This window comes from Staphylococcus pasteuri, from assembly GCF_030547725.1.
GTDB classification, from domain to species: domain Bacteria; phylum Bacillota; class Bacilli; order Staphylococcales; family Staphylococcaceae; genus Staphylococcus; species Staphylococcus pasteuri.
The window spans coordinates 230687-288357 of the sequence record NZ_JAUOQO010000003.1 but is presented as its reverse complement, the minus strand read 5'-3'; the positions used below and the strand labels follow the sequence as shown (position 1 = coordinate 288357).

General features: G+C 31.6%; 55 protein-coding genes, 1 other RNA gene and 1 riboswitch (2 of these 57 running past the window's edge). Of the genes, 7 read left to right on the top strand and 49 right to left on the bottom strand.

Annotated elements, in window-relative coordinates; genetic code table 11:
- From ebh (Q4528_RS05030) to Q4528_RS04990, 10 genes are all read right to left on the bottom strand, one after another.
- The coding region annotated (ebh, locus tag Q4528_RS05030) for a hyperosmolarity resistance protein Ebh (protein WP_439848925.1) crosses the window boundary (this coding region is incomplete at its 3' end): on the bottom strand, positions 1-215 show 215 of its 21647 nt. The annotated region extends 21432 nt beyond the left edge of the window.
- Positions 212-2887, bottom strand: a complete 2676-nt coding sequence (gene ebh, locus Q4528_RS17150) for a hyperosmolarity resistance protein Ebh (RefSeq protein ID WP_399589299.1) — start codon at positions 2885-2887, stop codon at positions 212-214. The genes ebh (Q4528_RS05030) and ebh (Q4528_RS17150), both read right to left, overlap by 4 nt.
- A 363-nt stretch (positions 2888-3250) precedes the next feature.
- Entirely contained in the window at positions 3251-4129 is an 879-nt protein-coding gene (locus Q4528_RS05025; protein ID WP_046466687.1) for a 5'-3' exonuclease, read from the bottom strand.
- A gap of 18 nt (positions 4130-4147) precedes the next feature.
- Positions 4148-7594 (bottom strand): dynamin family protein, encoded by a 3447-nt coding sequence (locus Q4528_RS05020; RefSeq protein ID WP_303520742.1) that lies wholly within the window; start codon positions 7592-7594, stop codon positions 4148-4150.
- A 193-nt stretch (positions 7595-7787) separates the two neighbouring features.
- On the bottom strand, positions 7788-8426 hold the full coding sequence (locus tag Q4528_RS05015) for an SDR family oxidoreductase (protein WP_017637987.1): 639 nt from the start codon (positions 8424-8426) through the stop codon (positions 7788-7790).
- 125 nt (positions 8427-8551) lie between these two features.
- Positions 8552-9688, bottom strand: coding sequence for a THUMP domain-containing class I SAM-dependent RNA methyltransferase (locus Q4528_RS05010; RefSeq protein WP_017637986.1), 1137 nt, complete (start codon positions 9686-9688; stop codon positions 8552-8554).
- Positions 9689-9874: 186 nt separating this feature from the next.
- Positions 9875-10255, bottom strand: an RNA gene (gene rnpB, locus Q4528_RS05005) — RNase P RNA component class B.
- A 127-nt stretch (positions 10256-10382) separates the two neighbouring features.
- The gene (gpsB, locus tag Q4528_RS05000) at positions 10383-10727 is read right to left on the bottom strand and encodes a cell division regulator GpsB (protein WP_017637985.1); all 345 of its coding nucleotides are present in this window, start codon (positions 10725-10727) and stop codon (positions 10383-10385) included.
- A 10-nt stretch (positions 10728-10737) separates the two neighbouring features.
- Positions 10738-11304, bottom strand: a complete 567-nt coding sequence (locus tag Q4528_RS04995; protein ID WP_017637984.1) for an SLOG family protein — start codon at positions 11302-11304, stop codon at positions 10738-10740.
- An 11-nt stretch (positions 11305-11315) separates the two neighbouring features.
- Positions 11316-11648, bottom strand: coding sequence for a DUF1798 family protein (locus Q4528_RS04990; protein ID WP_017637983.1), 333 nt, complete (start codon positions 11646-11648; stop codon positions 11316-11318).
- Positions 11649-11970: 322 nt separating this feature from the next.
- On the opposite strand from Q4528_RS04990, the gene recU reads away from it, so the two are divergent.
- Together recU and Q4528_RS04980 are read left to right on the top strand one after the other, a co-directional pair.
- Positions 11971-12597 carry a Holliday junction resolvase RecU gene (gene recU, locus Q4528_RS04985; protein ID WP_017637982.1) on the top strand — a complete coding sequence of 209 codons (627 nt, stop codon included), beginning with the start codon at positions 11971-11973 and terminating at the stop codon, positions 12595-12597.
- Positions 12594-14834 (top strand): transglycosylase domain-containing protein, encoded by a 2241-nt coding sequence (locus tag Q4528_RS04980; RefSeq protein ID WP_303520740.1) that lies wholly within the window; start codon positions 12594-12596, stop codon positions 14832-14834. Before recU ends, Q4528_RS04980 begins: the two co-directional genes overlap by 4 nt.
- Before the next feature lie 143 nt (positions 14835-14977).
- On the opposite strand, the gene Q4528_RS04975 is transcribed toward Q4528_RS04980, so the two are convergent.
- From Q4528_RS04975 to cmk, 25 genes are all read right to left on the bottom strand, one after another.
- Positions 14978-15307 (bottom strand): YpoC family protein, encoded by a 330-nt coding sequence (locus tag Q4528_RS04975; RefSeq protein ID WP_046466865.1) that lies wholly within the window; start codon positions 15305-15307, stop codon positions 14978-14980.
- Between the two features lie 5 nt (positions 15308-15312).
- Positions 15313-15972: an endonuclease III gene (nth, locus tag Q4528_RS04970; RefSeq protein ID WP_017637979.1), complete on the bottom strand. Its 660-nt coding sequence runs from the start codon at positions 15970-15972 to the stop codon at positions 15313-15315.
- Positions 15965-16648, bottom strand: a complete 684-nt coding sequence (locus tag Q4528_RS04965) for a DnaD domain-containing protein (RefSeq protein WP_017637978.1) — start codon at positions 16646-16648, stop codon at positions 15965-15967. The genes nth and Q4528_RS04965 overlap by 8 nt, the downstream gene beginning before the upstream one ends.
- 187 nt (positions 16649-16835) lie before the next feature.
- Positions 16836-18128, bottom strand: a complete 1293-nt coding sequence (asnS, locus tag Q4528_RS04960; RefSeq protein WP_046466693.1) for an asparagine--tRNA ligase — start codon at positions 18126-18128, stop codon at positions 16836-16838.
- Positions 18129-18238: 110 nt separating this feature from the next.
- Positions 18239-20935, bottom strand: a complete 2697-nt coding sequence (locus Q4528_RS04955) for an ATP-dependent DNA helicase DinG, 3'-5' exoribonuclease type (RefSeq protein ID WP_303520737.1) — start codon at positions 20933-20935, stop codon at positions 18239-18241.
- Between the two features lie 24 nt (positions 20936-20959).
- Positions 20960-21931, bottom strand: a complete 972-nt coding sequence (locus tag Q4528_RS04950) for a biotin--[acetyl-CoA-carboxylase] ligase (RefSeq protein ID WP_017637975.1) — start codon at positions 21929-21931, stop codon at positions 20960-20962.
- Complete coding sequence (locus Q4528_RS04945) at positions 21918-23120, bottom strand: CCA tRNA nucleotidyltransferase (RefSeq protein WP_017637974.1); 1203 nt, start codon at positions 23118-23120, stop codon at positions 21918-21920. Before Q4528_RS04945 ends, Q4528_RS04950 begins: the two co-directional genes overlap by 14 nt.
- The gene (gene bshA, locus Q4528_RS04940) at positions 23113-24252 is read right to left on the bottom strand and encodes an N-acetyl-alpha-D-glucosaminyl L-malate synthase BshA (RefSeq protein WP_046466695.1); all 1140 of its coding nucleotides are present in this window, start codon (positions 24250-24252) and stop codon (positions 23113-23115) included. The genes Q4528_RS04945 and bshA overlap by 8 nt, the downstream gene beginning before the upstream one ends.
- A 38-nt stretch (positions 24253-24290) precedes the next feature.
- Positions 24291-24608 (bottom strand): nucleotide pyrophosphohydrolase, encoded by a 318-nt coding sequence (locus Q4528_RS04935; RefSeq protein ID WP_017637972.1) that lies wholly within the window; start codon positions 24606-24608, stop codon positions 24291-24293.
- A 217-nt stretch (positions 24609-24825) separates the two neighbouring features.
- A complete protein-coding gene (locus Q4528_RS04930; protein WP_017637971.1) occupies positions 24826-25521 on the bottom strand; it encodes a zinc metallopeptidase in 696 nt (231 codons plus the stop codon).
- Positions 25522-25565: 44 nt separating this feature from the next.
- A complete protein-coding gene (locus Q4528_RS04925; protein ID WP_017637970.1) occupies positions 25566-26162 on the bottom strand; it encodes a DUF1405 domain-containing protein in 597 nt (198 codons plus the stop codon).
- On the bottom strand, positions 26152-26727 hold the full coding sequence (locus Q4528_RS04920; protein ID WP_072291813.1) for a YpiB family protein: 576 nt from the start codon (positions 26725-26727) through the stop codon (positions 26152-26154). The genes Q4528_RS04925 and Q4528_RS04920 overlap by 11 nt, the downstream gene beginning before the upstream one ends.
- Before the next feature lie 15 nt (positions 26728-26742).
- Positions 26743-27987, bottom strand: coding sequence for a tetratricopeptide repeat protein (locus Q4528_RS04915; RefSeq protein WP_029055332.1), 1245 nt, complete (start codon positions 27985-27987; stop codon positions 26743-26745).
- A gap of 2 nt (positions 27988-27989) precedes the next feature.
- Positions 27990-29291, bottom strand: coding sequence for a 3-phosphoshikimate 1-carboxyvinyltransferase (aroA, locus tag Q4528_RS04910; protein WP_303520731.1), 1302 nt, complete (start codon positions 29289-29291; stop codon positions 27990-27992).
- An 11-nt stretch (positions 29292-29302) separates the two neighbouring features.
- Positions 29303-30367 carry a 3-dehydroquinate synthase gene (gene aroB / locus Q4528_RS04905; RefSeq protein WP_046466698.1) on the bottom strand — a complete coding sequence of 355 codons (1065 nt, stop codon included), beginning with the start codon at positions 30365-30367 and terminating at the stop codon, positions 29303-29305.
- A 24-nt stretch (positions 30368-30391) separates the two neighbouring features.
- Positions 30392-31558 (bottom strand): chorismate synthase, encoded by a 1167-nt coding sequence (gene aroC / locus Q4528_RS04900; RefSeq protein ID WP_017637966.1) that lies wholly within the window; start codon positions 31556-31558, stop codon positions 30392-30394.
- Between the two features lie 421 nt (positions 31559-31979).
- Positions 31980-32429 (bottom strand): nucleoside-diphosphate kinase, encoded by a 450-nt coding sequence (ndk, locus tag Q4528_RS04895; RefSeq protein WP_017637965.1) that lies wholly within the window; start codon positions 32427-32429, stop codon positions 31980-31982.
- Positions 32430-32562: 133 nt separating this feature from the next.
- Positions 32563-33522 carry a polyprenyl synthetase family protein gene (locus Q4528_RS04890; RefSeq protein ID WP_037536644.1) on the bottom strand — a complete coding sequence of 320 codons (960 nt, stop codon included), beginning with the start codon at positions 33520-33522 and terminating at the stop codon, positions 32563-32565.
- 20 nt (positions 33523-33542) lie between these two features.
- Complete coding sequence (locus Q4528_RS04885; protein ID WP_046466699.1) at positions 33543-34250, bottom strand: demethylmenaquinone methyltransferase; 708 nt, start codon at positions 34248-34250, stop codon at positions 33543-33545.
- Between the two features lie 2 nt (positions 34251-34252).
- The gene (locus Q4528_RS04880; RefSeq protein ID WP_046466700.1) at positions 34253-34825 is read right to left on the bottom strand and encodes a heptaprenyl pyrophosphate synthase subunit A; all 573 of its coding nucleotides are present in this window, start codon (positions 34823-34825) and stop codon (positions 34253-34255) included.
- A gap of 253 nt (positions 34826-35078) precedes the next feature.
- On the bottom strand, positions 35079-35351 hold the full coding sequence (gene hbs / locus Q4528_RS04875) for a non-specific DNA-binding protein Hbs (RefSeq protein WP_001043863.1): 273 nt from the start codon (positions 35349-35351) through the stop codon (positions 35079-35081).
- A 171-nt stretch (positions 35352-35522) separates the two neighbouring features.
- The gene (locus tag Q4528_RS04870) at positions 35523-36521 is read right to left on the bottom strand and encodes an NAD(P)H-dependent glycerol-3-phosphate dehydrogenase (RefSeq protein WP_017637961.1); all 999 of its coding nucleotides are present in this window, start codon (positions 36519-36521) and stop codon (positions 35523-35525) included.
- Positions 36522-36540: 19 nt separating this feature from the next.
- Entirely contained in the window at positions 36541-37851 is a 1311-nt protein-coding gene (gene der / locus Q4528_RS04865; protein ID WP_029055325.1) for a ribosome biogenesis GTPase Der, read from the bottom strand.
- A 173-nt stretch (positions 37852-38024) separates the two neighbouring features.
- Complete coding sequence (rpsA, locus tag Q4528_RS04860) at positions 38025-39203, bottom strand: 30S ribosomal protein S1 (RefSeq protein ID WP_029055324.1); 1179 nt, start codon at positions 39201-39203, stop codon at positions 38025-38027.
- Positions 39204-39472: 269 nt separating this feature from the next.
- Positions 39473-40132 (bottom strand): (d)CMP kinase, encoded by a 660-nt coding sequence (cmk, locus tag Q4528_RS04855; protein WP_029055323.1) that lies wholly within the window; start codon positions 40130-40132, stop codon positions 39473-39475.
- 76 nt (positions 40133-40208) lie between these two features.
- Here cmk and Q4528_RS04850 point away from each other — a divergent pair, with 76 nt between their 5' ends.
- A complete protein-coding gene (locus Q4528_RS04850; RefSeq protein ID WP_046466702.1) occupies positions 40209-41183 on the top strand; it encodes an asparaginase in 975 nt (324 codons plus the stop codon).
- Between the two features lie 54 nt (positions 41184-41237).
- Here Q4528_RS04850 and ypdA read toward each other — a convergent pair whose 3' ends face one another.
- The 4 genes from ypdA to Q4528_RS04830 form a co-directional block, all read right to left on the bottom strand.
- The gene (gene ypdA / locus Q4528_RS04845) at positions 41238-42224 is read right to left on the bottom strand and encodes a bacillithiol disulfide reductase YpdA (protein WP_029055321.1); all 987 of its coding nucleotides are present in this window, start codon (positions 42222-42224) and stop codon (positions 41238-41240) included.
- Between the two features lie 194 nt (positions 42225-42418).
- Positions 42419-44164: an elastin-binding protein EbpS gene (gene ebpS, locus Q4528_RS04840; RefSeq protein WP_046466703.1), complete on the bottom strand. Its 1746-nt coding sequence runs from the start codon at positions 44162-44164 to the stop codon at positions 42419-42421.
- 153 nt (positions 44165-44317) lie between these two features.
- On the bottom strand, positions 44318-45697 hold the full coding sequence (locus Q4528_RS04835) for a RecQ family ATP-dependent DNA helicase (protein ID WP_046466704.1): 1380 nt from the start codon (positions 45695-45697) through the stop codon (positions 44318-44320).
- On the bottom strand, positions 45678-46646 hold the full coding sequence (locus Q4528_RS04830; protein WP_303520728.1) for a YpbB family protein: 969 nt from the start codon (positions 46644-46646) through the stop codon (positions 45678-45680). The genes Q4528_RS04835 and Q4528_RS04830 overlap by 20 nt, the downstream gene beginning before the upstream one ends.
- Positions 46647-46757: 111 nt before the next feature.
- Between Q4528_RS04830 and Q4528_RS04825 the strand changes: the two genes are divergently transcribed.
- A complete protein-coding gene (locus tag Q4528_RS04825) occupies positions 46758-47006 on the top strand; it encodes a ferredoxin (protein ID WP_017637952.1) in 249 nt (82 codons plus the stop codon).
- A gap of 224 nt (positions 47007-47230) precedes the next feature.
- On the opposite strand, the gene Q4528_RS04820 is transcribed toward Q4528_RS04825, so the two are convergent.
- From Q4528_RS04820 to Q4528_RS04795, 6 genes are all read right to left on the bottom strand, one after another.
- On the bottom strand, positions 47231-47779 hold the full coding sequence (locus tag Q4528_RS04820; protein ID WP_017637951.1) for an ECF transporter S component: 549 nt from the start codon (positions 47777-47779) through the stop codon (positions 47231-47233).
- Between the two features lie 61 nt (positions 47780-47840).
- Positions 47841-47990: riboswitch (FMN riboswitch) on the bottom strand.
- Positions 47991-48229: 239 nt separating this feature from the next.
- A complete protein-coding gene (locus tag Q4528_RS04815; protein ID WP_046466706.1) occupies positions 48230-49990 on the bottom strand; it encodes an ATP-binding protein in 1761 nt (586 codons plus the stop codon).
- On the bottom strand, positions 49974-50699 hold the full coding sequence (locus Q4528_RS04810) for a response regulator (protein ID WP_017637949.1): 726 nt from the start codon (positions 50697-50699) through the stop codon (positions 49974-49976). Before Q4528_RS04810 ends, Q4528_RS04815 begins: the two co-directional genes overlap by 17 nt.
- A gap of 124 nt (positions 50700-50823) precedes the next feature.
- A complete protein-coding gene (locus Q4528_RS04805; RefSeq protein WP_017637948.1) occupies positions 50824-51564 on the bottom strand; it encodes a pseudouridine synthase in 741 nt (246 codons plus the stop codon).
- The gene (gene scpB, locus Q4528_RS04800) at positions 51557-52099 is read right to left on the bottom strand and encodes an SMC-Scp complex subunit ScpB (RefSeq protein ID WP_070453817.1); all 543 of its coding nucleotides are present in this window, start codon (positions 52097-52099) and stop codon (positions 51557-51559) included. Before scpB ends, Q4528_RS04805 begins: the two co-directional genes overlap by 8 nt.
- Entirely contained in the window at positions 52092-52823 is a 732-nt protein-coding gene (locus Q4528_RS04795) for a segregation and condensation protein A (protein WP_017637946.1), read from the bottom strand. Before Q4528_RS04795 ends, scpB begins: the two co-directional genes overlap by 8 nt.
- A gap of 92 nt (positions 52824-52915) precedes the next feature.
- On the opposite strand from Q4528_RS04795, the gene Q4528_RS04790 reads away from it, so the two are divergent.
- A complete protein-coding gene (locus tag Q4528_RS04790; protein ID WP_046466708.1) occupies positions 52916-53452 on the top strand; it encodes a DUF309 domain-containing protein in 537 nt (178 codons plus the stop codon).
- A 47-nt stretch (positions 53453-53499) separates the two neighbouring features.
- On the opposite strand, the gene xerD is transcribed toward Q4528_RS04790, so the two are convergent.
- The 3 genes from xerD to Q4528_RS04775 all read right to left on the bottom strand — a co-directional run bounded on the left by xerD (position 53500) and on the right by Q4528_RS04775 (position 55630).
- Positions 53500-54387 (bottom strand): site-specific tyrosine recombinase XerD, encoded by an 888-nt coding sequence (gene xerD, locus Q4528_RS04785; protein ID WP_026083518.1) that lies wholly within the window; start codon positions 54385-54387, stop codon positions 53500-53502.
- 137 nt (positions 54388-54524) lie between these two features.
- Positions 54525-54983 (bottom strand): ferric iron uptake transcriptional regulator, encoded by a 459-nt coding sequence (fur, locus tag Q4528_RS04780; RefSeq protein ID WP_017637943.1) that lies wholly within the window; start codon positions 54981-54983, stop codon positions 54525-54527.
- 104 nt (positions 54984-55087) lie between these two features.
- Positions 55088-55630 (bottom strand): NUDIX domain-containing protein, encoded by a 543-nt coding sequence (locus Q4528_RS04775; protein ID WP_046466709.1) that lies wholly within the window; start codon positions 55628-55630, stop codon positions 55088-55090.
- 82 nt (positions 55631-55712) lie between these two features.
- Here Q4528_RS04775 and Q4528_RS04770 point away from each other — a divergent pair, with 82 nt between their 5' ends.
- On the top strand, positions 55713-56621 hold the full coding sequence (locus tag Q4528_RS04770; RefSeq protein WP_046466710.1) for an aldo/keto reductase: 909 nt from the start codon (positions 55713-55715) through the stop codon (positions 56619-56621).
- An 84-nt stretch (positions 56622-56705) separates the two neighbouring features.
- Here the strand turns inward: Q4528_RS04770 and Q4528_RS04765 are convergent, their stop codons facing one another.
- Positions 56706-57467, bottom strand: coding sequence for an SDR family NAD(P)-dependent oxidoreductase (locus tag Q4528_RS04765; RefSeq protein WP_046466711.1), 762 nt, complete (start codon positions 57465-57467; stop codon positions 56706-56708).
- A 105-nt stretch (positions 57468-57572) separates the two neighbouring features.
- Between Q4528_RS04765 and proC the strand changes: the two genes are divergently transcribed.
- Positions 57573-57671, top strand: partial view of a pyrroline-5-carboxylate reductase gene (gene proC / locus Q4528_RS04760; RefSeq protein ID WP_046466712.1) — the 5' end (the start) only. The gene runs 714 nt beyond the window's last position; 99 of the gene's 813 nt are visible here — the first part of the coding sequence; it begins with the start codon at positions 57573-57575; its stop codon lies off the right edge, out of view.

Here is a 57671-nt window from a genome sequence, read left to right as displayed (position 1 = left end):
GTTGTCCATCCGCTTGGCAGATTAGTAACATTTACATTTTTAATACCTGTTCCGTATCGCTCATCTGATACATTAACAGTGAAACTAACATTTTCACCTCTATAATATTTCTTTTCAATACCTACAGGGTCGCTGATAGTTGGTGGTGTATCATCAGGTAAAATTGGAACTACATTTCCCCAGTTAGATTGTACATTTTTGTTATAAAATACTATCGCTTTAATATTTCCCCCTGCAGGCGGTAAAGGGAATACAAATCCATTATTTTTTCAATAACAACTGTATGACTATCATATGTAGGTGTTTGTGTTCCAAGAGTTGCATAGCCTGTTGGTACTGATGCAGGATCATTAGTACCATTTTTACCTTTATCCTTTGAAGTTATTAAGTAGACTAAAGCTGTTGGGTCATTAGGCACATTATCTATAACTATTCTTGGCATTTCCCCACCTTTACCATGTAATTCTTCAGCGGTTGTTACTATATGCGGCGCAGGTGGTTTAACACGTATTTCAAATTGTTGTTCATTTTTTCCGAATCTGACTGTTGCAAAATAAATACCCGGATCTAGATGGCCTACTAATTCGATATTTTTTTCATAAGCAGTATTAACACGGTCTACAGAACTTTGGATTCTCAGGGATTTAGGTATACCGGTAATGGACCAATCAGAATCAGTAAATGGCGCATTACTCACTAAGTTAATTCTTAATGGTTGATTATAAATCGTTTTTCCACCAGAAGTAGACGTGCTATTTTGCATTTCTCCAGGATTTAAAGCAAAAACTGGATGACCAGCTGTTTGAGATATTGGTAATAATGCACGGTCTAAAATTTCATCGTTAGTGAAAAATAATATATTATAACGTAATTCTGGTAAGACAGTTAAATAAGCAGGAGTAAGAGTTTGTTCATTTTGATATCTGTCACGATAATTAAATCCAATCAATAACCGAATTGGCCTACCAGAATTTAATGATTCTCTTAATTTTTCATCAGTGAATAATTGACTTATTTCGTATTCATTCAAAGGTTGAGGTGTAAAATCACGTTTACCATTATAATTTAAATCCGGATTGAAAAATCCTAAAACATCATTAGTTGGCGATTTGATATAACTCAATGGATCACTAGCGTAATCTTGTGAAAAATTGTTACTTTCTAAAACTAATTTTGTTTTATAAGAGTTAGTTGCTGGATCGTAAATTTGTTTTTTATTACCTATACGATAACTACGGTTAACTATTTGGTTTGTGCTAGCCATTCTTTCAGTGAATAAATTTAAAGGCTCTACATAAAGTTGGCTATAGTTAGAATATTGATTATATTCATATGCACGTGCACCTGCAGCGTAGTATAACCTTTGACTAGTAGATCCAGTCGTTTTAAATGTAATAGTATAACTAGAGTCACCTTTACCTATAAATGCGTATATTCTACTTAAACCTGGAATTTCATTTTTGTTTTCACCATTTAATAGAGTTAATAACTCATACCCTTTAGATTTAGCTTCATCACTAGCACCTTGATCAGTAAAGTAGCCACTAGGACGTGCTAAGTCTTTAAAATTATAGATTTGAATATCAGACATTTCGTAGAATGTATGGCCATTTGGTGGTCCTTCATCAAAACCATAAGCTCTTTTTCTGTCAATTTGATCTCCATTACTCCAAAATTCAGGTAAAGGTTTATCTAAACCTGCACCTGCCCCAGTGCTACTAATTATATTATTGTGATCTCGATCGACAATACTAATTCTAGTCTCGCCTACTGGTGTTTGTCCTTCTGGTAGTCCAAACCAAAATACCATTTTGTCATGCTTTACATAAGCTCTGTTGAATTTTATTGTCCATTCATAGCCATCTTTCAATTGTTTAGCTGACATTAACGCATACTCTTTTGATTCAGCAGCATGTAAAATATTAAAGTGGTCTCTAGCTGGTACGTTAGGTGAGTCTCTATTTGATGCACTAACAAAGGTACCAACTGGGTATCCTGAACCGTCAATCTCACTACTTACATAGTATCCTGATAATGCATTTTGATAATCAGAACCTACTCTTGGCTCTACTGAACTAGTTTTTGGCTCTACAGAACGTTCTTCAATACGATGATTACGTCTTACTTGAGCTTGTCTTTTAGGTAGAGTTTTAATAGTTGCAACAGCTTGTTCTAATTCTTTATATGCTAATTGCAATGTTTTATTGTCTAATTCATCATTACTTCCTAATAATAAATTAATTTTATCGAATGCTGCTTTTACTTGATTGAAAGCCGTTTTATCAGCTTTCTCTCTATCAACAAAGCGATAATCATGGTAATTTGCATCAAAAAATGCTTGTAAAGCATTTTTATCAATTTGTGAATGTTGAGCATTGTCATTGTTTATATCAATTTGACGAGTGCTATCTTCAACATGTGCAGTTAATTTATTCTCAGCATGATTAAGTTGTTCATTTTGTAATGTGTTACCCTGCTCTAAATCAGATGAATTTGTAACTTCTTGATTCTTATTTACAGTATTTTCAGAATTTTGAATCGGTGCTTTAGAACTATTTTGTTCTGATTGATTAGATTTCTTTGAATTTGCTACTTTTGTAGACTCTTGACTTGAGTTATCGATAGAAGTTTCTACATTAGTATTTGCTTTATCGGTTGTCTGTGAAATTGTATTTGTTTCTTGTTTAGCTAAATCAGATGTGTTTGACTGTTGTCCATCTTGATGCTGATAAGTTTGATTTTTAGTTTGTTCCTTGGCGCTTGTTTCTTCAGCCTGTGCATTAGATGCGTTAAATCCTAAAAATACTAATGTTGCGATTACAGTTGAAAATGTACCAACTGTATATTTACGAATACTAAACTTCTGTAATTTCTCACGATCGTTCATTTTTATTGTTCACTCCTTGTCTTGATGTTGTTTCTCTGATGTGTTTGTTGTGAATGTATAATTGCCTGATAAAAATGTAATGTATTATGATAATAATTCTCACTAATTGGTAATGGATAATGAAAATTAAATCTATGTCTTACATTTTTTGAAATTAAAAGTCAGACTATAAAAATACATTACAGCATGTTGTTGAACAATTTAGTTATGCTCTAAATTATAATAGCACAAAATATAATTTATGTGTAATTAAAATTTTTACAAATTATAATTATAATTATTAAAATTGCGTTAAAAATACAAAAAAGCAATCGAATTCTATATAAACTATAAAGTCTATATGATGAATTCGATTGCTAAAATTTATAAATGACTTGAAATATATTTTCCTGAAACGTATAGTTCGTGTTCATTACAAATAGATAGAATATGATTTAATGTTGTGGCAAAAGCCATATCCATAAATAATTGTTCACTATCTAAAGGAACTTCTGTATGAATTTCAGCTAAACGTTTAGATAAATGTAATTCATTCATATTGTCATTAATTTTATTTCTTTGTCCGGGTGTTAAAGCGTCAATTTGATTGATGACTTCTTCTACACTGCCATATTGTTGAATTAATTTTATAGCCGTTTTCTCGCCTATCCCTTTTACTCCAGCATAACCATCTGCAGTATCACCCATAAACGCCTTAATATCAATTAATTGTTGAGGTTCTAATTGATATTCTTCATTGAATCGATTTAATGTGTAACGATTATAAATATTAAATCCTTTTTTAATTAGCCATACTTCCACATTTTCATTAATACATTGAAGTAAATCTCTGTCGCCAGTAATAATATAAACGTCATTATCTGTTGAATATGATTTTGCTAATGTTCCTATCACATCATCTGCTTCGTAATTAGTAACACCAATATTAACGAAGCCAAATTGTTCAGAGATTTCTTTTACATAATCAAATTGAGATATCAATTCCTCTGGAGGTGCTGATCGATTTTGTTTGTAACCATCAAACATATCATTTCTAAATGTTGATTGTCCCATATCCCAACAAACAGCCACGTGAGTTGGTTGAATTTCTTTGATAGCAGAGAAGATATGGCGAACGAATCCTTGAATGCCGTTAGTAGGCACGCCTTTTGAATTATACATGAATTGACTGTGTAGACTAGTTGCAAAAAAGTGTCTAAACAATAATGCCATGCCATCAACGAGTAAAACTTTGTTAGGCATTTTTGTAATCCTTCTTTCTTAATAAATGATTGCTTCTAATTGTTGGTGTTTATCTTTGAGTTGTGTAATTAATGATTCATCCAAGTTAAATGATAACAGTTCGTTAATCTGACTTTGAATGTTTTCTTCGATACTGTTAAATTGTTCTTCTGCTTCTGAAGACATTTGATCAACATATGATTCCAATTGCTGTCTTAACTGATTGAAATTTGATTGAAGCAATTCTAATGTACTTTGACAAATATATTCGTGAATTTCTTTCTGTGAATTTGGATTAAGGATTTTACGTTTTGTTAATTGTTTAGGTAATTCACTCATCATATCGTTAAGTTCAATATGAAGTAACGGTTTATTAATGACATCTGGTTGTAAATTGAAACGTGGATTAACTATGATATGCAATTGACTTAATTGTTGTAACACAGGTGCCACTTGTTCATCTAATTGTTGATTAAAGTATCTTTTAATTCTTTCAGTAATTAATGATTGTTCTAAGAACAGTCTTTGATGAATTTGATCTAAATAAATTTTAGTCGAATTTTTCTTTTCTTCATTAAAATCACTATTTTGAGTCATTTGACTGTTATATACAGATTTAATATCGTCCATTAATTGAAGTTTTAGTCGTGAATTTAAATGATAAACTTGTTCTTCAACTTCATTATTCGTATATTGTGATGTTGTATCTATTAGTTGATGACCAAGTCTTTGTTGGTCTTTATATGTTTCTAATTTTTGTTGACGCTTAGCAATATCATCTTTATTAGATTCAAATTCTTCTATCATTTCAACATATGACTTGTCGATTTGTTGTAGTTGATGAATCATTTGTTGTTCTAGAATTGTCTTAGATTCAATGTCGACAAAGTGTTGAATGCTTTCTTTCAATTGATTGATACCTTCATCGTTAGATTTTAATGCTTCTCGACTAGATACACCAAAAACGTCTGATTGTAACTGTACTTGATTAAGTGCATCAGCAACATAATCTTTAACAGCATCTAAATCTTGTTCACTCTCAGCTAAATCAACCGCGTTGATAATCATTTTGAAAGCTTGATTTTCGTTTAGCTGATTCATATCTTTCATATGTTCAATGAAGGCTTTGTCATTGTCAGTAAATGAATGATTGAAGTAACTAACATATAAAATTAAATCTGAAGAAGTAAGTATTTGTTCTGTTTCATTTGTATGTCGTTGGTTATTTGAATGTAAACCAAGTGAATCGACAATAATTTTTCCTTTAAGCCATTCAACAGGTACTTGTAAATGAACTGTTTTAACAAATGTTGCATATTCATCTTCTGCAGACCATTTTTTTACATCATCTTGTTCGATTTGATGTACTTCACCATCGTTTAACATATTGATATACATGTCATAATGCTTTTCTACAGCAGAAATAAACGCAAGTTGATTTTTTTCTAATTTTGATTTTAATTGCGTTATATCACTATTAATAAATTCATCAAGTGAATCGAATGACTGATTGAAGTATTCAAGCATTTGGTTAATTTCTTGAAGTAATTGCTTTGATGATTTTAAAGTAATACTGCTGTTTTCACCGTAAGTCAATTCGGTTGTCGCCGCTGTTGTTGGGTTTGGTGAACTTACTAAATATTGACCACCTAATAAGGCATTAATTAAGCTACTCTTTCCTGCGCTGAATGTACCAAATACGCCAATTTTTGTGATTTTTTGATCTAGACGAGTTAATGTTTGCTTTATGTCCATTTGAGTTCGCTCAAATAACGGTATATCTTCGATTACATTTAATGCCTTTTCAATATCAATTTGTGAACTTGAGACATCATCGCTTTCTGATTGAATTGAATCTCTATTTTGATGATGTGTTGTATCATTTTGTTGTTTAATCGTGAAGTTAGCTTCAGTACGTCCTGTTAATTTATCTAAAGAATCTTCTAAATGTATATAGTAATGTTGATAATTGCGTGTTGTTAGAGATTCTTTCAAATTATTTAATTTCATATATCGTTGATATTCTTCTGATGCTTCACTATCTTCAGTTTCTATTTCGTTAGCTTGAACATGTTGAATGGCCTTTTCAAATAATGGATTTGATTGGCGTTCAACAAATTGATTAATTGCTTTAACCACTTCATCAGAAAATGTTAATACATACGTATTACTTATAGTTGTTTGTGGTTGATATAAAGAAGAAACTAAATCGTTTGGTATATCATAAGACTGATTTAAAATATGTTCATTAATATTTTTCTGATTAATAAATCGTGTTAAAAATGACATATCTTCTCTCATAGGTTGGCGAATTTGGGTGTTTATCTTTTCTTGAAGCATATCAACTGCTTTGTTTAAACGTTCTGTTTGTGCTTCTTCCTTCTTCTTAGATTTATTGAAAAATCCACCTACTTTAAAATCTGTAGCCTTACTTTCTAAATAAGATCTTAATTGTTCTCGCATATCATGAGTCATAATATAAGCATTTTCCAAAATGTCTTTACGTTTTTGTTTGAGATAAGACTTTAATTTATCTTTATCATTTAACAATTGTGCTTCTTCTGATACAGATTGCGTTTGTTGGAAATTTAAATATGCTTGTTCAAATTCTTCTTCTTCAATATTTAAGTATTCTAAAATACTTTGCATTTCATTTTGGATATATGATAATTGTGCATCAGTAATAAATGATACTGTGCGTTCAATATAATCTTCCATTGATTCTCTATTTTCGTCTAAATATAAGAGATAATCAGATAATTGCTTGATTTGATTTTCAGGATGGTCAAATTTAGATACATAATAAATATGTTCTAATTTAATTTCCCATTCGTTAATTGATTTTTCAACTCTAGATTTAAACGTATCAAATGAAAGTTCGTCATCATTGTGTTTGTCTATTTGATTAATGATGAACACAACAGGAATACCTACTTCATTAATTCGTTTCATAAATTGAAAATTAAGCGCTGATTGAACATGATTATAATCAACAGTATAAAATAATACGTTACTCGTATACATAAATTGTTCAGTTGTAGTTTGGTGAGTGGCTACGTTAGAGTCAACGCCGGGTGTATCCTGAAATGTAAAGCCATTATCAAATTTATCAGACTTAAAGTTGATTTCTACAGACTCTAAGTCTATATTTTGGCGATTCATCTGTTTTACTTCGTCATAGGTTTTTAATTTTGTATATTGTTGATCCGGTAAATTGGCAATAATGTCTTCTGAATCAGAAACTGAGACGATTGCTGTATTACTTGTTGTTGGTACTGGAGAGCTAGGTAAAATATCTTGTTCTAATAACAAATTAATTAGTGTTGATTTACCTGCTGAAAAGTGACCAACAAATGAAGTAGTAAATTGATTTTTGTAAACCTTTTTAATAACTTGATTAATTGTGTTTAATAAAGCAGTGTTGTTTGATTTTTCGACTTCTTTTTTTAGTTTATATAATATGTCTAATTGTTCAGTGTGTGTCATACGTTTTAATCCCCTTTAGTTCTTTCGATAAAAAAAGAAGAGGTCAAGACAAAACGACTTAAAATCCAAAACGCAATTTTAATGTAAGATACTTTGTCATAACCTCTTTTGAGTAAGCCAATAATCATAGATTATGATATTACTTAAAATATTATCATATATATTACTCAAAACCTATGAATTTAGGGAAGGATTATTCGAACCAAGCTGGTTTGTCGCCTTCAGTGCCTGGCTTGAATACACCAATATTCTCTTTTGAATGTAAATCAGGGTGTTTTGCTATTTGTACTGCTAAGTTTGCGACACTTTTTCTAGATACTTCAGTTCCTTCGAATTGGCCATCTTTTGTAGTGATTTCATAAATGTTTTCATTTTTATCAGTTAACCAACCTGGTCTAATAATTGTATAATCTAAATCTGATTGTTCAATTGTATCTGCAGCTTGACGATATAAATTAAGTTTCTCGCCAAATTGTTGTTTGTTCCATTCATTAAATGGTTCAGGTAATTCATCATAGATTCCTGGGGCAGCAATTAAAATTAAACGTTTAATTCCTTTTGCATCCATGGCTTTTACAATCGTTTCAGCATGACGATTAAGTGAACCAGATGTTCCAGTGAATACGATATCGATATTATCTAATGCTTTCTCTAAATCGCTTTGATTTTTAGCGTCACCTTCAAATACAGTTACTCTGTTTGAACCATAATCTGGAATACGGTGTGCATTTCTTAAAAATAGATTTACATTAAAATTTGAGTTTTCTAAGAAAATTTTAGTTGCTTCAATGGCCACTCTACCATTTGCTCCAATAATTAAAACATTCTTCATATATATTACTCCTCTCATCTATTGATTATATTATTTATTAATTTCATCAGTAATTTAAATTTAAACACTCTCAAAACAACTTTACTATAGTTGCAATGAGAGTGCTAATGAACTGTTTGATTAATTTAATCTTTCGTTTGAGGTTTCTTACCCCAATATTGATAATAAGTACATTCAATATAACCGTTAAATAACTTACGACGTTTTGTTGCTTTTTTATTTACTAAAAACTCATATTCTTTATTACTTGTTAAGATATAAGTAGATAGATATGGGTGTTGTTTCATCAATGTACCCATATAACGATACATTTCTTCTACTTCTTCTCTATCGCCGATACGTTCACCATATGGTGGGTTACCAATTAAAGCGATAGGTTCTTCACTATCAATCGTTAATGTATTGACGTCTTTAACGTTGAATTGAATGATATCTGATAAGCCAACTTCTTCAGCGTTACGTTTAGCGATTTCAACCATTTCTGGATCAATATCAGAAGCGTAAACTTGAATCTCTCTATCGTAATCAGCTTGCTTATCAGCTTCATCTCGCATCTCATCATAAATATTTGGTGGCATGATATTCCATTCTTCAGATACAAAGTCTCTATTAAACCCAGGTGCAATGTTTTGTGCAATTAGACATGCTTCGATAGCAATAGTCCCTGAACCGCAGAACGGATCAATTAATGGTGTATCGCCAGTCCAATTGGCTAATTTAATTAAACTTGCAGCTAGCGTTTCTTTAATTGGCGCTTCACCTTGAGCTAAACGATAACCTCTTCTGTTTAATCCAGAGCCAGATGTATCAATTGTAAGTAATACATTATCTTTTAAAATAGAAACTTCTACTGGGTACTTAGCCCCTGTTTCATTTAACCAGCCTTTTTCATTATATGCATGTTTTAGACATTCAACGATGGCTTTTTTAGTGATAGCTTGGCAATCTGGCACACTATAAAGTGTTGATTTTACACTGCGTCCTTGCACTGGAAAACTCCCTTGTTGGTCAATAATTGTTTCCCATGGTAATGATTTAGTTTTTTCAAAAAGTTCATCAAATGTTGTGGCTTTAAATTGCCCCATAACGATTTTGACACGGTCTGCTGTACGTAACCATAAGTTACATTTAACAATAGCACTTTCGTCACCTTCAAAAAAGATACGACCGTTTTCTACTTGTGTTTCATAGCCTAATTCTTGTATTTCTTTAGCTACTACTGATTCCAATCCCATTGGACATACTGCTAATAATTGAAACATGCATTGTTCTCCTTTAGATTCATTTGATTTATGTTTATTTTAACAAAGATACTTTTAAAGTTTAATCATACATAGTCATTTATTTTTATAAAGTGAATTAAAATATTTTGGGTAAAATTGATTTAAGTAAATATATCATTAAAAAAAGCTCTCCGTTTGATGGGAGAGCTAAACTAGTTGTGATATTTCTGTAAGCCATGTTCTGTTCCATTGTACTCTAAACGTGCACTAGCCACACTGGTACGTTGGTGGTAACCATCTGTCTACCATAACATTTAAAATGTTAGTGTCTCGTTTATACGTTGAATTCCGCTAAACAAGTGCTCCTACCTAATTTGGATTGCTCACTCGAGGGGTTTACCGCGTTCCACCTTTTATATTTCTATAAAAGCTACGTCACTGTGGCACTTTCAAACTATTCTAACCCTATTCAAAGAACGTAGGTTATTTCGTTGCCGTCAAATTAATGCCTTGATTTATTGTTTCATCAAGCACGAACACTACAATCATCTCAGACTGTGTGAGCATGGACTTTCCTCTATATCACTATAGCGATTACCCAAAATATCACCTTTGAGAGTATAACATAAAAAAGGGTCTAGACAAAGCCTTTTAAAATTTAAGTCCCCATCTAAATGGAAACAAAGTGTCACGCTCACACTAATAGAAAGCTTTGTCTAAACCAATTCAAATATTATTTACCAAATACTGCTTTTTCTAAGTTAGAGATACGTTTTAAAATATCTACATTGTTTGATGATGCGTTGTTGTTAGAACCATTTGAAGAAAAGTTTTTATTCTCTTGTGGTCTAGTTGTCGCAACACGTAATCTTAATTCTTCAAGTTCTTTTTTTAATTTGTGGTTTTCTTCTGAAAGTTTTACAACTTCATTATTCATGTCTGCCATTTTTTGATAATCTGTAATGATATCATCTAAAAAAGCATCTACTTCTTCTCTTCTATAGCCACGAGCCATAGTTTTTTCAAAATCTTTCTCATAAATATCTTTTGCTGATAATTTTAATGAAACATCTGACATTTTTTCCACCTCATTCGAAACTTTGATCTTGAGACCACTGCAAGTCGTTGATGAAGTCAGTGAGTTCATCAAACGTCACAATATCACAAGTATAGTTTGTTTTTTCCATAAAATCAACTAACATAGATTTAAAAAATTTAGGACTTGCTTCTTGTTCTTCATCGTATATTAATAAAGTTTGATCAGTATGGTCTAGCATAAATTGGTCGGTTTGTTTAAATTGAAACGGTCCCTGATACTCAGAATGAAAAACACTTTCAGTAAAATCAGCGTTATTAATAATATTCATGTACTTAGCTTGATTTTGTTCATTCCATTTAGATGTATGTCCCTCGAAAGGCGTTATCACACCTAGTTTAAGTTCGGGGTATATTTCTTTTAATTCAATAACAACATCTGCAGTCCATAATTCAATGCCCATCTGACCTTGTATTAATACCCATTCCAAACCTTCATCTAATAACTGTTCAATTTTATGTTTAATAAATTGCTTTAGATAGTAAACTTCTGGAGCATCATCTTTAAATATATTTAATTCATAAGATTTATATCCAGTGATATAAACAGTTTTAACCATAATTTCCCTCTTTAAACATTATATTTTAAAATATTATTCAAATCATATTGTACAGCTTTAATTTTTTCTGTAAAAAGCTTTCGACTTGTTCGTTTAAAATGGCATTCTACGGAAAGTTCTTCAATATTTTTAAATAATAAATCAACTTTCTTCTTGTTCATATATGTAGTATTAACGAGTGATTGTTCATAGTTTCTCAGTTGATTGAGCTGTGTATCTATATTTCGAACATATGGTTCTACAACTTTATGAAAATCTTCGTCTTCCTCTTTTTCTCTAACTCGTTCATATTTTTGGCCCATATGATTGACTTCTAATATTAAATTTTTAATGATATCTAACATCTAGTAGCCTCCTACATTATTAATCTATCATATTGTTTATCCCCCGTCATACGTGACGTATTGTTTTTATAGTTATAAATTGCACGTTAAATAAAAAAACTACCTGTTTACTATGCTTTATATAAAAATAAACGTGTTAAATAAGCATACAAAGGAAATAAATGTGTCTATTTTTATTGTTTATTTAATGAAAGCACGTTAAAATAATGTTTGATGTATTTTAGGTTAGTGAAAAATGCATTAATTTTATAAAAGTTTGGTTAATTGTAAAATCTTGTGTATAATAATCGCAGTTTACTACCAGACTTGTGTGGTGAAATATATGAATTATCCTAATGGTCAACCATACAAAGAAAATAAGACTTTGGACGGACGCAAATCGTCATCATACTCAAGTAATATTGAATATGGTGGACGAGGTATGTCACTGGAAAAAGATATTGAGCATTCTAATGCTTACTATTTAAAAAGTGGCATCGCAGTCATTCACAAGAAACCTACTCCTGTACAGATAGTCAATGTTCACTATCCAAAACGGAGTAAAGCTGTGATAAATGAAGCTTATTTTCGTACGCCTTCAACAACAGATTATAATGGTGTCTATAATGGCTATTATATCGATTTTGAAGCAAAGGAAACGAAGAATAAAACTTCTTTCCCCTTGAATAATATCCATGATCATCAAGTTGATCATATGAAGAACACATACCAACAACGAGGTATTGTTTTTTTAATGATAAGATTTAAATCACTTGATGAAGTTTATCTATTACCCTATTCTAAATTTGAATTCTTTTGGGATAGATACAAAAAAGATATTAAAAAATCGATAACAGTTGAAGAAATACGAAAAAATGGTTACCATATTCCTTATCAGTATCAACCTAGATTGAATTACCTCAAAGCAGTTGATAAGTTGATATTAGATGAAAGTGAGGACCGCGTATGACGGAAAACAAAGGGTCTTCTCAGCCTAAAAATAAAGGCAATAATGGGAAGTCCGACGAAAAAAAGAATAGAAATGTGAAGAGAACGATTATTAAGATTATTGGCTTTATGTTTATTGCCTTTATTGTTCTATTGTTACTCGGTATCTTACTATTTGCATATTACGCATGGAAAGCACCTGCATTCACTGAATCTAAGTTAGAGGATCCTATCCCTGCTAAGATTTATGATAAAAACGGTGACTTAGTTAAGACGTTAGATTATGGTCAACGTCATGAACATGTGAATATCAAAGATGTACCACAAAGTATGAAAGATGCCGTCTTAGCTACAGAAGATAATCGCTTCTATGATCACGGTGCTTTGGACTATAAACGTCTATTCGGTGCAATAGGTAAAAACTTAACTGGTGGATTTGGGGCTCAAGGTGCTTCTACCTTAACTCAACAAGTTGTTAAAGATTCATTCTTATCACAACAAAAATCTATCGGTCGTAAAGCTCAAGAAGCTTACCTTTCATACCGATTAGAACAAGAGTACAGTAAAGATGAAATATTCCAAGTTTACTTGAATAAAATTTACTACTCTGATGGTGTAACTGGTGTTAAAGCTGCTGCTAAGTATTACTTTAATAAAGACCTTAAAGATTTAAACTTAGCTGAAGAAGCTTACCTAGCCGGCTTACCTCAAGTACCAAATAATTACAATATTTACGATCATCCTAAACAAGCTGAAGATCGTAAAGACACTGTATTATACTTAATGCATTATCATCATAGAATAAGCGATAAAGAATATGAGAAAGCTAAGAAAATCGATGTTAAAGCTAACTTAGTTCAAAGAAGTGATAAAGAACGTCAAAATACTACAGAAGATAAAAACCCAGAGTTAGCATCTTATGTGAACTTTGTTAAATCAGAATTAATGAATAACAAACACTTCAAGAAAGAAAACTTAGGTAACGTTCTTCAAAGTGGTATTAAGATCTATACAAATATGGATAAAGATGTTCAACAAACGCTTCAAGATAAGATTAACAATGGTAGCTTCTACAAAAACGATGACCAACAAGTTGGTGCTACTATCTTAGATAGTAAAACTGGTGGTTTAGTAGCCATTTCTGGTGGACGTAATTATAAAGACGTCGTTGACAGAAACCAAGCTACAGATCCACATCCTACTGGTTCATCATTAAAACCATTCTTAGCTTATGGTCCAGCTATTGAAAACATGAATTGGGCAACTAATCATGCTATTCAAGACGAATCTTCATATCAAGTAGACGGTTCAACATTCCGAAACTATGATACGAAGAGTCACGGAACTGTCTCTGCATATGATGCATTAAGACAAAGTTTCAACATCCCTGCCCTTAAAACTTGGCAACAAACTAAATCTAGCGCAGGTAACGATGCACCTAAGAAATTCGCATCTAAAGTTGGTTTAGATTACGATGGTAAAATTGGACCATCTGAAGTACTTGGTGGTTCTTCATCAGAATTCTCACCAACTCAATTAGCATCTGCATTTGCTTCATTAGCAAATGGTGGTACTTATAACAATGCTCATTCAATTCAAAAAGTTGTTACTCACGATGGTGACACTATTGAATATGATCATACTAGCCATAAAGCAATGAAAGATTCTACAGCCTATATGTTAGCTGAAATGCTTAAAGGTACATTTAAAGCCTATGGTTCAGCTTATGGTCACGGCGTATCTGGTGTTAATATGGGTGCTAAAACAGGTACTGGTACTTACGGTGCTGAAGTTTATAGTCAATATAACTTACCTGATAATGCAGCCAAAGATGTTTGGATCAACGGATTCTCACCTCAATACACTATGTCAGTGTGGATGGGCTTCAACAAAGTTAAAGAATACGGAACTAACTCTTTCGTAGGACATTCTGAACAAGAATATCCACAATATCTATTTGAAGAAGTCATGTCAGACATTTCTTCAAGAGATGGTAAAGACTTTAAAAAACCAAGCTCAGTTGAAGGTAGTGACCCTGATTCATTATCAGTAAAAGGACATTCAGATAACGATACTACTAATAGAAGCGTGCATGGTAGCAGTGGTGCTTCAACATCTTCATCTAGTAGCGGATCATCTTCAAGTGATTCAAGTAGCTCAAGTAGCTCAAATAGTTCAAATAGCAGTTCCCAACAAAGTGGAAATGCCCTAACTCGTCTATTTAGCTTTAACTCAATATTTAATAATAAAGCTTCATAATATAGACGAAACGCCCAAATCCTATTTAGGATTTGGGCGTTTTTTTGTTTTTATATAAATTAAAAAGCACCTACTAGCTATATTAGCCAGTAAATGCCATAATTCCATTATTAGTAAGAAATACTTAACAAATCACAATACATTTATTGGTTTCTTTTTTTACGAATTTGGTACGAAGCATTCATTTTTATTAATTCGGATTTTAATGTTTTCATTTGTCTATAACCCATAAAATGATATTTTCTTGCTAACATGTATTGATAGCGCTCACCAAAATTCATAGGAACAACTGGATAGTTATCCAGCTCATTTAGATTTAACTCGTTGATTTCATTAATTTGTTTAAAATAACTTATAATCATATCGAAATATGCATCTATAACTGGTTTTGCTTCTGCTGATTTTAATTGTTTTTGGCTTGCGAATTGATCGAGTTGTTGTTCTAATTCTTCAAAGTCTTGTTTAGTAATCAAATGTTTCACGCTTCTTTCAAACTTGCTTTGTATCTTTTCTGACCTTCTCTACAATCTTTGAACAATGGGCAAATATCACACTTTGGCTTACGAGCGAGACAATGATATCGACCAAAGAAAATAAGTTGATGATGGCTTTTATTCCAACGGTCTTTTGGTATGACAGAACAAAGTCTATCTTCAACTTGTCTTACATTATCTTTCCAACGATTAATACCTAAACGTTTAGAAACACGTTCTACATGTGTGTCTACAGCGAGTGAAGGTTCATTAAAAGCGACACTCATTACGACATTTGCAGTTTTACGTCCAACGCCAGCTAAACTTTCTAATTCTTGATGTGTTTGTGGAATCTTCCCATCAAATTGATCAAGTAAAGATTGGCAAAGTTTTTTGATATTTTTAGCTTTATTTCTATATAATCCAATGGAACGAATATCCTGTTGTAATTCTTCATCACTTACATTTAAATAATCTTCTGGTGTTTTATATTTGGCAAATAATGAACGAGTAACTTTATTAACTAATATATCGGTACATTGCGCAGATAAAAGTACTGCAATTGTTAATTCGAATGCATTATCATGTTTTAGTTCACATTCTGCATCTGGAAACATATCGGCAATTACATCAATCATTTCAAGTGCTTTTTTCTTACTAATCATCTGATTTCTCTCCATTTAACCAATCAAATTTTGGTACTTTCTTAACGGTGTGTTTCATTTTTGGTTTATTAAATTGCTTTCTAATTTCTTTAGAGTCGTCAATTGTTTTGACATTATTTTTCTTCCAATTTAACAATATTCTATCCATATATTTAAAACTTAATTTATTTTGACTATTTGCTTCATCAAGAGCAGCTTGAATAATTGAGATATCATGTTTATCAACATCAATCCATTGGTTCAACGTTTCAATTTCATAAGGTGACAATGGTCTAGCAAAAGTTTGTTCTATCATTTGGAATAATGTTTTAAACTTTTCTTTGTCACTTTGCTCATTGGTATCAATTGTTTGCTTTTTGAGCAATTGACTTAGTTTTTCATAAAAAGGATCTAAATTCATATATTCTGTAAAGCGACCTTCTTCATCTTTATTAACGTTTAATTCTAATAATTCTCGTTGAATTAAATTTTGAATGACTGCAGTAACTTCACGCGGTTGCATCGTAGATCCCTGTTGAAGTGATTCAATGGATGGTTGTTTATTTGATGTTTCTGATGCATAAATAAGTTTGATTAAAATGATTAAATCTTGTTCATCTATGCCTAGTTCACTGTAATGATCTAACAATTCACGACGTATCACAACAGGTCGTGTTTTTAATTGAAACTTGTCCATTGTAGTCCCTCCTATCATTAAAATTTAGACCTTCACTATAAACTGATTAAATAGAAGGATTTTTATGGAAGCCCTTAATAAAATGCAACGTTTTATTATAAGTTAGTATAAGATAAAAATGAACGCCCAGTCTATTTATACGACTGGACTACATGTAATTAATAACTTAAATTTAAATGAATAATGCTTATGGATATAAACGATTTAATAAACGTGGGAATGGTGCTGTTTCACGTACATGTTCTACGCCTGAAATCCAAGCAACCGTACGTTCTAAACCTAAACCGAATCCACTGTGAGGTACACTACCATAGCGACGTAAATCTAAGTAGTAGCTATAAGCTTCTGAATCTAATCCATGTTCATTAATACGTTGTTCAAGTAATTCTAAATCATTGATACGTTCTGATCCACCGATAATTTCACCATAACCTTCTGGAGCAATTAAATCAGCACATAATACAGTGTCTTCATTCTCAGGGTTAGGTTCCATATAGAATGGTTTAATTTTTGTAGGATAATTAGTGATAAATACTGGTAAATCGTAATGATTAGCGATAGCAGTTTCATGTGGTGCACCGAAATCTTCGCCCCATTCAATATCATCAAATCCTTCTTCTTTTAAGAATTTAACTGCATCGTCATAAGAAATTCTAGGGAATGGCGTAGCAACCTTTTCAAGTTTTGATGTGTCTCTATCTAATGTTTTTAATTCTAATTCACAGTTTTTAAGAACAGATTGTACAACGTGTGCAACAAATTGTTCTTGAACTTCTAAGCTTCTTGCATGTTCAGTAAATGCCATTTCTGCTTCAATCATCCAAAACTCAATTAAATGACGTCTTGTTTTTGATTTTTCTGCACGGAAAGTTGGTCCGAAAGAAAATACATATCCGTGAGCCATAGCTGCAGCTTCTAGGTATAGTTGTCCACTTTGTGATAAGAATGCATCTTCATCAAAATATTTAGTATGGAATAATTCACTTGTGCCTTCTGGAGCACTTGCAGTTAAAATTGGTGGATCAATTTTTGTGTAGCCATTATCATTAAAGAATTCATAAGTTGCTCTAATGATTTCGTTTCTAATTTGCATAACAGCATGTTGTTTCTTAGAACGTAACCATAAATGACGGTGATCCATAAGGAATTCAGTACCGTGACTTTTTGGTGTAATTGGATAATCATGAGCCTCATGGATAACCTCGATAGATTTAACTTGCATTTCGTAGCCTAAATCTGAGCGGTTATCTTCAGTGATTGTACCAGTTACATATAAAGAAGACTCTTGTGTAATTTCTTTAGATAAATTAAAAACATCTTCGTCTACTTCTGATTTCACTACTACACCTTGCATAAATCCAGTGCCATCACGTAATTGTAAGAACGCAATTTTACCACTAGAACGTTTGTTAGTTAACCAAGCGCCAATTGTCACTTCTTGGTTAAGATGTTGTTTTGCTTGTTTAATCGTTGTATTCATAACCAGTCTCCTATTATTTTATCTTTTTTCAATACTTATTTATTTTAACAAAATATATTACCAACTTCTACAAGTTGAATTAAAAGTATGTGTATCCTATCACACAACTTTTATTTATCCACTGATTTTTGGATTTGTGATAATAATTTACTAAATTGATTAATGTCACCTTTTTTCTGGCGGTAATGTTCTAATGTTTGTTCAAAGAAACTTTTGTAATTACTATTGATGAGACGATCATCGAATGACACAATTAATCCTTTATCATTTTCATGTCGTATTAAGCGTCCTAAACCTTGTCTGAAACGTGTCACAGCATCAGGTAATACATAATCTTTAAAAGTTGATGTAAATTCAGAATTCATTAACCAATATTTAGCATTGTTTTTATTCATAAACGGTAATTTCGCAATCATGACGCATTTAATACCATTAGCTTGAAAATCAAAACCTTCAAAGAATGTTGAAGTACCTAAAAGAATAGACTTATCAAAGTGGTTAAACTGTTGAACAATTTTATAATTTTGATTTTGTTGTTGTGTTAATATGACATAATCCTCAAATTCAGGCAGTTCATTAAGCATATCTTGAACCATATGCATCATTTTATAACTTGTAAAAAGGATTAAACATTTAGATTCTGTTGTCGTTGTATATTCAATAACATAATTAACAATTGATGCTACATAATCGTCGACATTCTTATAGTTGTATGGTGCGACATCCGACGGAATAAATACATTAGTGTTTTTAGTATTTTGTGATGCTGATGCCACTTCGTACGTATTAAATTTAACATCTTTGTTAAACCAATTTTTAAAGGAGTCAAACGACTGATTAAACGTTAATGTTCCTGAAATAAATGTTAAGGATTTGAATTTATCTAAGACTTGTTGTGTCAAAATATCTTTAACAGCATAATCTTTTACAAGTAAACGAATCGTTGATTTTTGGCTTAAATTTTTAATTGAAATAAAGCTTGTATGATTATCTTTCAAACTTTGTTCTGTTTGTCTAAAACGCTCTTTTAGGTATAATAATTGCTTTCTCATAGTCTTTATAGTTTTGTGACTCATGCCATTAAACACTTCTAATGTTTTGTTTAATTTGTGTATTAAACGATGTAAATCTTTGATAATCTGATCATTGTCAAATTCGTAAACATAATGATATTTGTGTATGTCATCGTCATATACGTCTGCGTTTTGTACAATATCGTAAATATTATTGAACAACTGTTCATTAAGTTCATGAATATCGTTAATATTTGATTTCAGACCAAACACATCTATTGGAGCTATATCTAATTTCTCTAAAATACGTTGTTGTTCTAAATGATCTATGGCTTTTAATAATTTTTCATTTTCATTTTTACCGATAAGCCCTAACTGATATTTAATATCTGCATAGTTTAATTCATTTGTAACTTGATTAAGTGCATAATCAGGTAAGCGATGTGCTTCATCAATAATACAATCGTCAAATAGCTGGTAAATTGAATTTTCAGCATCAGAATGAATTAAATGAGCGTGGTTCGTAACGCCAATTTGGATATTTTGAGCATTGCGTTTGAGGTAATTATAGTAATGAATATCATGACGAACTGGAACATAAGTTTCAATCTTCTGATCGAAATACATTTTTTGTCCGCCTTTTAAGTTCAATTCTTGAATATCACCTGTATCCGTTTCTGTAATCCAAATCAATAATTGCATTTTAAGTATACTAACTTCGTAATTGTTAGTTTCTTCTTTTAAAATTTGGCTTATAAGTCCAAGTGAAATATAGTCATTTTTACTTTTAATAAGTGTTGCGTTGACTTTAAAATTGAGTGCGTTATTTAATGCCGGTATATCTTTTTCTAATAATTGACTTTGTAATAACTTTGTATTTGTTGAAATCATAACATGTCGACCAGTTTCGATATTATACATTAACGCAGCTAAAAGGTATGCTAGAGACTTGCCACTTCCAAGTGGTGCTTCTATCATTGCTTTTTCACCATGCATAAGTTGTTCTAAAATAATTTCTGATAAATAAAGTTGTTGTGGTCGATATGTTAAATCTAATTGTTTAGTTGCTTTTTTATATAGCGTCTTTAATGTGCCATTAAATTCAGTCACAGGTCCTTTTAAATCTACTTGCTTTTTATAAATAATTTGTTCAAATTGACCAAATTGTTGATCTAATGTTGCGGATTTATGTTGTCTTACCATTTCAAATAAAATGTGATATAAATCATATTTTAAGTCTTTACTTAAATAATATAATTGTTTCAATGTATCAAGCGGTAATTGTTCAAACTTTTCAAAGGCTTTAATCATTAAGTGAGCCGTGGTTGTAGCATCTTCATCTGCTCTATGTGCATTTGTTAGAAGGATGTTATGTGCTTCGGCTAATTCACTTAATTGATAGCTTTTATCTGTTGGGAAGGCAACTTTAAATAATTCTAACGTATCCATAACTCGTTTAGGTCGGTATTTGATATTGCAATTTTTAAATGCTTTTTTAATGAAGTTTAAATCAAACGCGACATTATGAGCAACGAATACACAGTCTTTAAGTTGTTGATAAATATCATTAGCAATATCTTTGAAATACGGTGCTTGTTCAAGCATTGTCTCTTCAATTGAAGTAAGTGCTTGAATAAACGTAGGTATTTCTAAATCAGTTCGAATCATTGAATGATATGTGCCTATTATTTTGTTTTGTCGAACGAAAGTAATGCCGATTTGAATAATATCATCGTAATCAAGTTGATTACCTGTAGTTTCTAAATCAACAACTGCATATGTTGCTATTCCCATAGCTATCTCTCCTAGTTTACATTGTTATAATTCTATATCTGCACTAATTAACCTTCTAAGTTGTCCTTGATTGTCCTTAACCATTAAGAAACCATCATGATCAATATCAATGGCTTCACCGATAAATTGTTCATTATTTTCTGTGAAACGTAATGGTCTTTGCCACATGTTTGTAGCTGCAATATATTCCTCACGAATCTCTTCAAATGGTACTTTTAAGAATTGATTATATCGCTTTTCAATTTCTTTAATTAATATATCTAAAAATTCATAACGATTAAAATCGTATTCTGAATGTATACGCATACTTGTTGCTCTATGCCTTATCTCTTCATCAAAATCAGTTTCTTGATGATTCATATTAATACCGATACCACAAATAATTGCTTCAATCGCATCGTAATTGGCAACCATTTCTGTTAGGAAACCACACACTTTTTTGCCATCTATGTATATATCATTAGGCCATTTAATCGTAACATCATCAGTTGAAAATTGTTGAATCGCATCTTTAATTCCTAATGCCATAAATAAATTGAATTTCGGAATCATTGCGTACGGTACATCAGGACGAAGTACTAGTGACATCCAAAGACCTTTGCCTTTACTAGAAGCCCAATTTCGATTAAAGCGACCTCGCCCTTTTGTTTGTTCATCACTCAATATTAAAAAGGTATCATGATTACCTACTAGTGCTTGTTTCGCTTTTAATTGTGTTGAATCTACTGTACTCATCACTTCTATTTGATCAAATAAATCACGTTGCTCGATAATCGGATTAACAATACCACTATACCAATGATCTGGGAGTGTTTTTAGTAAATGCCCTTTATGATTAATAGATTCAATATCACAACCGTCTAGTTTTAATTGATCAATGACTTTTTTAACAGCTGCTCTTGAAATATTAAGTTGATCTGCTATGTATTGACCTGAAATATATTCAGGTTGATGTTCATATAGCATTCTTACAACATCTTGACTATATTTTGACATGACTATCCACCCATTTCATTATTTCATTATACGTATTGCTTACTTTATTAGTTACGACGGCAATTTCAACTTTTCTTAAGACATCTTTGACCCAAGGACCACCTTGTTGATTTAAATGTTGCATCAAATCATTCCCGTTTATAGCTAGTTGTTGTCGTTGATTAATAGGTAATTGTTGATATGAATCTTTAATTGTCTGTTGATTTATAATCAGTGGACTTGCAGTTTTAATGTGATTTTTAGAAAGAGTTGGCGTATGCTCAATAATAGTTAAAATATCATTAATATCATAATCATACACCATCATTGTTAAATCTGATTTTGAATTGACTTCCGGTAATTGATTGATGATTGAAACCAGATGCTTAATATGTGATTGTTCTTTATTACTTATTTTAAGTTTTGATAATGGTTCTTCATTATTCATTTTCGCATTAAGTATAGCAATCCATACATCAAACTGCATAGGTTCATCAATTATTAAACGTTGCATGTCTAATTTTTCAAAATATGGAATATATTTAAAAGCATCTAATTGAATTAAATGATGATAGCTAGTAGCAACATTTTGACCACTGATTAATTTCTTGAGTTCAACGATAATACGTTCAATGGATAAATATTTGATATCTTCAATTTGATTTACCATAGCTTGGAACGTGTTATCTTCTATTGAAAAGTTAAGCTGAGATTGAAAACGTAAACCTCTTAATATACGAAGTGCATCTTCGGCAAATCTTTCAGAAGGATTACCCACTGTTCTTATAATGGCTTGATGAATATCACTTTCACCATTAAAATAGTCAAATGTCTTATACTCAGTGTCCATTGCAATTGCATTTATTGTAAAATCACGTCTTTGAACATCTTCGTATAAATCTCTTACGAAATGAACATCACTTGGGCGACGGTGATCAATATATTCCTCTTCAGCACGAAATGTTGTTACTTCATAATTTTCATGATTGAATACTACATTAATCGTACCATGTTCTTTTCCTACTGGGATAGTATGGCTGAAAATGGATTCAATCTCATCTGGTGTTGCGCTTGTAGTAATATCTATATCGTGAATTTCTCTATGCATGAGATAATCTCTTACAGAGCCACCTACAAAATAAGCTTGAAATCCTTGTTGTTGTATTTGAGTTAATATGGGTTTGGCTTTTTCAAATAGTTCATTACTCATGCAAGTTCTCACCTTTATTTAACATTTGACGGTAATAATGTTCATATTGATCTGTAATCAATTCTGAGCCAAATCGTTGTTCTATATCTAATAACATTTGTGATTGTAATTGTTGATAAAGCTCATTGTCTTGTAATAGTTTAAGTGCATAGTCAGCCGCTTGGTCACTGTCACCTACATCGACAATATATCCAGTTTCACCGTGTTTAATGACTTCTTTAATTCCCCCTGTATTTGAACCAATAGGAACGACACCTGTTTTCATAGCTTCTAAAAGCGTTAATCCAAAGCTTTCTTTTTCACTTAATAATAAAACTAAGTCTGATAATTGATAGAATGCACTAACGTTATCTTGCTTGCCTAAAAAGAGAACATTCTCTTCTACACCAAGATCTCGTGTTTTTTGACGCATATCAATGAGTTCTGGGCCATCACCTAGTAAAATTAATTTACTTGGGATTTGTTGATGAACTTTAGCAAATGTTTCAATGACTGTATCAATTCGTTTTACTGATCTAAAGTTAGAAACATGAATCAATACCTTTTCATGTGGTTCAATACCGTAATCAGATTTGAAGCTTTCATCATGACGAGTTGGAAACTCATTTTCTCTGACGAAGTTATATATAGGTATAATTTCTTTTTCAGTATGAATAATTTCTTTAGTTTGTTCTGCTAATGAATGACTGACACTTGTAACGATATCGCTCTCTTCAATACCGAATTTAATAGCACCTTTAAGTGAATGGTCATAGCCAAGAACTGTTATATCAGTACCATGAAGTGTCGTCATAATTTTAATATCTTTACCTGACATTTGTTTTGCTAAAATACCACAAATCGCATGTGGCACAGCATAATGCATATGTAAAATATCTAAGTCATACTCTTTTATCACTTCTGAAATTTTAGTACTTAACGTAATATCATATGGTGGATATTGGAAAACGGCATATTGGTTTACTTCAACTTGATGGAAAATGATATTAGGTAATGGTTTGCGGATTCTAAATGGTATGTTTGATGTAATAAAATGAACTTCATGACCTCGCTCAGCCATTTTAATACCTAATTCTGTGGCAATGATACCTGAGCCACCCATGGACGGGTAACACGTTATTCCTATCTTCATTTATGTCCCATCCTTTCTATTATCAATTTATAAAATAGTTACTTTCTCTCGAATCGATTATAATCACGTGTATTGAATTTTTGCATAGTTTCATCAAAACTTTCAGTCATATCGATTCCTAATGAATTGGCAATACATAGTAATACAAATAAGTTATCGCCTAACTCTGCTTTAATCGTATTATCTTCTTCAGTATCTTTCTTTTTCTTCTCACCGTAATGATGATTAATTTCTCGAGAAAGTTCTCCAACTTCTTCTGTTAGTCTAGCGAGATTAGCTAAGGGAGAAAAATAACCTGCTTTAAATTGACTAATATAATCATCTACTTCTTTTTGCATTTGAGTCATTGATTTCAATTAAATTCTCTCCTTTGAATGCATTTCTAATATAGTATATATCAAAATAAAGTGATATGCATTCTTAGTGCAATTTAAGGTTGGTAATTTATTTTTATTGCTTATTGGGATGGTGATTAATGATGATTAATATGAAAAAGCATAAAAAAAACTGGTTAATAATGTCTGTATGACAATATCAACCAGTGGATGTGTCTAAATTTAAATCATATAGTTATTAATCACTTGATCTAGCGATTAAAATAATACGTGCTAATTCAGCTAATGCAACTGCTGTTGATGCAACATAAGTCATTGCTGCAGCTGATAATACTTTTTTAGCGTGTTTGTACTCTTTCTCATTTACGATATTCAATGCTGTAATTTGTTTCATTGCACGTGAACTGGCATCAAATTCAACGGGTAATGTCACGATTGAGAATAAAACTGCTAGTGACATTAATCCAGCACCAATCCATAATGCAGTAGATCCAAAGGCACTACCTAATGCAGTTAACACAATACCTAACATAATAACAATGTAACTTAATGAACTACCTAAGTTAGCTACAGGTACTAATGCTGATCTGAATCTCAAGAATACATAACCTTGTTGGTGTTGAATTGCGTGACCAACTTCGTGGGCTGCAATGGCTGTACCAGCAACAGAAGGTCTATCGTAGTTTGCAGGAGATAAACAAACAACTTTTTTATTTGGGTCATAGTGGTCTGTTAAGAAACCATCACCTTTAACTACATCGACATCATAAATGCCGTTTGCATGTAGGATTTCTTCAGCTACTTCACGACCAGTCTTACCACTTGTGGATCTAACTTGTGAGTATTTTTCATAGTTAGATTTAACTTTATGTTGAGCCCACATTGGAATGACCATTAATATTACAAAATAAATAATCATTGATATTAAAGACAATAAACTCACTCTCCTTTAATCATATTTTACTGTCAAAATGCACTTTAATCAAATGATTTAACTTTCAATACTTGTTTAAGAAATAAATATAAAAATAGCGAAATGATACTTAGACAAATAGATAATACCCCAATTTCAATAACATGGGAAGCAATAAACTTATAATAAGGAAATTGCATTTTAACATAGTCCATATAATCGTTTAAAAACACCCAAATTAATGAAATTACAAAACCCAAAATAGTTATTTTAAAGCGAGGATAAAAGTAAAATGCTTGTAATGCCATAATGCCATGTGATATCAAAAGCATTAATCCATTAATAGTTACCTCTCCATCTATTACAAACATAATCAAGTTCATAATCACTGCCCAAACACCATATTTTATTAAAGTTACAAATGCTAGAGCTTCAATTATGGATGATGATTTATTTAATAACAATAATGCAATGGCTATAGTTAAAAATAAGGAAGCGGTTGGGCTATCTGGAACAAAAGGAACAAAATAAGATGGTGTTATATACAACTGACCACTATACCAGTCATAGCCATATATTGTACCTATCGCATTACATACAAGTAAAAATATTAAAAACGGTCGATAATATAATGAAACTTCCCAGTATTGTTTAATAGTCATTATTGTTATCTCCGATATCATGTTTAGTTTTCTTAGCTTTTAAAATATTAAGTATTTGTGTAAGTTGGTAAAATCTTTCTTGTTCTTTCATCTGTAGACTTAAATCTATATTATCTTGAAGTGTTTCAATTAAGGTTGTTTGTTTACGATCACTCATAGAGATTGAATACAAATCTTGAACATAAGATGTATAATGTGGCGAATGGATTAATTGCGCTAAAATTAAATCGTCTAATCGACTTTCACGTTGATGTTCAGAAGAAAAATGCAATTGGATATCAAAAGTCATATCGTTATTTGCAATGACTTCGAAAATTTCATTTGTGTTAACGAGTGCTTGTTGATGGTCGCTAAATTGAATTGCAGAAGCATCTGAATTTACTTCTGCAATTTGTAATGTCATATGTTGTTGTATTTTTTCCTCGACGAAATGTATACGTTGTAGTTTTTTTGGACTAGCTTTTAAATAATTTAATACCCATACTGAAATACGAGATTTAAATTCATAATGGAATAGCAAATATTCGATAAAACTTTGTTTCATTTTTGTAAGGGAGCTATTCATTTCGTACCATTCCTTTTAAGATTGTAAACGCATTGCTTCATCATGCCATGTTTCATTGCTTGGATCCATTTCAAGTAGTTGATCAAGAATAGATTTAGCTTGTTCTTTTTGCCCTATTTCTACGAGATAGAAATAGTAGTCGCTTAAGAATTCAGATTGTGTTTTTAAAGTTGGATAAGCTAATTCAAAGAAATGTTGTGCTTCTTTGTCACGTTCTTCTTGTCCGTAGGCATAGGCTAAATGCCACATAAACACAGGGTCTAAATCTTCTTCATCTACATATGTGAGCAAGTCGATAAGTGCTTCATAATCTTCTTCACTTCTATATAAATCACTTAAAATCAATAATGGCTCATGATATGCATTATCTACTTCTAGTGCTTGTTTTAATAAAGTGACACCTTCATTCGCATCGCCATGTTCAATTTCTATACTACCTGTTGAAACCATTAATTCTTTATAAAATTGACTTAAACGTAATCCTTCTTTACCAATTTCAATAGCATCCGGATAATTTTTTTCGTTTTCGTATAATGATTGTAAATAGAAATAACCTTGTAAGAAATCAGGGTCTTTCGTTAATAACGTTTTCATTATTTTAATGGCTTCTTGTGTTATGTCATTTTTTTCATAAGCAATTGCTTTTTTGAAATAATCTTCAGAATTCATCTCAGTTTCATTAATTTCATCATATAGGCGAATAGCATCACTATAATTTCCGCTTTGTAAGCTACAATCTGCTTGTCTAGAGAATAAGTTAATACCATTGACTTCATATTCACCAGTTTCAAGTACTGTTTCATATTCAGTGCTAGCACGTAAATATTGCCCATCGAAATATAGTAATTCTGCTAAAGCGAAATGTAGAATTGGATCATTAGGTTCTAATTGAATCGCGGCTTGAATTTTATCGATAGCGACTTCAAGCATATTAATTTGTTGATATAAATCTGCTTCGAGCATTAATTTTTCTGTAGATTCTTCAACTTGACTTAAATACTCTAACGCTTCGTCTGTTTGGTTCTCTGACATTAGTCCTTCAATAAAGTAAATAAGTAATTCACTTTCGTCTGGATATCTGTGATAGAGCGTTCGGAATACTTCTAAACCTTGTGGTGTTAAACCAAAGTTGTAAAGTGTTTCACCTAAAATGAATAGTGCATCATCGTTATTTGAACTCAACACTTCATTAACGCGAGTATCTAAATTTGTTAATTTTTGTAAATTGATATCGTCTATTAATTTATAGATATCTTCCATTACTATTTTCCCTCATTTTCTAAAAGCTTGAATTTTGGTAAGAAACCTGGAAATGAAACATTAACTGCATCAAATTGTTCTATGGATAAAGGTTCTGAGCTGAGTAGTGATGCAACAGCTAACATCATTCCTATACGGTGATCGGTTTGACTATCAACTGTGACACTAGTTTTAAATTCAGAAGGATGGATTATAAGACCATCATTTGTTGGTTGCAATTCAAAACCTAATTGATTTAGCATATCTGCTGTCGTATCAATTCTGTTTGTTTCTTTAACCTTTAATTCTTCTGCATCTTTAATCACACTCGTACCTGAAGCTTGTGTACAAAGTAATGCAATGACGGGTAATTCATCAATTGCTCTCGGTACAAGTTCTCCATGTATTTGAATGGGTTTTAAATTTGGTGTATAACGCACACGTATAGATGCAGTCGGTTCCGATTCTTCTGTAATGTCACTAAGTTCAATATGACCACCCATTTGTTTAACGATGTCTATGATACCTGAACGAGTTGGGTTAATGCCAACATTATGAATTGTAACATCACTGCCAGGTGTGATTAAGGCTGCAACGATGAAAAATGCAGCAGAAGAAATATCGCCTGGAACATGAAAATCACGTTGTTGTATATGTTGTACTGCTAATGGTTTGGTAGTAATCGTTTTATCATTAACTGAAATAGGAATATTAAAATGTTCAAACATAGTCTCTGTATGGTTACGGCTAACATCTATTTCTGTGATGCTAGAAGATTCTTGAGAAAAGATACTAGCAAATAAGATAGCGCTTTTTACTTGAGCACTAGCTACTTCCATAGTATATTGCATGCCTTTAATGTTTGAAGGCTTAATAATTAAGGGTGTGTAATTACCATCCACGCCACTAATTTGTGCGTTCATTTTTAGTAATGGTTTTAATACTCTATCCATTGGACGTTTACCGATTGAAACATCTCCCGATAATACACTTTCCAGACCAACACCACTTAACAATCCGGCTAATAAACGTGTTGTTGTGCCTGAATTACCTGTATACAGAACTTGATGTGGCGTTTTAAAATTTTGATAACCAGGTGAATCAACAATAATACGATCTTCTTCTTCGGTGATTGTTACACCTAAAAGTTCAAAGATGGCCATCGTTCTTTTACAATCTTCACCTAATAATGGTTTATATATAGTTGTTTGTCCTGTTGCTAATGATGCGAGCATAATTGCTCTGTGCGTGATGGATTTGTCACCAGGCACCTCAATGTTCCCTGTTAAAGGACCATTAATATCAATTGTTTGTGTAATCGACATCATTTATTCACCTACTTTATTTTTGATTGAAGTTCGTTAAATGCAGCTAAGTGTGTAGATTTGTTTACGTGTTCTACAACTGCATGACCTAATGATTTCATTAGAACCATTTGAATGCCATCTTGGTTATTCTTTTTATCTAAAAGCATATATTGATAAATATCATCGAATTCTAACTCTTTTATAATGTTAATTGGATATCCTAGCGATTCTAAATAATTAAGATAATGATCAATATCATATGTGGTTTTTAATATTTGATTAGACACGATAAATTGATAAACAATACCTATCATCACAGCATGACCATGTGGAATTTTATATTTATATTCTATAGCATGGCCAAATGTATGCCCTAAATTTAAAAACTTACGCATACCTTGCTCTTTTTCATCATTCACAACGATATTTAACTTTGTTTCGATACCTTTATAAATATACGTTTCAATATCATCTAATGACGCTAATACTTCTTTATTAGGAAAATGTTGTTCGATATTGCTAGTGTCTTCTTGACCATTCAGTAATGCGTGTTTATAGACTTCTGCATAACCACTAAGTACTTCACTATATGGTAATGTTGTTAAGAAATCTAAATCATAAATAACAGCTTTAGGTCGATAAAATGCACCGATTAAGTTTTTACCATGTTGAGAATTAATTCCAACTTTACCACCAATACTTGAATCATGGGCTAAGATAGTTGTTGGGACTTGTATAAATGACACGCCTCTTAATACACTTGCAGCTATAAATCCTGCAAAGTCACCTGTTGCGCCTCCACCAATAGCAATAATTGCTGTATTTCTCGTAATTTGAAAGCTTAAAATATGTTCGGCAATTTCATGGAAGTAATTAAAAGATTTCGTTTGTTCACCCGATGGAATGATTATTTTATGAGCGTGATTCACACTAATAAAGTGATCTATTTTATCTTTGAAATGTTGATACACTGTTTCATCAATGATAAAAAATGACTGATCATAAGATTGAGTGAAATCTTGTAGTTGATTAATAGCACCATGCTCAACAATAATTGGATAATTATTATCTTGATAAGTTGTATTTAATTTCATATTTATTCACCTGATTTATGAGGATTAGAATTCGATATTTAACTGTCGACGTTCTGCGATTTGTGCTTTTAGTTGGTCAATGTGATTAGCTTGGAATTCTTCTAATAATGCTTTAGCTAATTCAAAAGCGACTGCATGTTCGCAAACAACGCTTGCTGCTGGAACAGCACAACTATCAGAGCGTTCAATCGTTGCTTTGAAATCTTCTTTTGTGTTGATATCTACTGAGTTTAATGGTTTGTATAATGTAGGAATAGGTTTCATTACACCATTAACAATGATAGGCATTCCGTTTGACATACCACCTTCAAATCCACCTAAGTGGTTTGAAGCTCTATAGTATCCTTGAGTTTCGTTATACATAATTTCGTCTTGAATTTCGCTACCAGGCTTTTCAGCGGCTTTAAATCCTTCGCCAAAGCTAACTCCTTTAAAGGCATTAATACTTACTACACCTTGAGCTATACGACCATCTAATTTTCGATCATAATGAACATAGCTTCCGATTCCTACAGGCATATTTTCTGCCATTACTTGAACCACGCCACCAATTGAGTCGCCTTCTTTTTTAGCTGCATCAATTTTATCTCTCATTTGTTGAGCAATATCTTCATTAATAACTCGAACGTCATTTTTATCGATATTAGATTTAAATGTCTCAGCATCGTATAGACCTTCATCTTTTATGCCGCCGATTTCTACAACACGACTATATATATGAATATCTAATTGAGCTAATAATATTTTAGAAACAGCACCCACTGCTACACGAGCAGCTGTTTCTCTAGCTGAAGAACGTTCTAAGACGTTTCGTAAATCTCTGTGGTTATATTTCATTCCGCCAACAAGATCAGCATGTCCTGGTCTTGGTTTAGAAATAGTACGTTTCATATTTTTTCGTTCTTCTTCACTAATTGGTTCAATACCCATGATATTTCTCCAATGAGTAAAATCATCGTTTGTTACGACTAGTGTAATCGGGCTTCCTAGTGTATAGCCATTTCTTACACCTGAAACAATCTCGATAGCGTCTTTTTCAATTTGCATACGACGGCCTCTACCATATCCGCCTTGTCGTTTAAACATTTCTTTATTAATATCTTCAGCTTTAATTTCTAAATTAGCTGGAACACCTTCAATTATTACTGTTAGTTGTGGGCCATGTGATTCTCCTGAAGTTAAATATCTCACTAAAGCACACTCCTTTCCTTTTAGTTCTTTTATGAATTATTATATGTGTTTAATAATATCACAATCAATAAATCAATATAAGTTTATCGAGCTAACGTCATTTTTATTACAAATCAAAAATATGAGTTTAAGATTTATTTCTAAATGAAATTAATTGATTGATAACAGATGATATTATTTTGTACAAGTTTTGATTGAATTATAATTACTTGCATATTATTTTGTTAAAGAACCAAATAAAAAAATGATAAAGTACCACTTCCTAAATTGGGTTAGTGATAGTTACGCATTAGTTTTAGCTAAGGTGCTCAATAAGTTATAACTAATGCAACAACTGCCAATATATAATTGAAGCCTGAGACATTGATTTATGTCTCAGGCTCTAAGGATAAAATGAATTACTTATTTAAATTTTATTTTTTTATTCGTATAACCAAGCATCTCTAGGAGATTCATAAGTATTTACTTCTTCATCATTAAACCATAAACTAATTTCTCTTTGAGCAGATTCCACTGAATCAGAACCATGAATGATATTTCTACCAACTGTTAAACCTAAATCTCCTCTAATAGATCCAGGAGTAGCATCAGATGGGTTTGTGCTTCCGATGATATGACGAGAAACCGCTACAGCATCTTCACCTTCAACAACCATTGCAAAAACTGGTGCAGAAGTAATGAAAGAAATTAAATTGTTGTAGAAAGGTTTACCTTCATGTTCGCTATAATGCTTTTCAGCTAATTCTTGTGGTACTTGCATTAATTTGCCACCTACAAGTTTTAATCCTTTGTTCTCAATACGAGAAATTATTTCTCCGATAAGATTTCTTTGTACTGCATCTGGTTTAATCATTAAAAATGTACGTTCCACTTTGTGTTGTCCCCCTGTAATTTAAAATAACAAGCTTCTGAAGTATGTATAAATTAACTTGTCCGCTAATTATAAAGTAGCTAACTTATATACTACCAATTAATTAAAGCGCTTTCAAGCTGATTTACATGATTTACACATTTCTAGAACCCATTTTTTTAATTAACTTTTTAAATAAGTTTCGGGCTTGATTATCATCTAATTCATCAATTAGATTGAGCGCTTTATTCAAGTATTTTTCACTTATATCTTTTGAAACTTGAATATTATTTGAATTGCGTATAATATCTATACATTTTTCAAATTCTTCTTTATTACTGTCTCTATCTAAGTGAGCAATCATATCTTTGAAAGATGCATTATCTCTCATTTCAAGCAAAACTGGCAATGTGATGTGACCATTCATCAAATCGCTACCTACAGGCTTACCTAATTTCTTTTCAGTGCTAGTAAAATCGAGTATATCGTCGACAATTTGAAAACTCATTCCGATGTAATGACCAATCATTTTTAACTTTCTAATTGTTTCTTTGTCAGATTGAGACGTAATAGCACCTACTTCTGTAGCTAACTGAATTAGTAAAGCAGTTTTACGGTTAATTCTTCTTAAATAGTTAGTAATCGTTTGTTCGCTATTGAATTGATCTTGGAATTGGAATAATTCACCACGACATACGTCCACGATAGATTCAGATAAAATTTCATGAACACGTTGGTCTTTAATTTCTGATAAATGTTGTAAACCTAACGCAAGTAAGAAGTTCCCTGTGATAATCGCTGTTGTTTGGTCCCATTTCTTAGAAATTGTAAGTCTTCCACGTCGTTTATCACTTTTATCGATAACATCATCATGGACTAATGTTGCCATATGAATGAGTTCTAATGCTACAGCCACTTTATACGTATCTTCTGAAACGCCTTCTTCTTTACCGAATTGGCTACTAAGAATGACGAAAGCTGGTCTAACACGTTTTCCACCTGAAGAAAGTAAATGAAAAGCGGCTTCTTCAAGTACTTTATCATTACTATGAATTGACTGTTCTAGACGCTTTTCAACTTTTTTTATTTCATTGTTCATGTTTAACTTTGCCACGTTAATCACCTTTGGTCGTATCATTTTTGTTTATAGCCAAGGTGCATTGCAGCAACGCCACCTGTGAAGCTACGTACTTTTATGTTATTAAATCCTGCTTGTTGAAATAATCGTTTTAATTTTTCTTTACCTGGAAAATCAAAAGTAGATTGTTGTAACCATTCATATTCTTCTTTTGATTTAGCGAATAATTTACCAAAGATTGGCATCACAAATTTAAAATATAAACGATATACTTGTTTGAATACAGGTAATGTTGGTTGACTCGTTTCTAAGCATACAACCATACCGCCTGGTTTAAGTACACGATTCATTTCTTTTAATGCGCCTAAATAGTTTGGTACATTTCTTAAGCCGAATCCGATTGTGACATAATCGAATGAATTATCATCAAATGGTAAGTTCATGGCATCTCCATGGACTAAATTAATATTGTCCATATTTGATGTTTTTTCTTTTCCTACTTCTAACATGTTTTCACTGAAATCAATACCAGTTACTTCTCCTTCAGGACCTACAGCTTTACTTAAAGCGATTGTCCAATCAGCAGTACCACAACATACATCAAGGGCTTTACTCCCTTTTTTGACTGACATTTCTTTCATAACATGTTTTCTCCACACTTTGTGTTGTTCGAAACTAATAATGTTATTAAGTCTATCGTATTTTTTTGAAATATTTTGGAATACTGTATGAACTTGTTCTTTTTTTGCGTTATTTTCAGCCATCTTTAATTACCTCTTCTTTTATCTAGCGTTTGTTTGATGTCTTTCATAATTAGATTAACACGTTCTTTATTATAATTTTTTAAATATGATGGATAGTAGTCATGTACATCGTCATATAAAAAGTCATATATCTGAGTTGCATTTCCTTCATTATTAAAATGAGTTAACGTAATATATGGGAATAATGTTTCAATTTTAAAAATTGCGTCACTCGATTCTTCATCTGTTAATACATGTTGATGTAGTGAAGATTTAAGCTCGCTCACTTCAACAATAGCTTTACTCATTGCTAGTTGATATTCAGGATCATTTATTTCAGCTAGTATAGTATAGAAATGTGCACTTAATAAATCTCCAACTAAAATAGAATGCTTTGATAAACGATTGTTAGATATGTCATCTAGATGTTTCATCGAAGTGTCGATTGTGAGGCAAGCTAACTTTGCTTTTTCAGGTAGTGAGCATGTGTCTAAAAATTGACCCAACTTTTCATTGATTTGTATGGTTTCATAATCAACTATACCCTTAAGCCTTTGCTTAATATCTATATTTAATTTGCTTACAGTAGTTTCCATGTTCACACCTCACGATATTATCACTATTTATATTAACATTATATATCAAAAAATTAAATATTAGAGTCCCTTCTCTTCTTTATTAGATTACAGAATTTATACTTATGTAAAAAGTAATGCTATTTATGTATTATATGATTATGTATTTGGAGTTATGTTAAATAGTTAATTAATTTTTCTCTTTTTGATAGAGAACTAAATTTTTATTTTATACAAAAGAAAAAAGCCCTCGAAGGGCTTTTTTTAAGTAAAATTATTTTACTGCATCTTTTAATGCTTTACCAGCTTTGAATGCTGGAACTTTACTTGCAGGAATGTCGATTTCTTTACCTGTTTGAGGGTTACGGCCTTTACGAGCAGCACGCTCACGTACTTCAAAATTACCGAAACCGATTAATTGTACCTTTTCACCTTTAGCAAGTGAGTTTTGGATAGATTCAAATACAGCGTCTACTGCTGAACCAGCTTCTTTTTTAGTTAAATCAGCTTGTTCTGCAACTGCATTGATTAAATCAGTTTTATTCATTATGAATTCACCTCCTGAGGTTTGATAATGATATCATTATATCATTATGGTTAGACTTTAACACACTGATTACTGTCACTGCAACGATTTATATATTAAAAACCTTAAAATAATACGATTAGAATTAATTTTTTTGGAAAACACATCAATAAAGTGTAAAATGACACTTTATTATTCTGATTTTTTGTCTCTACCCATTAATTCTTTAATACTTTCTTTAACAGGAACATCCTCGAATAACACCTTGTATAATGCTGTAGTGATTGGCATATCAACATTAACTTCTTGTGCTAAATAATAAACAGATTTAGTTGTATAAATTCCTTCAACTACCATTTTCATTTCTTCAAGTGCTTCATCTGTTGTTTTACCTTGGCCTAATTTATAACCTAATGTAAAGTTACGAGAATGAGTTGATGTACAAGTTACAATTAAGTCACCTATGCCACCTAAACCTAAGAATGTCATAGGATCGGCACCTAATTTTTCTCCTAAGCGACTAATTTCAGCTAAACCACGTGTCATAAGAGCTGCTTTTGCATTATCACCAAATCCCATTCCAGCTACGATACCACTTGCTACTGCAATGATGTTTTTCAATGCGCCACCTAGCTCAACACCGACTAAATCATTATTTGTATATACTCTTAAATAATCATTCATAAATAAATCTTGAATTAATTGGCTTACTGCTTCATCTTTTGATGATGCTGCCACAGTTGTAGGTTGTTTGATAACAACTTCTTCAGCGTGACTTGGTCCTGATAATACACCAATACCTGCATTGTGTTCAGGAGAGATTGAATCTTCCAACATTTCAGATACACGTTTGAACGTACCATTTTCAATACCTTTTGCAACATGAATAAAAGTCTTTTTAGTAGTTAGTAATCCATCGATTTTACTAGCAACTTCTCTCATTGCTTTAGTAGGTAAAGCCATTAAATATATATCTGCAAAATCTACAACTTTGCTTAAATCTGTACTGGCTTTAATAGATGGATCTAGTTTTGCTTCTTTTAAATAATTTTTATTCATATGATGTGTATTTAATTCTTCGACGTTTTCGTCATTTTTACCCCACATTAGTACATCATGGCCATTTTGTGCTAATACATTGGCTAATGCTGTACCAAAACTTCCCATACCAAATACTGATATTTTAGTCATATTAATATTCCCCTCCGTTTTAATTTCTTTTTCTTGGAATGATATGAACAGGTGTACCTTCAAATCCAAAGGCATGTCTAATTTGATTTTCAAGATAACGTTTATAAGAAAAATGCATTAATTCAACGTCATTAACAAATACAACAAATGTTGGCGGTTCAATCGCAACTTGTGTTGTATAAAAGACATTTAGTCTTCTACCTTTATCTGTTGGAGTAGGATTCATTGAAATTGCATCAGTCACTACTTCGTTTAATGTTGAACTTTGTACACGTTTTTTATGATTTTCACTTGCCTCTTTAATATAAGGGAATAACGTTTTCAATCTTAATTGTTCTTTAGCTGAGACAAAGGCAATTTGTGCGTAGTCTAAGAATTGGAATTCTTTTCTAACGTCTTCTGTAAATTTCTTCATCGTTTTACTGTCTTTTTCTACTGTATCCCATTTATTAACAACAATGACGATTGCTTTACCTTCTTCATGCGCATATCCAGCGACACGTTTATCTTGTTCAATAATACCTTGTTCTGCATCGATAACAACTAAGACGACATTTGAACGTTCAATTGCTTTTAATGCTCTTAAGACTGAATACTTTTCTGTAGATTCGTATACTTTACCTTTTTTACGCATTCCAGCTGTATCTATTAACACGTAATCTTGACCGTCGAATGAATATTCTGTATCGACAGCATCTCTTGTAGTACCAGCAACATTAGAAACAATGACACGTTCTTCACCTAAAATGGCATTGACTAAACTAGATTTCCCTACATTTGGGCGACCAATAATTGATAAACGAATTGTATCATCATCGTATGGGTCTTCTTGTTCTTCACCAAAGTTTTCAACGACGGCATCTAATAGATCACCTAAACCTAAACCGTGCGAACCTGAAATTGGATAAGGTTCTCCAAATCCTAAAGAATAAAAATCATAGATGTCGTTACGCATTTCTAAGTTATCTACTTTGTTTACTGCGAGAACGACAGGTTTTTTACTTTTATAGAGCATTTGTGCTACCATTTCATCGCTTTGTGTTAATCCTTCTCTAACATTAACCATAAATACGATAACGTCCGCTTCGTCGATGGCTACTTCTGCTTGTGCTCTAATTTGTGTTTGGAATGGTGCATCTCCTATTTCAATACCACCTGTATCTATAATATTGAATTCATGAGTTAACCATTCACCTGATGAATAGATTCGGTCTCTGGTTACACCAGGCGTGTCTTCAACGATAGAAACACGTTCGCCGACTACTCTATTAAAAATTGTAGATTTCCCTACATTAGGCTTGCCTACAATTGCTACTATAGGTTTAGTCATTTGTTAACTTCCTCTCTTTCTTAATCTCTATAATTTTATCACATGCAAGCACTGATTCAAAATACGTTTGTAACAAACGACTAAATATATTAAATAATACTTGAGAAGATGTAAAAAAACACTCCAATTAAAGAGATAACTCTAATTGGAGTGTAAATATAATTTATCGTTTATTAAAATTTAAGATCTTTAAACTTATCACCAAAGACATCACCTAAAGTAGGGTTATCTTCTTCAGTATCTTTATTTAAATAAGATTGTGTTGTAGAAGCATCGCTTTCAACTACATCCTCGTTTGGTAAAGTAGCTTTGATAGATAATGATACACGTTCATTGTCTTCATCAATACCTAAGATTTTAACACTAACTTGTTGACCTGGTTCTAATACTTCACCTGGTGTACCAATGTGCTTATGATCAATTTCTGAGATATGAACTAAGCCTTGTACTCCAGGAGCAATTTCAACGAATGCACCGAAGTTAGCTAATCTTACAACTGTACCTTCGATAACGTCATTTTCGTGGAATTGACCTTTAATTTGTTCGAATGGTGTTGGTAAAGTATCTTTGATTGATAATGAAATACGTTCAGTATCTTTATCAACTGATTTTACTTTTACTTTCACTTTTTCGCCAACTGAAACAACCTCTTCTGGAGATTGAACATGTTGATGTGATAATTCAGAAACGTGAACTAATCCATCTACACCACCAATATCAACAAAAGCACCAAAGTTTGTTAAGCGAGCAACTGTACCTTCAATCACGTCTCCATCATTAAGTGATTCTAATAATGATGCTTTTTTAACGTCATTTTCAGCTTGTTCAACAGCTTTACGGCTTAAGATTACACGGTTATTTTCAGGATCTAATTCTTCAACTTTAATTTTGATTGTTTGTCCTTCAAAGTCAGAGAAATCTTCGATAAAGTCTGTTGAAATTAATGAAGCAGGTACGAAACCACGTTGTCCTACATCGACAACTAATCCACCTTTCACAACTTCTGTTACTTTAGCTTCAATTATTTCATTGTTATCAAGTTTTTCTTGTAAATAGTCATATGATTTTTCAGTTTCAAGTTGTCTTTTAGATAAAATATATGCACCTGAATCATTTTCTTCATCAAATTCAATTTTCGTTACATAGGCTTCTATTTCATCGCCTTCTTTAACTACTTCATTAGGTTTTTCAATATGATGTGTGGATAATTGGCTAATAGGGATTATACCATTGTATTTTCCACCATTAATATGCACAACTACTTGTTTATCTTCAACCTGTTGTACTTCTCCAGTGACTTTGTCACCTTCTTTAATATCTTTAATCATTGATTCGTTGAATTCTTCAGTCATCTTGTCTGCCTCCTTATACACTACATAAGTATAACATCTTACAAACTGACTGAATTGTCAAGAAATTCCCCTTTTACACTTTAAGAAACTTTATGTTGATTTCGTAGATGCAATTAAAAAGTGAATTTTTTAAATAAATTTCAATTTAAAGTTGAAGATGTATATTTATAGTGTTTATTAATATTAAGATTCAATCTAATTCTATTATAAGGGATAATAAAAGCTATATAAACGTTTCTGCTTATAACGATTACATAGCTTTTAGTTAATTATTTAATTTGATCCACCATTTTTAAAATTTCGTTAGTTACTGTTTCAATAGATTTACCTGTTGTATCTAATGTAACGGCATCATCAGCTTTTCTTAGTGGTGAAATCTCTCTATTCATGTCATAGTTATCTCGTTGTTCAATTTCAGTTTTTAATTTTTCCAAGTTTGATTCGATGCCACGTAATTCATTTTCTTTTTGACGACGTTCAGCGCGTTCCTCAACAGAAGCAATCATATATACTTTTAGTTCGGCATTGGGAAGTACAACTGTACCGATATCTCTTCCATCCATAACAATACCTTTTTTAGCAGCTAAGTCTTTTTGCTTTTTAACTGCAAATGATCTAACTGGTTCTTTTGAAGCGACATATGAAACGTTGTTAGTAACATCATTTTCTCTTAAATAATCTGTTACATCTTCATTATCAAGCATCACACGTTGGCCTTTTGTTTCGTCATAAGTTAATTCTAATGTTGTATTTTTAATCAGTGCTTCAAAATCTTCTGTTTGGTTTGTACGTATGTATTTGTATGTAATTGCTCTATACATAGCACCAGTATCTACATAAATCATAGAAAGCTTACTAGCAACTTGTTTAGCAATTGTACTTTTACCTGCAGCTGCAGGACCATCTAAAGCAATATTAATTAAACTCATTATCGAAATACCTACCTTGTTGTTTGATGAATAATATTTTATCATAAATATGTATTTTATTAATAGGAGGAAAAGTATGAAACGTCTACTTGTTATTCATACCGGTGGCACAATCAGCATGTCACAGGATAGTTCTAATAGAGTTATTACAAATAAAGAAAATCCAATTTCACAACATCAAGATATCATTAAACAATATGCACAAGTAGATGAGATTCATCCTATGAATGTACCATCTCCACATATGTCTATACAACATGTGAAGCAATTAAGAGATATCATTGTAGAAGCTCATCATGATAAAGACAATTCATATGACGGATTTGTCATTACTCATGGAACAGATACTCTTGAAGAAACTGCATACCTTTTAGATTTATTATTAGATATAGAGGAACCAGTTGTCATTACAGGTGCTATGAGATCTTCCAATGAAATAGGTTCTGATGGTCTATACAATTTTATTTCAGCGATTAGAGTGGCCTCTTCTGCAAAATCTCGTCGTATGAGTGTTATGGTCGTATTTAACGATGAAATACATACAGCACGCAATGTGACTAAGACACATACATCTAATACAAATACATTCCAAAGCCCTAACCATGGCCCATTAGGTGTACTAACAAAAGATAATGTACAATATCACCATCATCCTTTAAGTCATACAAGTTATCATAATATAAATCCTGGCTTAAATGTCCCACTCGTTAAATCATACATGGATATGCCAAGTGATATATTTAAATTTTATGCAACACAAGAAATCGATGGTTTAGTAATCGAAGCTATGGGACAAGGTAATCTTCCACCTACTTGTTTAGATGGACTAAATGCCTGCATAGATAAGAATATTCCTATCGTCATGGTATCTCGCTCATTTAATGGCATTGTAAGTCCAGTTTATGCCTATGAAGGTGGCGGGTATCAACTTGCTGACAAAGGGTTAATATTTTCTAATGGGTTGAATGGACCTAAAGCACGGTTGAAATTATTAGTGAGTTTAAGTAATGAACTTGAACGACACGATATTAGACAATATTTTGAAGAGTAAAATAAAAAATAATGGCGTAGAATTGATTTGATACTATCAATCTACGCCATTTATTTATGATTCTAAAGGTGTTTGCTTTTTAGCAAGAATACTTTGTGTTATTAAACCACCATGATATTTACCATTTTCTATAAAGATAGTATTGGCATCGTTGCCTGCTGCAATTACTCCGGCAATATAACAGTTTTCAACATTTGTTTCGTATGTTTCGCGGTTATATACGGGTGCAGTGCCGAATTCATTCGTATTAATATCTATTCCGATAGATTTTAAGAATTCATAGTCAGGGTGATAACCTATCATAGCAAATACATAATCATTAGGTATTTCAATAGTGTTACCATCTTTTTCGTAAACTACTTTATCCTCTGTAATTTGAGTTACATTGGCATTAAATTCCATTGTAATTTTTTCATGATTGACTAGTGATTCAAAATTAGGAAGAATCCACGGTTTAATTGCTTTAGGATAACGATCTCCACGATAAATTACTGTGACATTTGCGCCAGCTTTTTCTAATTCTAAGGCGGCATCTACAGCAGAATTTTTACCACCTATGATGACTACATTTTGATCGAAATAAGGGTGTGCTTCTTTAAAATAATGACTTACTTTTGGTAAATCAGCACCTTCAACCTCTAATGTATTATGCTGACCGTAATATCCTGTCGCTACAGTTAAAAATTTACATTCGTAAACATCTTTAGTAGTTGTAATTGTAAATCGGTTATTCATCTTTTTAACAGTTAATACTTCTTCAAATGGATTGATATTTAATTGATGATGTTTAACTACTTCACGATAGTATACTAATGCTTGGTTTCTATGTGGTTTACTTTGTTCAACGATGAATGGTACATCGCCAATTGATAATTTATCGCTTGAAGAAAAGAATGTTTGATGTGTTGGATAATTGTAAATAGCTTCAACAACATTACCTTTTTCAATAACTAATGTTTCAATACCTTTTTTCTTTTGTTCAATGGCTGCACTTAAGCCACAAGGTCCACCACCAATGATGATACTTTCTATTTTTTGCATGTCATACGGCCTCCTTTAATCACCAAACTATTATATCAGTTATGATCTATTTACGCGAAGTCCTTGATTAAGAAAAATTTATAATTTTAGTGACGTTTTAAGAAATGGAAAATAAATGATTTTGGATAAATAAAAAAAAACTGTGAGCAATGATTTAACATTACTCACAGTCTATAAATGGTTATAAATAAAACCTATGGTATTACTAATGTTTGACCATCATGGATATCATTACCACTTATACCATTTGCTTGTCTAATTTTTTGAACATTGGCTGGTGAACCACTGCCATAATATTGAATTGCAATTCTGTATAAGTTTTCTTTACCATTAACAGTATGTGTTTGTTTACCTTGTTGGCTATTACTGCTTTGACTATTATTTGATTGTTGACCGTTTTGTTGAGAATTTTGACTTTGGCCATTTTGGTTATTGCTGCTATTTTGACTATTTGTAGCTTGAGAATTAGCACTATTACTATCATCATTTGAGCTATTACTACTTGAGCCATTGTCGTCTGAATCTGAATCAGATGATGAATTACTATTTGAAGAATCATTTGATGTTGCTTTATCTTTATCAGAATCACTTGATTTATCTTTGTCTTTAGAGCTATCTTTATCTTTTTTGCTATCTTTGTCTTTGCTTGTATCATTATTTTTCATGCCGTCTTTGCTGTCTTCATTAGCTACTTTATTATCATTATTTCCACTATTGTTGTGGTTATTTAAAGCCATACCAGCAAAAATAGCTATAGCACCTAAAATTAATACAGCAGCGATAATTGGTAAGATGATCTTCATGAAGCCGCCCTTTTTCTTACCATGATTATTATCATCATGGTCATGATCATCATTATGATTGTTATCATGGTCATGATCTTTTGCTTCATTTTTATCATGATGATGTTTAGCTAACCCAGCGGCACCTGCAGCCCCAGCAGCACCTGCTCCTACTGCAGCCGCTTTTTTACCTTTGCCTGATTTTTCGTTATCTTTTTTAGTTTCGTTGTTATCATCTTTATGATCGTGTTTGTCATCATGCTTATCATCGTGTTTTGAATCATGTTTGTCAGCATGCTTATCATTTTTATCGTGATGATGTTTAGCTAATCCGGCTGCACCTGCAGCTCCAGCAACTCCTGCGCCTGTAGCGGCAGCTTTTTTACCTTTGTTATCTTTCTTATCTTGACGGTCAGCATCTTCATGACGAGTATCTTCATCTTTGTGACCACGTTGATCATTGTCATGATCTTTTAAGTTATCGTCATGTTGTTTATCATTTGTTGTATCATGGCTATCACTATTTAGATGCTTATCATCGTGTTTTGAATCGTGTTTGTCAGCATGCTTATCATTTTTATCGTGATGATGTTTAGCTAGTCCGGCAGCACCTGCAGCGCCAGCAACCCCAACGCCTGTTGCAGCTGCTTTTTTACCTTTATTATCTTTTTTATCTTGATGGTCAACATCTTCATGACGAGTATCTTCATCTTTATGACTACGTTTTAATGTTTCTTCTTGTCGTGAGTCTTTGTCAGATTCGTGGTTTGAAGTATTGTCATGTGTTGTTTCTTGTCTGTGATCATTATTTACTGTTTGATGCTCTTGTGATTTGCTTGAAACATCCTTAGATGAAGCATCATAGTTTTTGTTGTCTCCGTTATGTAATGATGTATCATCGAATCTATCATCTAATGAGCCATCTTGGTTAGAACTAGTTTGTGATTCAGATTGACGATTATTATTTGTAGCGACATCTCTACGACGTTTACGTCTCTGCGCATTTCTTGGTGGGAATTGTTGATTCGCTTTTTCTTCTACTTTGTCTGTAGGTTTGTCTTCATGATGTTCGTTTGAAGATGTCTGTTCTTTATGATCTTCTGAGTCTATAGATTGACGATTCTTTTCAAAATCATCTTTGAAGTTATTATTAGACACATTCATCATCCTCTCTATTTTAATTTTGTTTTGATACATAAACTATACCCACAAAATAAATGATTATGTATGTTAATCAAGAATTTTTAAAGGTATTAAAGAATTGTTCATAGATTAATTATAGCTTGAATATTTCGTTAAGCAAAATGAAATCTATAGCTCTAATAAATTTTGAAGCTTTTCTTTATAATTTAGCTTACGTTTTACCTTTTTACGGTTAATGACTTTAATTTCAGATAGTTCTGTATCATTATCACAACATTGATTTGGGATTTCTGGTTGTTCATTAAAAAATTCTAATAAATATTTACGACGACATTGATCTAATTGTTTATAACCTAACATTCTACTATATCCTAATTTCTTTCGTTTATAAGATTGATCAAAAATATAATGAAGTTTAGCAATAGTATATTGATTGTACAATATGGACAAAATAGTTTCTTTCTCCGGAGGTATAAATTGACCTAGTTCAAATTGATTAATATCTTCGGGCGTAATTCTATCTGCAAATAAAATAGTTTCTAATATATATGCATCGTCAGGTTGATATAGACTTATAGCTTGGCTTTGACGACCATCTCGACCCGCTCGTCCAATTTCTTGTAGATAATTAGATGGACTTGAAGATAAATGGAAATGTATCACTGTTCTTATGTCTTTTTTATTTATACCCATGCCAAATGCGCTTGTTGCGACAATAACGGGTATATCATTATTTAAAAATTGTTGTTGAACAGTATGTCTCTCTTGATAACTTAAATCTCCATGATAAATACCAGTTAAAAAACCAGAATCATATATTAGATTAGCTAAAGTTAAGCACATTTTTTTAGATGACACATATATGATTGTGGGTCCGGTAGACGTAAGTTGTGGTAAAAGCCAATTTATTTTTTCTTCGTCAGATGCAAAATTCATATGTCTTAAAGAGATGTTTAGACGATTCATACTTGTTTTAACTGTATGAAGATTAACATGTAATATCTCTTTTAAATCATTTTCTAAATGTGGTGGTGCTGTGGCTGTTAAAGCTAGAATTGTTGATGATTTAAAATGAGAAGTGATTTTTCCAATTAGAGCATAATGTGGTCTGAAATCATAGCCCCACTCTGATAAACAATGGGCTTCATCGAGAACGATTAAACCAAAATCAATATTTGCAATCAGTTTGAAGTTTTGAGGTTGTAAAATAAATTCCGGACTAAGGTATATAAATTTACTTTGATTAATCTTTTTAAAATTTTGTCGTTTTTCATTTTCATCCATACCTGAGTGTATACAACTAACGGCATGTTCTCCATTTAATTTCATTTGCATAACTTGATCATCCATTAATGAAATTAGAGGTGAAATAACAAGTGTAGGTTTTTCTAAAATATATGTAGGTAGTTGATAACACAAGCTTTTACCGCTGCCTGTTGGCAATATGCCAAGTGTATGTTGTTGATTTATAACACTGGTTATTATTTCTTCTTGTCCGGGTTTAAATGAATCAAATCCAAACCATTGTTTAAGTTTCTCTTGTAGCAACTATGTCACCTCTTTCTATACCAACAATCATCAATTTTATTTGAAAGTATGATAGTTTAGAGAATTGTTGTTTATATTCTCGAAGTTTCAATCCTAAATTTGAGCTATAGTAATTTATAAAAATGTCTTTTTCCGATAAATCAATAAATGTTTCATAATCGTGCATATATCCTTTTATAAATAATTCTAATAAGTGGTCTTCTATAGTGTTAATTTTAACGTTTTGAATAGTTGCAATTTCTTGGGGTGATTGACCTTGTTGTAGTTGTCTGTATGTCATTTTTGTTTTATTTAGTAATGTGGGTAAAATAATTGTCTGATGTAGTATAGGATAGTCGTTATTATTTTCGAGTTCATACATCAGGTCTACTAATTGATTCATTTCCAATTCAAATAATTCTTCTTGGCTTATGGATTCTATTAAACTTACTTGTTGTCTAGTATACATAGGCTCTTCATAGCCTTGTAAATAATAATGCAAATAAATATGTTCATTTTTACTTGCTAATTTATCAAATAGTTGATGAATTTCATTATAAACTTGTGTTTCTAGCTGCTGTTCTCTGATTAGTTTGTATATATCTTTAACACGTTGTTGTATGTATGTTTGTTGAGCAATAGGGACGAATTTATATGCTTGATGTTGACTTTGGGAAACTGTTTGAATCAGTAGCTGTATACAATTAAATGTCTTAATAAGACTGTCATAAGTAAATCTAGGATGTATTTTAATTTCGTATAAAGCATCATAATTATCTAATTCGTTTAAATATCGCTCAAAAGACGGATATTTTAATCGTGGTAAACTATGATATAATGACAAAAGTTGTTGACTACAAGCGTCGAAAAATGTTTGATGAGATTTCTTTCCCATCAAAATATTATATACACTTTTATTTGTTTTGTAGTTGAATGCATGTTGATAAGCATGTTTGATAATTTGATACAAAATGAACCCTCACTCTATAAAACGAATATATTGAAAATTAGACTATCGATGTCTACAATAGTAGTATTGTATTTACTAGTGTAGCATTTTTTTCAAAGGAGGCGAATGAAATTGGCTAAATATACAATCGTTGATATGGATACTTGTATTGCATGTGGTGCATGTGGTGCAGCAGCTCCAGATATCTATGATTATGATGACGAAGGTATAGCATACGTAATCCTTGATGATAACCAAGGTACTGCAGAAGTGCCTGAAGAGTTATATGAAGATATGGAAGATGCACTAGAAGGTTGTCCTACTGACTCTATTAAAATTGAAGAAGAGCCGTTCGATGGTGACGCGCTTAAATTTGAATAATAAATATTTAAATCTCCCTATCACAATCACATTTTGTGAAGGGAGATTTTTTAGATCGTCGACAAAGTTATTGACTTTGCAGGCAGCTTTATATGTACATATTTTTCCAAGGTACAGTTTCAGTCTATAATTCTATACAGATAAATCTGTAAGAATTTATTTAGTCTTCAACTAGTACTGTTCCTTTGGGAGTCAGCACATTAATACTGCCCTATATTTTTATATTATAAATGTATATTATTTTTAACTCTGTTATATATGAAGAAGAATATCAGTGAGATAACAATTCCTTTAATAATATTGAAAGGAATAACACCAGATACGATAATTACTTTTAGGTTATGGACAATGTCTGTTAAGTTAAATATCATACCGTAAAGTGGTAGTAAAACGAAATAATTTAAGATACTTAACACGATTGTCATAACAATTGTACCGACAATAAGTCCCATTGTTAAAGATTGATTACTACGTTTATTTTTATAAATATAGTAAGCAGTTAATAGGAAACTTGTAATTGCAAGGAAGTTGGCAACTGGCCCAACTGGATCTCCCATGTTAAAGAAAAAGTTAAGTAAGTTCTTAATAAAAGCGACAATTATACCAGCTACTGGCCCTAATAAAAATGTAGCTAGCAATGTAGGTACATCACTAAAATCTAAAGTTAAGTATGGTGGTAAAAATGGCAATGGAAATTTAATGAAAGTTAATACAAATGCCACAGCACTTAACATACTTATTGTAATTAAACGTTTGTTTTGGTTTTGTTGCATATTAAATTTTCTCCTTTCATTCATCTTGCTAGAAAAGGAGGAAATTTGCACAACAAAAAACCTCCATCTTCTCCCATCCAGACTATACTGTCGGCTTCAGAATCTCACTGAATCAAGCAAAAAGAACGCATACATTTATACATTTGTTCTTCTAGCGTCGCAGGCTTTATTTACTGCCGGTTGGGAATTACACCCGACCCCGAAGATGAATTGAATATTATTTTTTTATTTAAATATATCATACATGATAACTTTGTAATGCACAATGCGTTTGCTCGTTAGAGTGTTGATATCATTCCTAATAGTGACACTAAATAAATTGATATGGATTTCTAATAGTTTGTATTAGTAATTTTAGTTGGAAATCCAAGTTATACATTTTTAATATCGCACTCAAAAAAGCACTAAGATGATTTCATGTTAATCACCTTAGTGCTTTTAGCTTGTTAATTATATTTTGGACTGATCAATTTTAGGTAATTTAATAATAAATGTAGTACCTTCTCCTAGTTGGCTTTCTACTTCTATAGAACCACCATGCTCCTCAATGATCATTTTACATATAAATAGTCCTAAACCAGTACCTTGTTTGCCTCTTTTTCTTGAGGCATCTACTTTATAAAAGCGGTCAAATACTTGTTGTAAATGTTCCGGAGCTATACCAGTACCTGTATCTTGAATGCGTAAAATATCTTGATTGTCATTTTCATCTGTAGTAACTGATATAGTGTCGCCAGGTTGAGTATATCTTGACGCATTATCTATCAAGTTAGTTAACACTTGATCCATTCTATCCATATCATAGCTCCATAAATTATCATTGTTCACATCGAAATACATGTTTAATTCTAAATCAGTAGCTTGTTGGCGGTATTTCATATTCATCTTATTTAATAAATCTGAAATAGGTTGTATTTCTTTTTCTACTGATAAGCCTTCTGCATCCATACGTGCAACATTTAATAATTCGTTTACTAATCGATTTAATCGTTTAGATTCATCTAGAACAATAGCTAAGGATTCATGAATCTCGTCAGGTTCTGTCACTATACCATCTACAATAGATTCAGTATATCCTTGTAATAGCGCTATTGGAGTACGTAATTCGTGAGATACATTAGCTATGAAATCTTTTTTCATTTGATCTAAATTATGTTCATTTGTCATATCACGAATAATCGCTACAATACCGCTTCTTCCATCATTTTGGATTCTATCAATATAGCTCATAATAACGACGTAGTATCTTGTATTAGCTTCCAATTCTTGGAATTGTGTTTCTTTTGTATTAAAGGTTTGTTCAATTTGTTGTTCTATTGATTCAACAGCACATTCATCTAAGTTATGGAAGACTTGGTCTGCCATTTTATTAGATATAATGATTTCTTTTTGCTCATTAATACCTATTACACCTTCAACCATTGAATTAATTAAACTATCACGTATATTCTTAGATGTTGATAATGCTTCAACATGCTCTTGAATTTCAAAACTCATGTTATTAAATGCACGAGACAATTCACCAATTTCGTCTTTTGTAGTAACAGATGTAATTTGTGAATAATCACCTTGCGATACTTTTTGAGCTTGATTTCTAAGTTGACGTAAAGGTTTTGTGATTCGTGATGATAAGAAAAATGCAAAAACAGTACTCACCGCTAAGAATATAATTGCTGTTATTAATATAATGATAGTAATCGCATTATTTGTATCCTCAATAGATTTTAAATCTTTAAAAATGAATACACCACTATAGTTTGAATCACTACCATCTTGAGCTTTCATTGGATAACCAACAAGTATATAAGGATGAGATTTACCCTTTTCATTAATAGTGACATTACGTGTTAATGATTCACCATGTTCAAATACATTATTAAATTCTTTATTACTTTTAATTTCTTTAAGCATGGATTGCTTTGATGATGACGTTGTTTGTTGATAGGCAGTGTTATTATTTTTCATAATAATTAAACCACCTGGATTATCTATTAGCGTTTGACTATTTTTAATGGCTATATTTTGATTTTGAGAGCTTTCTACTAAATGACTAATTCGTTTGGCGTCTTCTTTAATTGAGTCTTCAGCTTCTTGAGTATAATAATATTGAATAAACGTAATGAGCGCGGCACTTAATAAAATTAAAACTGTCGTTACTATAAAGATTATAGTTAACCACAGTTTTATTACTACACTATTTAGCCGGTTCATCGTTAGCATTTACCTCAAATTTGTAGCCGACTCCCCAAACCGTTTGTATCATATGAGCTGCGTCACTTGATACTTTGTTAAGTTTTTCTCTCAATCTTTTAACATGCGTATCTACTGTACGCAAATCGCCATAGAATTCATAATGCCAAACTTCTTTTAATAATTGTTCTCTTTCAAAAACTTTGTTAGGTGTTTTTGCTAAATAAATTAAAAGTTCGTATTCTTTTGGCGTTAAATTTACCTGTTCATTATCAGCTAATACTCTATGTGCATCGTTATCTATAATTAAATGATTAAATTCAATTACATCTCTTGCATGAGGTTCACTTTTCTCAGGTGTTGTTGATTGTGTTCTTCTTAATAACGCTTTGACTCTTAATACCACTTCTCTTGGTGAGAATGGTTTTACAATATAGTCGTCGGCACCTGACTCAAATCCTTCAACACGATTTGTTTCTTCACCTTTAGCAGTAAGCATTATGATAGGAGTATCTTTATGCTCACGTAATTGAGTGGCTACTTCGATACCGTCCAATTCCGGTAACATTAAATCTAGAAGAATGCACGCATAATCATTTTCCATTGCAAGTTGTAAAGCTTCTTTACCATTACTTGCTTCATGTGTTTCAAAAGATTCTCTTTCTAAATAAAGCTTTAGTAATCTTCTGATTCTGTCTTCGTCGTCAACGATAAGTATTTCATTCGTCATAATACTAATTTACCTCCCACACATGCTGTTCATTTCATTTGTTATTATAGCATATGAAATAATATTTAAGTTAGTATTTAAAATAACTTTGTGAAAAAAATCTCAAACATTAATTTCTACTATCTTATACATTACCATTTTCAGCTAAATGTCTAATAGTTTTAACTTCATGTGGTGTAAGTACTCGCCCTTCACCAGCATTTAACCCTTTTAAATCTAACGGTCCAAACTGGATACGAGTTAATTTACTAACTTGATGGCCGAAATGTTCAAACATACGACGTACTTGTCTATTTCTACCTTCACTTATTGTTATTTCCACTAATGTAGTATTCTTGTCTTTATCTTGATTTTTAACTTTAACTTGAGCTGGTTGTGTAAACCCATCTTCAAGTTCAATACCTTTTTCTAAAGCTTTCACTTCTTCACGCATCAAATAACCTTTAAGTTTAGCTACATATTTCTTTTTAATATGGTATCTAGGGTGTGTCATTAAATTAGTAAATTCACCATCATTAGTTAACAATAATACACCTGATGTATCGTAATCTAATCTACCAACTGGGTATATACGTGTTTCGATATCTTTAAAGTAATCAGTAACAACTTTACGACCACGATCGTCAGATACACTCGTAATAACTTGAGCTGGTTTATTAAATAAAATATAAAGTTTATCTTCTTGTTCTAATTTAATTCCTTCAACTTCTACAGTGTCAGAACTTGAAACTTTAGTTCCTAATTCAGTAACTACTTGACCGTTTACTTTAACCTTGCCATCTGTAATTAGTGTTTCTGCTTTACGGCGTGACGTATAACCACTACTTGCAATTCTTTTTTGTAATCTTTCTAATTCTTTACTCATTTGTATCTCCTTTTTGATTTACCAAGTTACTAAAGAATGCGTCCATTTCTTCGTCATCTTCTTGAGTGGTTGGTAAATCTTCTAATTTTTCTATACCAAATACATTTAAAAATAGATCTGTTGTAATTAATTGTTGACTACGTGAATTTTGGACTTCTTTTGCTTCAACTAGACCTCTTGCAATAAGTGTTTTAACAGCGCCGTCAGAATTGATACCTCTAATCATTTCAATATCGCTTCTAGTTAGTGGTTGATTATAAGCAATGATAGATAAAGTTTCCATCGCTGCTTGAGATAATTTCATTTTAGACTTCTGCTCTATGAGGGCTTCGATATAATTTGCCGCTTCTTTCTTAGTAGTAAGAACACAAGTTGTTCCAAATTGTTGAATGATGAGACCATTTGACTCATAAGTTTCGATTAACTTTTTTAATTCATCTTCATTTACTTCTAATATTTCGAGCAACTGTTTAACTTCTAGTCCTTCATCACCAGAGGTATATAACAAAGCTTCTAATATGCCGTGCTTATTCAACGCTGTAATTCACTCCTCTTAAAATGTTAATATCATCAAAATTATGGTGTTGTTCAATATTAATGATACCTGATTTAGACATTTCTAAAATTGCTAAAAAGTGTGTGACCACTTGTTCGATTGGTTCTGTAAATGTAAATAGACTAAAGAAATTAAATGATGCATTGTTCTTTAATCTATCAGTTACTTGATGTGTAGCTTGTTGAATTGTAAATGTTTCTTTTCTGATTTCTACTGAATGAGGTTTATTAATTTCAACACGATTTTTAACACGTTGATAAGCGACTATTAATTCGGTTAAGTCAATTGTATTAGATGGATCCCATGATTCATCTGTTTCCAAATGTGATAAATCAGTTGGATGTTTTGTATAATAATAATCACGTTCTGCTTTCATGTCATTTAGAATTTCAGTGTATTCTTTATAATTTTGGTATTCAATTAACCTACCTACTAAATCTTCACGAGGGTCTTCATCTAAGTCTAAATTTTCTTCTGATTGTGGTAATAATAATTTACTTTTTATCATTAATAATTCAGAAGCCATAACCAAGTATTCGCTAGCAACGTTAATTTCTAATTGATTCATAGCGTGAACATACTGCATGTATTGTTCTGTTAAAGATTTCATAGGTATATCATAAATATCTATTTCAAATTTTTGAATTAAATGTAATAACAAATCTAGAGGACCATTAAATGCGTCCAGTTTTACTTCATACATAGTATCTACCTCATATTGCAACTTATGTGCATATTTCACTAAAATATTATAGCATGAATTTATATAACTTTTAAAATTAAGGTGAAAATCAGATGGAACAAGCATTAATTCAGTTTTACTATCAGTTTCATAAAAATCAACATTATTTTTTATGCCATGATATTTTGGAAGAAGCGTGGAAAGAAAATAATGATTACAGTAAACAAGATGCTGTTGTGAGTTTAATCTTATGTGCGACAGCATGCTATCACTATAGAAGACGTAATTTCAAAGGCGCAATAAAATCTTTTAATAAAGCAAAGCAAGTGATTACTTATGCTTCACGAAAAGATCAAATGACACTTCATTTAGACATTGCCATGTATATTCAATTGCTTGAAATGCAAATAGATAGAGTTGAACAACAATTACCATTTATACCTATCCAGTTACCAATAAATATTCAAATGTTAAATCAATTAGAATTAACATTTCCAGATTATTACTTTATGTCCACACCTGTAAAAAATGAAAACATTGTTCATCATCATTTGTTGAGAGACCGTAGTGAAGTAGAATTAGCTAGACAAGCGGCATTAGAAGAAAGACATTATAAAATAAAAGATATTAATAATAAGAAAGACCAGTAATATAGGTGTATTTACCCTATTATTACTGGCCTTTTATAATATAATAACTATGCTCTAGGATGATATTGATTATATATTTTTCTGACTTGAGATTTTGATACATGTGTATATAACTGAGTTGTTGAAATATCTGAATGTCCTAGCATCTCTTGTACTGCACGTAAATCAGCACCATTTTCAAGTAAATGAGTAGCAAATGAATGTCTTAGTGTATGTGGTGTTAATGTTTTGTTGATATTAGCTTTAAGACCATTTTGTTTAATCATTTTCCAAATACCTTGTCTTGATAATGGTTTCCCATGCATATTTAAAAATAGAACATTCGTTACAGTTTGCTTTAATAATTGAGGTCTAACTGTTTCGATATAAGTCGTTAAATAATCTATAACTGTATCACCTAAAGGAACAATACGCTCTTTATCACCTTTACCAAATACTCTTACAAAGCCCATCATTAAATTAACGTCTTCAATTTCAATTTGTATCACTTCAGATACCCGCATACCAGTTGCATAAAGTAGTTCTAACATTGTGCGATCACGGTAGCCATTATTTTTATTTAAATCTGGTGCATTTAATAATTGAATAACTTCGTCGACTTCCAATACGTCTGGTAATTTTTTCTCATATTTGGGCGTTTCGATTAATACTGTAGGATCTTTTGCAGCATATTTTTCGCGTAATGCAAATTGGTGAAAACTTCGTATTGTTGAGATGAAACGTGCAATAGATTTTGAAGATTGACCTTGATCAATTAAATAACCTAAGCATTCTTGAATTATTTGTCGGTCTACAAAGTCAATATTCGCTATTTTTTGTAGTTCTAAAAACTCTTTGTATTTATTTAAATCTCTTCGATAAGCACCAATTGTATTTACGCTTAATCCTTTTTCAATTTGTATAAATTTTAAATACTCTTCTATGATTGTATCTATCATAAAGCACCTCTTTTGAAGCGGTGGCTTCTTAATTAAATTACTTCACCAATAGAGATATAAAGACTTTCTCAGTTAATAATGCAATATGATTGTATTATTGGCTGTGTAATTAACTATAGTGAGAATAATCTTTATTATTTCTGTTCGGATTGCTTTTTAGCTTGGCAATCTGAACATACACCGTGGAAAGTTAAGCGGTGATCTAAAATTTTGAAGTTAAATTCTTTTTCAACACGATTTTCAACTTCTGGTAATAGGTCTTCTTCAATTTCTTCTACTTTACCGCATTCCATACAAACTAAATGGTGATGGAAATGTTTAGCGCCCTCTTTACGTAGATCAAAACGTGCAACCCCATCACCAAAATTGATTTTATCTAAAACTTTTAATTCTGCTAATAATTCTAAGGTACGATATACAGTTGCTAAACCTATTTCTGGAGATTTATCTTTAACTTTTAAATATACATCTTCGGCACTTAAATGGTCTTTCTCATTTTCTATTAGAACTCTTACAGTAGCCTCACGTTGTGGAGTTAATTTATATGAAGACTGTTGTAATTGTTGCTTCACGCGATTTAATCGTTCTTCCACGGAAGCCTCACTCCTCTACTAAGAATTATAATCATTTTAATCTAAAGTATGATTCACAATATAAATTACCAGTATTCTCAATAAAACGCAAGGATATTCCTTTATTATTTAGAATGATTATAATTTAATAATAGATGCTGAAGTGCGATAATTGTTTTCGCATCTTCAATTTCAGCGTTTTGCAAGGCTTTTCTCACTTCTTCAATTGAGAATTTATGAACTTCAACGAATTCATCTTCATCTAGATTCATTTCGCCTACTTCTAAATTATCAGCAAAATAAATCGTTAATTTCTCATTTGAAAAGCCAGGAGAACCATACATATCAGTAACATACTGTAAATCTTTAGCAATGTATCCTGTTTCTTCTTCAAGTTCTCTTTTTGCTGCTTCTTCACGTTCTTCATCTTTTTCCAATTTACCCGCAGGTATTTCAAGTAGTGGTTTTTCTACTGGTTTTCTAAATTGTTTTACAAGTAATACTTCATTTTCAGGAGTAACTGCACATATTGCAACTGCGCCGTTATGATAAATCAATTCACGTTTAGATGTTTGTCCATCGGGTAATTCAACATCGTGGATTTCTAAATCTATAATTTTACCATTATAAATCACAGTTCTATCTATCGTTTTTTCGTTAAATTCCATTTATAATCACGGTCCTTTTAAATGTTTTAATAAATTGATAAACTTAATGCGTTAGTTAAAGTGTATCGAAAGGAGAAACTACATGCAAAAGAATATTTTGAAAAGTGGTTTAGAAATTTCTGAGTTAGGTTTAGGTTGTATGAGTTTAGGTACTGATTTTAAAAAAGCCCAACCTATTATTGAAAGTGCAATCGAAAACGGTATTACTTATTTTGATACTGCAGATATGTATGATCAAGGTAAAAATGAGGAAATCGTTGGCAAAGCATTGAAACAATATCAAAATCGAGATGATATTGTCATCGGTACAAAAGTTGGAAATCGACTCACTGAGGATGGTAATATCACTTGGGACCCATCTAAAAATCATATTAAAGAAGGCGTAAAAGGTTCATTACAACGTCTTGGATTAGATCATTTAGATTTATATCAATTACATGGTGGTACTATAGACGATCCATTAGATGAGACAATCAGTGCATTTGATGAATTAAAACAAGAAGGTGTCATTCGAGCATATGGTATATCTTCTATTCGCCCTAACGTTATAGACTACTACTTAAAACATAGTCAAATTGAAACATTGATGTCTCAATTTAATCTAATCGATAATCGTCCCGAAAGTCTATTAGATGATGTTCACGAAAAGCAAGTTAAAGTATTAGCTAGAGGTCCTGTATTTAAAGGATTACTAACATCTAATAGTAATAATGCATTGGATAAAAAGTTTGCTGATGGTATTTTCGATTATACAAATGATGAGTTAGGAGAAACAATTGCATCTATTAAAGAAATTGAAAGTAACCTTACTGCCCTTTCATTTAATTACTTAACTTCTCATGATGCATTAGGTTCAATCATTGTTGGTGCAAGTAGTGTTGAACAATTAGAAGAAAATGTTAAGAACTACTATAAAGATGTTAGCTTAGATCAAATTAAAGCTGCAAGAGAACGTGTGAAAGACTTACAGTATACACAACATTTAAAATAAATTAATTATAGTTTGAGCCATTAATTGATGTCATATAACATTGATTAATGGCTCTTTTTCTTTTATGAATTATATTCTATTTACTTAGTGATTCGTTTTATTCTTAAACAATGAAGAAAAATGTTTCTCTAAAAATCTTGGAGCTAATTGATATAGTTTTAACATATTGTGCATCCATGATGGTTGGTTAATTTCTTCTTTCTCTAAAATGATACCTTCTACTATTCTAGAAGCTAGTTGTTTCGAATTAATCATGATTGAGCGATATTGATTAAAATAAGATAATGACGGATCAGCTTTTTGATGAAAAGGTGTATCGATTGGACCTGGGTTAACAGTCATCACATGAAGATGTGGTTCTTCTAATCGTAAAGCATTAAGAATTTGGTTAAAAGCAGCTTTAGATGCACCGTAATGTGCTGCATGCGCTTGTGTGACAAAAGCAGCTTGGCTTGAAATACCTATAATATGTGCGTGTTCTACTAGATGAGGTTTTAGTATTTTAAAAAGTAAATTGAAGCTAATGATATTTATATTATACGTTTCTATGATTTCATCGGTTGTATGAGCCGATAAAGATTTAAAATATCCTAAACCAGAACTATACACTAGTCCATGAATTGGAGATTTAATTTTATTCGATAAAGCCCTAATATCATATTGATTTTGTAAATCACATTTTAAGACATCAACCAAATAGGATTGAGAACCAAAATTGATTTGCTGAAATTTTTCAATATTACGTGCAAGAATTGTTACTTTCGCACCTCTTTTAATAAGTTGATGTACAATTTCTAATCCCAGTCCACTTGTTCCTCCTGTAACTATATAATGTTGGCCTATCATGTTTAATCCCTCCTTCGTATATACCGTTTACAATTTATGTTACTATATATTTATATTCTTAAAGTATCATTATTTTATAATTAAAATGAAGGTGATGTGAAGTATATGAAACTTGTATTTTATGGTGCTGGTAATATGGCACAAGCGATTTTTACAGGTATAATTAACTCTAGTAATTTAGATCCTAATGACATTTATTTAACT

Bases quoted from the DNA above. Each gene is read 5' to 3' on its own strand.
- asnS (WP_046466693.1), bottom strand. From the start codon at position 18,128: ATGAATACAACGATTAAACAAGCAAAACAACATCTTAACCAAGAAGTG.
- Q4528_RS04980 (WP_303520740.1), top strand. From the start codon at position 12,594: ATGACGGAAAACAAAGGGTCTTCTCAGCCTAAAAATAAAGGCAATAAT.
- Q4528_RS04990 (WP_017637983.1), bottom strand. From the start codon at position 11,648: ATGTTAGATATCATTAAAAATTTAATATTAGAAGTCAATCATATGGGC.
- Q4528_RS05010 (WP_017637986.1), bottom strand. From the start codon at position 9,688: ATGTTTCAATTATTAGCAGTATGTCCAATGGGATTGGAATCAGTAGTA.
- Q4528_RS04790 (WP_046466708.1), top strand. From the start codon at position 52,916: ATGGAACAAGCATTAATTCAGTTTTACTATCAGTTTCATAAAAATCAA.
- Q4528_RS04765 (WP_046466711.1), bottom strand. From the start codon at position 57,467: ATGATAGGCCAACATTATATAGTTACAGGAGGAACAAGTGGACTGGGA.
- nth (WP_017637979.1), bottom strand. From the start codon at position 15,972: ATGATTAGTAAGAAAAAAGCACTTGAAATGATTGATGTAATTGCCGAT.
- aroA (WP_303520731.1), bottom strand. From the start codon at position 29,291: ATGTCGATTACACAAACAATTGATATTAATGGTCCTTTAACAGGGAAC.
- bshA (WP_046466695.1), bottom strand. From the start codon at position 24,252: ATGAAGATAGGAATAACGTGTTACCCGTCCATGGGTGGCTCAGGTATC.
- Q4528_RS04775 (WP_046466709.1), bottom strand. From the start codon at position 55,630: ATGGAATTTAACGAAAAAACGATAGATAGAACTGTGATTTATAATGGT.
- Q4528_RS04815 (WP_046466706.1), bottom strand. From the start codon at position 49,990: ATGAACCGGCTAAATAGTGTAGTAATAAAACTGTGGTTAACTATAATC.
- Q4528_RS05025 (WP_046466687.1), bottom strand. From the start codon at position 4,129: ATGCCTAACAAAGTTTTACTCGTTGATGGCATGGCATTATTGTTTAGA.
- Q4528_RS04955 (WP_303520737.1), bottom strand. From the start codon at position 20,935: ATGGGAATAGCAACATATGCAGTTGTTGATTTAGAAACTACAGGTAAT.
- Q4528_RS05015 (WP_017637987.1), bottom strand. From the start codon at position 8,426: ATGAAGAATGTTTTAATTATTGGAGCAAATGGTAGAGTGGCCATTGAA.
- Q4528_RS04795 (WP_017637946.1), bottom strand. From the start codon at position 52,823: ATGTATGAAGTAAAACTGGACGCATTTAATGGTCCTCTAGATTTGTTA.
- gpsB (WP_017637985.1), bottom strand. From the start codon at position 10,727: ATGTCAGATGTTTCATTAAAATTATCAGCAAAAGATATTTATGAGAAA.
- Q4528_RS04770 (WP_046466710.1), top strand. From the start codon at position 55,713: ATGCAAAAGAATATTTTGAAAAGTGGTTTAGAAATTTCTGAGTTAGGT.
- Q4528_RS04810 (WP_017637949.1), bottom strand. From the start codon at position 50,699: ATGACGAATGAAATACTTATCGTTGACGACGAAGACAGAATCAGAAGA.
- hbs (WP_001043863.1), bottom strand. From the start codon at position 35,351: ATGAATAAAACTGATTTAATCAATGCAGTTGCAGAACAAGCTGATTTA.
- Q4528_RS04950 (WP_017637975.1), bottom strand. From the start codon at position 21,931: ATGTCAAAATATAGTCAAGATGTTGTAAGAATGCTATATGAACATCAA.
- ebh (WP_399589299.1), bottom strand. From the start codon at position 2,887: ATGAACGATCGTGAGAAATTACAGAAGTTTAGTATTCGTAAATATACA.
- Q4528_RS04995 (WP_017637984.1), bottom strand. From the start codon at position 11,304: ATGGTTAAAACTGTTTATATCACTGGATATAAATCTTATGAATTAAAT.
- aroB (WP_046466698.1), bottom strand. From the start codon at position 30,367: ATGAAATTAAATACAACTTATCAAGATAATAATTATCCAATTATTGTT.
- rpsA (WP_029055324.1), bottom strand. From the start codon at position 39,203: ATGACTGAAGAATTCAACGAATCAATGATTAAAGATATTAAAGAAGGT.
- recU (WP_017637982.1), top strand. From the start codon at position 11,971: ATGAATTATCCTAATGGTCAACCATACAAAGAAAATAAGACTTTGGAC.
- Q4528_RS04880 (WP_046466700.1), bottom strand. From the start codon at position 34,825: ATGGAAACTACTGTAAGCAAATTAAATATAGATATTAAGCAAAGGCTT.
- Q4528_RS05020 (WP_303520742.1), bottom strand. From the start codon at position 7,594: ATGACACACACTGAACAATTAGACATATTATATAAACTAAAAAAAGAA.
- Q4528_RS04885 (WP_046466699.1), bottom strand. From the start codon at position 34,250: ATGGCTGAAAATAACGCAAAAAAAGAACAAGTTCATACAGTATTCCAA.
- der (WP_029055325.1), bottom strand. From the start codon at position 37,851: ATGACTAAACCTATAGTAGCAATTGTAGGCAAGCCTAATGTAGGGAAA.
- Q4528_RS04850 (WP_046466702.1), top strand. From the start codon at position 40,209: ATGAAACGTCTACTTGTTATTCATACCGGTGGCACAATCAGCATGTCA.
- Q4528_RS04915 (WP_029055332.1), bottom strand. From the start codon at position 27,987: ATGGAAGATATCTATAAATTAATAGACGATATCAATTTACAAAAATTA.
- cmk (WP_029055323.1), bottom strand. From the start codon at position 40,132: ATGAGTTTAATTAATATTGCTTTAGATGGTCCTGCAGCTGCAGGTAAA.
- Q4528_RS04820 (WP_017637951.1), bottom strand. From the start codon at position 47,779: ATGCAACAAAACCAAAACAAACGTTTAATTACAATAAGTATGTTAAGT.
- Q4528_RS04870 (WP_017637961.1), bottom strand. From the start codon at position 36,521: ATGACTAAAATATCAGTATTTGGTATGGGAAGTTTTGGTACAGCATTA.
- Q4528_RS04965 (WP_017637978.1), bottom strand. From the start codon at position 16,648: ATGGACAAGTTTCAATTAAAAACACGACCTGTTGTGATACGTCGTGAA.
- ypdA (WP_029055321.1), bottom strand. From the start codon at position 42,224: ATGCAAAAAATAGAAAGTATCATCATTGGTGGTGGACCTTGTGGCTTA.
- Q4528_RS04920 (WP_072291813.1), bottom strand. From the start codon at position 26,727: ATGAATAGCTCCCTTACAAAAATGAAACAAAGTTTTATCGAATATTTG.
- Q4528_RS04945 (WP_017637974.1), bottom strand. From the start codon at position 23,120: ATGAGTAATGAACTATTTGAAAAAGCCAAACCCATATTAACTCAAATA.
- Q4528_RS04805 (WP_017637948.1), bottom strand. From the start codon at position 51,564: ATGAGTAAAGAATTAGAAAGATTACAAAAAAGAATTGCAAGTAGTGGT.
- Q4528_RS04925 (WP_017637970.1), bottom strand. From the start codon at position 26,162: ATGACTATTAAACAATACTGGGAAGTTTCATTATATTATCGACCGTTT.